44 protein-coding genes, 2 pseudogenes, 4 riboswitches and 1 other annotated feature (1 of these 51 running past the window's edge) are annotated in these 57671 nt (G+C 36.2%); of the genes and pseudogenes, 9 read left to right on the top strand and 37 right to left on the bottom strand.

Annotated features, from left to right (window positions below):
• The 4 genes from LN736_RS11070 to nifS form a co-directional block, all read right to left on the bottom strand.
• On the bottom strand, positions 1-682 hold the 5' portion of the coding sequence (locus LN736_RS11070) for a DUF166 domain-containing protein (protein WP_150356125.1). Its footprint begins 125 nt before the window's first position; only the first 682 of its 807 coding nucleotides appear in the window; its start codon is at positions 680-682; its stop codon lies beyond the left edge, outside the window.
• Positions 683-822: 140 nt separating this feature from the next.
• Positions 823-1971, bottom strand: coding sequence for a double-cubane-cluster-containing anaerobic reductase (locus LN736_RS11065; RefSeq protein ID WP_150356126.1), 1149 nt, complete (start codon positions 1969-1971; stop codon positions 823-825).
• A gap of 48 nt (positions 1972-2019) precedes the next feature.
• Positions 2020-3096 (bottom strand): tRNA 2-thiouridine(34) synthase MnmA, encoded by a 1077-nt coding sequence (mnmA, locus tag LN736_RS11060; protein ID WP_150356127.1) that lies wholly within the window; start codon positions 3094-3096, stop codon positions 2020-2022.
• Between the two features lie 32 nt (positions 3097-3128).
• Complete coding sequence (gene nifS / locus LN736_RS11055; RefSeq protein ID WP_229981542.1) at positions 3129-4298, bottom strand: cysteine desulfurase NifS; 1170 nt, start codon at positions 4296-4298, stop codon at positions 3129-3131.
• 163 nt (positions 4299-4461) lie between these two features.
• Between nifS and LN736_RS11050 the strand changes: the two genes are divergently transcribed.
• Together LN736_RS11050 and LN736_RS11045 are read left to right on the top strand one after the other, a co-directional pair.
• Positions 4462-4860, top strand: coding sequence for a hypothetical protein (locus tag LN736_RS11050; protein WP_150356129.1), 399 nt, complete (start codon positions 4462-4464; stop codon positions 4858-4860).
• Positions 4861-4940: 80 nt separating this feature from the next.
• Positions 4941-5057: riboswitch (THF riboswitch) on the top strand.
• Positions 5058-5188: 131 nt separating this feature from the next.
• The gene (locus LN736_RS11045) at positions 5189-5980 is read left to right on the top strand and encodes a folate family ECF transporter S component (protein ID WP_150356130.1); all 792 of its coding nucleotides are present in this window, start codon (positions 5189-5191) and stop codon (positions 5978-5980) included.
• A gap of 47 nt (positions 5981-6027) precedes the next feature.
• Here the strand turns inward: LN736_RS11045 and ilvB are convergent, their stop codons facing one another.
• From ilvB to LN736_RS10995, 10 genes are all read right to left on the bottom strand, one after another.
• Positions 6028-7701 (bottom strand): biosynthetic-type acetolactate synthase large subunit, encoded by a 1674-nt coding sequence (gene ilvB / locus LN736_RS11040; RefSeq protein ID WP_229981541.1) that lies wholly within the window; start codon positions 7699-7701, stop codon positions 6028-6030.
• A gap of 157 nt (positions 7702-7858) precedes the next feature.
• Positions 7859-8056, bottom strand: a binding site (T-box leader).
• 202 nt (positions 8057-8258) lie between these two features.
• Entirely contained in the window at positions 8259-9668 is a 1410-nt protein-coding gene (locus tag LN736_RS11035; protein ID WP_150356132.1) for an amino acid permease, read from the bottom strand.
• Between the two features lie 857 nt (positions 9669-10525).
• The gene (locus LN736_RS11030; protein WP_229981540.1) at positions 10526-11701 is read right to left on the bottom strand and encodes an iron-containing alcohol dehydrogenase; all 1176 of its coding nucleotides are present in this window, start codon (positions 11699-11701) and stop codon (positions 10526-10528) included.
• A gap of 95 nt (positions 11702-11796) precedes the next feature.
• Complete coding sequence (locus LN736_RS11025) at positions 11797-13983, bottom strand: DNA topoisomerase III (protein ID WP_229981539.1); 2187 nt, start codon at positions 13981-13983, stop codon at positions 11797-11799.
• A gap of 259 nt (positions 13984-14242) precedes the next feature.
• On the bottom strand, positions 14243-14674 hold the full coding sequence (locus tag LN736_RS11020) for a hypothetical protein (protein ID WP_179977546.1): 432 nt from the start codon (positions 14672-14674) through the stop codon (positions 14243-14245).
• Positions 14675-14898: 224 nt separating this feature from the next.
• A riboswitch (SAM riboswitch) is annotated at positions 14899-15002 on the bottom strand.
• A gap of 96 nt (positions 15003-15098) precedes the next feature.
• Positions 15099-16433 (bottom strand): glycerol-3-phosphate transporter, encoded by a 1335-nt coding sequence (gene glpT, locus LN736_RS11015; RefSeq protein WP_229981538.1) that lies wholly within the window; start codon positions 16431-16433, stop codon positions 15099-15101.
• Between the two features lie 31 nt (positions 16434-16464).
• Positions 16465-17808: a phosphoglycerate transporter protein PgtP gene (pgtP, locus tag LN736_RS11010; protein WP_378061169.1), complete on the bottom strand. Its 1344-nt coding sequence runs from the start codon at positions 17806-17808 to the stop codon at positions 16465-16467.
• 128 nt (positions 17809-17936) lie between these two features.
• Positions 17937-19709, bottom strand: a complete 1773-nt coding sequence (locus LN736_RS11005; protein ID WP_229981536.1) for an ATP-binding protein — start codon at positions 19707-19709, stop codon at positions 17937-17939.
• Between the two features lie 8 nt (positions 19710-19717).
• Complete coding sequence (locus tag LN736_RS11000; RefSeq protein WP_150358478.1) at positions 19718-20401, bottom strand: response regulator transcription factor; 684 nt, start codon at positions 20399-20401, stop codon at positions 19718-19720.
• A 204-nt stretch (positions 20402-20605) separates the two neighbouring features.
• The gene (locus LN736_RS10995) at positions 20606-21175 is read right to left on the bottom strand and encodes a tRNA (mnm(5)s(2)U34)-methyltransferase (protein ID WP_150358485.1); all 570 of its coding nucleotides are present in this window, start codon (positions 21173-21175) and stop codon (positions 20606-20608) included.
• A 371-nt stretch (positions 21176-21546) separates the two neighbouring features.
• On the opposite strand from LN736_RS10995, the gene LN736_RS10990 reads away from it, so the two are divergent.
• The 3 genes from LN736_RS10990 (at position 21547) to LN736_RS10980 (ending at position 24944) form a co-directional block, all read left to right on the top strand.
• Complete coding sequence (locus LN736_RS10990) at positions 21547-22086, top strand: helix-turn-helix domain-containing protein (RefSeq protein ID WP_150358477.1); 540 nt, start codon at positions 21547-21549, stop codon at positions 22084-22086.
• Positions 22087-22391: 305 nt separating this feature from the next.
• Positions 22392-23909 (top strand): glutamate/gamma-aminobutyrate family transporter YjeM, encoded by a 1518-nt coding sequence (gene yjeM, locus LN736_RS10985; RefSeq protein ID WP_150355648.1) that lies wholly within the window; start codon positions 22392-22394, stop codon positions 23907-23909.
• A gap of 54 nt (positions 23910-23963) precedes the next feature.
• A complete protein-coding gene (locus tag LN736_RS10980; protein WP_179977550.1) occupies positions 23964-24944 on the top strand; it encodes a dipeptidase in 981 nt (326 codons plus the stop codon).
• 169 nt (positions 24945-25113) lie between these two features.
• On the opposite strand, the gene asrC is transcribed toward LN736_RS10980, so the two are convergent.
• From asrC to LN736_RS10940, 8 genes are all read right to left on the bottom strand, one after another.
• Positions 25114-26058 carry a sulfite reductase subunit C gene (gene asrC, locus LN736_RS10975; protein WP_229981535.1) on the bottom strand — a complete coding sequence of 315 codons (945 nt, stop codon included), beginning with the start codon at positions 26056-26058 and terminating at the stop codon, positions 25114-25116.
• A 16-nt stretch (positions 26059-26074) separates the two neighbouring features.
• Positions 26075-26866, bottom strand: coding sequence for an anaerobic sulfite reductase subunit AsrB (gene asrB, locus LN736_RS10970; RefSeq protein WP_150355645.1), 792 nt, complete (start codon positions 26864-26866; stop codon positions 26075-26077).
• 5 nt (positions 26867-26871) lie between these two features.
• Positions 26872-27864, bottom strand: a complete 993-nt coding sequence (asrA, locus tag LN736_RS10965; protein ID WP_150355644.1) for an anaerobic sulfite reductase subunit AsrA — start codon at positions 27862-27864, stop codon at positions 26872-26874.
• Positions 27865-28042: 178 nt separating this feature from the next.
• A complete protein-coding gene (locus LN736_RS10960) occupies positions 28043-28669 on the bottom strand; it encodes a Crp/Fnr family transcriptional regulator (RefSeq protein WP_229981534.1) in 627 nt (208 codons plus the stop codon).
• Between the two features lie 33 nt (positions 28670-28702).
• Positions 28703-30355, bottom strand: coding sequence for a recombinase family protein (locus LN736_RS10955; protein WP_229981533.1), 1653 nt, complete (start codon positions 30353-30355; stop codon positions 28703-28705).
• 57 nt (positions 30356-30412) lie between these two features.
• Positions 30413-30616 (bottom strand): transposon-encoded TnpW family protein, encoded by a 204-nt coding sequence (locus LN736_RS10950; RefSeq protein ID WP_268253858.1) that lies wholly within the window; start codon positions 30614-30616, stop codon positions 30413-30415.
• A 75-nt stretch (positions 30617-30691) separates the two neighbouring features.
• Positions 30692-31591, bottom strand: coding sequence for a phage major capsid protein (locus tag LN736_RS10945; protein ID WP_229981531.1), 900 nt, complete (start codon positions 31589-31591; stop codon positions 30692-30694).
• A gap of 272 nt (positions 31592-31863) precedes the next feature.
• Complete coding sequence (locus LN736_RS10940) at positions 31864-34167, bottom strand: phage/plasmid primase, P4 family (RefSeq protein ID WP_229981530.1); 2304 nt, start codon at positions 34165-34167, stop codon at positions 31864-31866.
• An 814-nt stretch (positions 34168-34981) separates the two neighbouring features.
• On the opposite strand from LN736_RS10940, the gene LN736_RS10935 reads away from it, so the two are divergent.
• From LN736_RS10935 to LN736_RS10925, 3 genes are read left to right on the top strand one after another with little or no spacing between them, the layout of a single operon-like run.
• The gene (locus LN736_RS10935; RefSeq protein ID WP_012103576.1) at positions 34982-35221 is read left to right on the top strand and encodes a helix-turn-helix domain-containing protein; all 240 of its coding nucleotides are present in this window, start codon (positions 34982-34984) and stop codon (positions 35219-35221) included.
• Complete coding sequence (locus tag LN736_RS10930) at positions 35214-37118, top strand: site-specific DNA-methyltransferase (RefSeq protein WP_229981529.1); 1905 nt, start codon at positions 35214-35216, stop codon at positions 37116-37118. Before LN736_RS10935 ends, LN736_RS10930 begins: the two co-directional genes overlap by 8 nt.
• 14 nt (positions 37119-37132) lie before the next feature.
• Entirely contained in the window at positions 37133-40093 is a 2961-nt protein-coding gene (locus tag LN736_RS10925; protein ID WP_229981528.1) for a type III restriction-modification system endonuclease, read from the top strand.
• Between the two features lie 195 nt (positions 40094-40288).
• Here the strand turns inward: LN736_RS10925 and LN736_RS10920 are convergent, their stop codons facing one another.
• The gene (locus LN736_RS10920; RefSeq protein WP_229981527.1) at positions 40289-41524 is read right to left on the bottom strand and encodes an IS110 family RNA-guided transposase; all 1236 of its coding nucleotides are present in this window, start codon (positions 41522-41524) and stop codon (positions 40289-40291) included.
• Positions 41525-42146: 622 nt separating this feature from the next.
• Between LN736_RS10920 and LN736_RS10915 the strand changes: the two genes are divergently transcribed.
• On the top strand, positions 42147-43115 hold the full coding sequence (locus tag LN736_RS10915; RefSeq protein ID WP_103081498.1) for a DUF3883 domain-containing protein: 969 nt from the start codon (positions 42147-42149) through the stop codon (positions 43113-43115).
• A 133-nt stretch (positions 43116-43248) separates the two neighbouring features.
• Here LN736_RS10915 and LN736_RS18990 read toward each other — a convergent pair whose 3' ends face one another.
• The 14 genes and pseudogenes from LN736_RS18990 to LN736_RS10850 all read right to left on the bottom strand — a co-directional run.
• A complete protein-coding gene (locus tag LN736_RS18990) occupies positions 43249-43374 on the bottom strand; it encodes a hypothetical protein (protein WP_268253857.1) in 126 nt (41 codons plus the stop codon).
• Between the two features lie 13 nt (positions 43375-43387).
• Positions 43388-44842, bottom strand: a complete 1455-nt coding sequence (gene gcvPB, locus LN736_RS10910; RefSeq protein WP_150355653.1) for an aminomethyl-transferring glycine dehydrogenase subunit GcvPB — start codon at positions 44840-44842, stop codon at positions 43388-43390.
• 4 nt (positions 44843-44846) lie between these two features.
• Positions 44847-46187: an aminomethyl-transferring glycine dehydrogenase subunit GcvPA gene (gene gcvPA / locus LN736_RS10905; RefSeq protein ID WP_179978298.1), complete on the bottom strand. Its 1341-nt coding sequence runs from the start codon at positions 46185-46187 to the stop codon at positions 44847-44849.
• Positions 46188-46191: 4 nt separating this feature from the next.
• Positions 46192-46572, bottom strand: a complete 381-nt coding sequence (gene gcvH / locus LN736_RS10900; RefSeq protein ID WP_150355642.1) for a glycine cleavage system protein GcvH — start codon at positions 46570-46572, stop codon at positions 46192-46194.
• Between the two features lie 16 nt (positions 46573-46588).
• Positions 46589-47695, bottom strand: a complete 1107-nt coding sequence (gcvT, locus tag LN736_RS10895) for a glycine cleavage system aminomethyltransferase GcvT (protein ID WP_229981526.1) — start codon at positions 47693-47695, stop codon at positions 46589-46591.
• 59 nt (positions 47696-47754) lie between these two features.
• Positions 47755-47847: riboswitch (glycine riboswitch) on the bottom strand.
• Between the two features lie 189 nt (positions 47848-48036).
• Entirely contained in the window at positions 48037-48684 is a 648-nt protein-coding gene (locus LN736_RS10890; protein ID WP_179977554.1) for a TorD/DmsD family molecular chaperone, read from the bottom strand.
• 15 nt (positions 48685-48699) lie between these two features.
• Complete coding sequence (locus LN736_RS10885; protein WP_179977555.1) at positions 48700-49281, bottom strand: DMSO/selenate family reductase complex B subunit; 582 nt, start codon at positions 49279-49281, stop codon at positions 48700-48702.
• A 19-nt stretch (positions 49282-49300) separates the two neighbouring features.
• Positions 49301-51646, bottom strand: coding sequence for a DMSO/selenate family reductase complex A subunit (locus LN736_RS10880; protein WP_229981525.1), 2346 nt, complete (start codon positions 51644-51646; stop codon positions 49301-49303).
• Between the two features lie 16 nt (positions 51647-51662).
• Positions 51663-53000, bottom strand: coding sequence for a nitrogenase component 1 (locus LN736_RS10875; protein ID WP_179977556.1), 1338 nt, complete (start codon positions 52998-53000; stop codon positions 51663-51665).
• Positions 52984-54465: pseudogene (locus tag LN736_RS10870) on the bottom strand (nitrogenase component 1). The gene LN736_RS10875 and the pseudogene LN736_RS10870 overlap by 17 nt, the downstream one beginning before the upstream one ends.
• Before the next feature lie 16 nt (positions 54466-54481).
• The gene (locus tag LN736_RS10865) at positions 54482-55315 is read right to left on the bottom strand and encodes a MetQ/NlpA family ABC transporter substrate-binding protein (RefSeq protein ID WP_179977558.1); all 834 of its coding nucleotides are present in this window, start codon (positions 55313-55315) and stop codon (positions 54482-54484) included.
• 24 nt (positions 55316-55339) lie between these two features.
• Positions 55340-56008 carry a methionine ABC transporter permease gene (locus tag LN736_RS10860; protein ID WP_150355634.1) on the bottom strand — a complete coding sequence of 223 codons (669 nt, stop codon included), beginning with the start codon at positions 56006-56008 and terminating at the stop codon, positions 55340-55342.
• Complete coding sequence (locus LN736_RS10855; RefSeq protein ID WP_229981524.1) at positions 56005-56784, bottom strand: methionine ABC transporter ATP-binding protein; 780 nt, start codon at positions 56782-56784, stop codon at positions 56005-56007. The genes LN736_RS10860 and LN736_RS10855 overlap by 4 nt, the downstream gene beginning before the upstream one ends.
• A 182-nt stretch (positions 56785-56966) precedes the next feature.
• Positions 56967-57070: riboswitch (SAM riboswitch) on the bottom strand.
• A 381-nt stretch (positions 57071-57451) separates the two neighbouring features.
• Positions 57452-57671 (bottom strand): annotated as a pseudogene (locus tag LN736_RS10850) (sigma-54 interaction domain-containing protein); the annotation flags it as partial.

The following is a 57671-nucleotide window of genomic DNA, read 5'->3' as shown; positions in this document are numbered from 1 at the left end:
ATTTGGCCAGGGCTCTTCTCGCTTCTTCTCCTAGTTTTTTCCCCTCCAGATGCCTGGCTATATTGTAACCATTTCCACAGGGCGCAGATATGATAACTTCTGCTTTCCTTATTATATTTCTGTTGTCTACAAACAATCTGAAATTCGGTTTTCCTATTTTAAAAGTATCTATAAATTCATTTATAAGAGGAAATTTTCCATAATTCAATGTACAAAATGGTTTGGGAAATGCATACTGCAGACGGTTTTTTTTGCATTCATCCACTAACTTTTCCCTTGTCCATTTAGATACCCACTTTCCACTCTCACAAGCTGCTATTAATGCTTTTCCGCCACTATTATGCAGCAATTTTGGAATCTCAACTATTATATCCTCATGTATTCCCAACAACACAGCTATATCATGTTCCTTAAATTTACTTGGAAGATATTTCAATGGAAAATCCTCAAATTTTCTATATAAGTCAGGAAGCTTTACTATTTCACTTATACTATCTTTAAAATTTAATTTGTACCTTCCCCTACACCACATACATCTCCTGCCGCATACTGTACATACCTCTTTAGAATCAATCATATTAGGTATGAATTTTGAATTTGCAAACCTGCTGTCCGTTTTTATATAAAATTCATTTTCAGGTAATTTACTGCTTTTTTCGGAACAGACTATAAGCATCTTCATCATCTTTCCTCCCATATATAAAGCATTGTTTTACACGATATATCATATTGCAAAAATTTTCAGTAATTTTGGTGCTGACTAAAAGGACTCAAGTTTTACCATTATTTTTATAAACACTGAAAAACTCAAGCCCTATTTTATTACAACATTTCTATAAATGCGGATATCCTGGTTTTTATCTGGCCTATATCTGCCTGGGAGTAATCCGTTTCAATGTTCATATAAGGTATATTCTTTTTTTCCGTAACAAATTTTTTCATCCCATAGGACTCCACACTGTAAGTATGACATGCTTGGAGAATTACATCTACTACACCGTCAACCTTGTATTCATCAATAAGCTCTGATATAAGCTTTGTCCTATTGTCATTGGGAGTCATGCAGGAGCAGCCTATATTTAAATATTTTTCAGTAAGTGCATCTATCGGCTCTCTATCCTCATCTACCAGTCTACTGGTTTCCTTTATACCTGTACAATTTTCATAGCAAACCACTACCCCGCCATTTCCCTCTATGGCATTTATTATCTTTTCAGTTGACTCTCCTAAAGGACATCCTGTCACAAGTATTCTTTTAGCATCTTGTGAAACCTTTTCTGCCCCATTTTTCTGTTCTTTTACAACATCATCTATCAAATTATATATTTCCTCTATCTCTGCATCCTTGTCCCATTTAAAAGAAGCACCACTTAAAACTCTAAGCATTTCAAGTCCAGTTATAGGCGGTGGATCCATCTTTCCCAATGCGGAAAATGCCATTAAAGCTTTTCTTTCCTTATTTCTTACTTTTATAGATTCCCGAATTTCTTGTTCCGTTATGCTGACGCCAAACTCCTTCTCCAAGTGGCTTTTAAGCTTTAATATTTCATTCTTCCATAACTTAAAGGAATCCTCACCTGCACTGGTTTGGGGAAGCTGCATAACATGTACATTCTTCACTTTGGATAAATATTCATACATTTTCTTTTTTCCATCACAGGTAGTCTCTCCTACTATAAGATCAGAAAAATAAAAATAAGGGCACTTGTCAGTTATTGCAAATCCATAGCTGGATTTTATGAGAGGACATAAATTTCTAGGAAGATATTTTTCAGCATCTTCTATGGTTTCATCACTTTTAGCACAAAGGGACACAGATACTGCACCAGAAGCATTTATAATCTCCCAGGGGGTAAACGTGCAAAAAGTACCTACGACTTTTTTGCCCTCATCTTTGAGGTTTTTTATTCTTATAAATCCCTTTTTTCTAGAATCGCTAAAATCATCAAACACTTTCGGCAGATCATTCATATTAAAATCTCCTTTACCATTGTATTTATTCTATAATTTTAACATGAATCACTGCACACTTTCAATTATTCCGCCTCCAATTAAAATATCTCCACTGTAAAATACTACAGATTGACCTCTTGTAATGGCTCTCTGTTTTTCTGAGAACTCAACCCTTACCCTTTTTTCATCCTCCATACTTATAGTTGCTTCTGCAGGTACAGCAGAATATCTTATTTTGGCCTGAACTTTCATGGGTTTTTCCAATTTTTCAAAAGCCATAAAATTTACATCCACTGCAATTAAATTTTTTTTAAATATATCCTCCTGTTTCCCAAGCACAACTTCATTTGCAGCCGGATTTATATCTACAACATACATAGGCGTTCCCAAAGCTATTCCAAGACCCTTTCTCTGTCCTATAGTATAATAGACTACTCCTTTATGTTTCCCAAGTACATTTCCATTTTTGTCTACAAAATTACCTTCCTTAATCTTACCGGGTACACATCTTTTTATATAAGAACCATGATCATTATCAGGTATAAAACATATCTCCTCGCTGTCCTTTTTATTATGAACCCCAAGGCCTATATCTTTTGCTATTTTTCTTATTTCTTCCTTATTATATACACCACAGGGCATGAGTGTATGCGCCAGTTGAAATTGACTCAAATTGTAAAGAGCATAGGTTTGATCCTTTTTAACGTCTTTTGATTTTTTCAGGACATACCTTCCATTTACTTTTTCCACCGTAGCATAGTGACCTGTAGCCACATAATCTGCACCCAGCTCCACCGCTCTTTTTAAAAGCTCCTCAAATTTTATATACTTATTACAAGCTACGCAGGGATTGGGAGTTCTGCCTTTCACATATTCATCTATAAAATAATCTATTACATTCCGTTTAAATACATCTCTAAAATTCATAACATAGTAAGGAATTTTCAAATGGTATGCTACAGCTCTGGCATCATCTACCGCACTCAGGGAACAGCACCCTCCCTCCATACCTTGATAATAATCGTCATCCTGCCATACCTGCATGGTAGCTCCTATAACGTCATATCCCTGTTTTTTCAAAAGATATGCTGCCACAGAACTGTCCACACCTCCGCTCATACCCACTACTACTTTTTTTACCATATTTATCACCTGTTCCACTTAGAAGAAATTATCTAATGTGATCTTTCATTCCATCTTTTATTACTTTTTCTAAAGTCAGAAACCCTGCGGCTTAGGACCTTTATCACATAGTCCACGTCATCCTCTGTAGTTTTTGCCCCTAAAGTAAGCCTTAGAGAGCTTTTGGCTTCTTTCTCAGAAAGCCCAATTGCAGTGAGTACATGGGAAGGTTCTACTGCTCCTGCGGAACATGCACTCCCCGTGGAAACATATATACCTTCACGGTCCAGAGACATGACCATGATTTCACCATCTACAAATTCAAAACTTATATTCACGTTACCTGGCAGTCTGCAGGTTCTATCTCCATTTAAACTAGCATACGGTATTTTCAAAAGCCCATCTATTAGCTTATCTCGTAAATATATTAGTCTCTTTCTCTCTTCATCCATATTTGAAGCTGCAATCTCCAATGCTTTCGACATACCAACTATACCTGCAATATTTTCTGTACCGGCCCTTCTCCCTCTCTCTTGAGAACCCCCATGAATTAGACTGTCTATCTTAGTTCCCCTTTTTATATAAAGAGCTCCCATACCCTTTGGGCCATAAAATTTATGTGATGCCATCGAGAGCAAATCTATATTCATAGACTGCACATCGATGGGAACATTTCCCACAGCTTGAACTGCATCAGTGTGAAATAGAACTCCCTTTTTCCTGCAGATTTTACCTATATCACTTATTGGCTCTATAGTGCCTATTTCATTATTTGCAAACATAACAGACACAAGTATAGTATCCTTCGTAATTAAATTTTCAAGCTCCTGTAAATCAATTTTTCCAAATTTATCCACAGAGAGATAGCTTACTTTAAAGCCATGATTTTCTAGATATCTACATGTATTCAATACGGCATGATGTTCTATTTTTGTAGTTATTATATGTCTTCCCCTATTTTTATTAGCCAGTGCTACTCCCTTTATAGCCCAATTGTCGGCTTCAGAACCTCCACTTGTAAAAAATATTTCATCTTTATTTGCATTTATAATCTTTGATATACCCTCTCTGGCTTTAGCTATTGCCATTTTAGTTTTTCTTGATATATAATAAACCGAAGAAGGGTTGCCAAAATTCTCAGTAAAATATGGATTCATCTCCGCCAAAACCTCTGGCTTAACAAAGGTGGTAGCTGCATAATCCATATATATTTCTCTCTTCATCGATTGTCCCTCCCATATAATAAAATTTTTATACAGTTTATGCATAAATGTAGTAAGTTACTGCAATATAATAATTCTATTTTTAAATAGAGTTTTTGTCAACATAAGCGAAATTCAAATTATTATAAAATATCTAATTTAGGATAGGAAAGGATTTTATCATATGAAAATAAAAATAGCAGTATATGGAAATAAAGATTCCATTTTATCTGGTATCAACTACTGCAGCTGCAAAGACTCAAGTTGTTTTAAATGTTCAAACTGCTCAAATTGCAAATCCGGCAAAAATGAGAGTTCATCAGACAAATTGATCTTTAGAAGAACTTACGATCTATATGGCAATTTAAAAAATTTTCTAGAAATAAGTGATGTAGCACAAAATATAGATATAAAATTTATAGAATTAAGTAATCTCAATTTTTCAACTGATGATGCTAAGGTAAAAAAAGTTATAGAACAAGGATTTACCCCACCTATAACAGTAATAGACGGCATAATAAGATATTACGGTGGAATTTCCAATATACTTGTTTACAGAGATGTAAAAGAACTTCTAAATTAAATATCAAAGTCGAAATTTCTTCATATCATGCAAAATATATAGACAATATGCATGCCATTTTATATAATTAAAATATAGGTAGCAGAGTAAATATTATGCATAAAGTGTTAGAGAATGGGAGGTTGTCTCTAAACGAAAAGCTTAAATGCATTACATTATTGATTTAAAGCTTATGATATAATATTGCTTCCGCTGTTACATTAAAGGGATCTTGTATTTACCTCTTTTCTCTTTAATGTGACCACATTAAAGAGAAAAGAGGTGTTTCTATTGAAAATCAATTAACTCCTTGTAAAGTTAGATCAAATAAACACTGGAGGTAAAAGATATGAAAAATAGAATGAATACAAAATTTCTCGTTACTACTGCCGTATTTATTGCCATTGCACTTGTCTTAAGATCTTTTTCCATATTAATAGCTGCAGGTGGTATACTCACTATGAGAATAAGTTTTAGTGCCATATTCTATGTAATGCCGGGACTTCTGTTCGGCCCGCTTTATGGCGGAATTGCAGGAGGACTGGTAGATATATTGGGATACATAATAACTCCCATGGGGGCATATATTCCCCTGCTTACCATCACCAATGTAATTGCCGGCTTTTTACCTGCTGTTATATGGAAACGTATTAAGAACACTGAAGAGCATAAAATAATAAATTATTACAATGCATTTTTTATACTCTTATTTCTAATAGGTTTATTCAATTTTATGGTAACAAAACTTGCAGCCCAGTCCTATTTGGGCAAATTATTAATATCACTGGGTACAAAGTCTCAGTATATGGTCGCCGGCTTCATGCTTATAGGCGTTATAGGAATAGTACTGTTTATTATAAATATGTTCATTAAAAAGGGAACTGGAAAAGCCCGTGATTTCATAAACAGCAACTATTTTAAACTGGCCATCTCCCTTGGAATTTCCGGAATTATTGTTTCCACTGCAAATACTTGTATTTTGCTGATATTCACTCCAGCTCTTATGACAAAAGGATTTATGATTATGTGGATACCACGGATAGTACAAACTCTGCTCATGACTATAGTAAATTCCTACATCATATGTATACTTTTGTATTCCTATGAATTATTTGAGGGTAGAATAGTAAAAAAAGCTTAAAACAAAAGGAAATTGTCTCATGGCAAAGTTTGAGACAATTTCTTTTTCTACGCTATAATTTCCGTTATAGCAGCACCTGGTGGAACAATGGGATGAACCCTCTCCTGTCTGTTTATATTACATTCTACTATAACAGGTTTATTTAAATTTAAAGCCTTTACTAAAACTTCTTCCACCTGATCATTGGACTCTATTTTAAAAGCTTCTATACCATAAGCTTTTCCCAATTCCATGAAATTCACGTCCTGTCCAAGCTCTGTGCTTGAAAATCTCTTATTGTAAAACATATCCTGCCATTGATATACCATACCTAAAGCATGGTTATTTAAAAGTAATTGTACAATGGGCAGTTTATATTTTGCCACAGTAGCAAGTTCAACTGAATTCATTTTAAAACTTCCATCTCCTGCTACGTTTATTACCCTTTTGCCGGGGTTTCCTATAGATGCACCTATAGACGCTCCCAATCCATATCCCATAGTTCCAAGTCCCCCGGAAGATATGAATGTACGGGGCTTTAAAAATTTAAAATATTGAGCAGTCCAGATTTGATTTTGTCCTACTTCAGTAGTTATTATACAATCCCCTTTAGTAATTTTATAAAGACAGTTCATTATATATTTAGGACTTAATCTACAATTTTTTTCAAAGGGATCCTTTTCTTCACTTTTCCACTGCTTTATTCTATACATCCACTTTTCATGACTGGCATTTTTCACCTTCTTATTTATCCTTTTGAGTACCTCTCTCACATCTCCTTTTATGGAAATATCCTCACTAATATTTTTGTCAAACTCCCTTGAATCTATATCTATATGAATTATTTTAGCTTTAGGAGCAAAATCCTCCACTTTGCTTATAACTCTATCGCTGAATCTCGCTCCTATGGCTATAAGCAAATCACAATTATTCACAGCATAATTTGAACAGGGATTGCCATGCATGCCCACCATTCCCATATAGCTTTTATTATTTCCTGGAAAAGCTCCAATTCCCATAAGAGAACAGGTAATCGGAGAATCTATTTTTTTAACCAATTCCATAAGTTCTCTTTGAGCTCCAGATATAACTGCACCGCCTCCTGAATATATAACTGGTCTTTCACTATCATCTATCATATCAACTGCTTCATCTAGCCTGTCTTTAAATTCTCTCTGATTAAAGCCTATCTTATTTTTAGATACAGCTAAATCATCTACTTCTGGCTTATACTCAACTTCTGATTCCTGTATATCCTTAGGTATGTCTACGACCACAGGGCCCGGTCTTCCACTGACAGCTACCCTGAAGGCTTCTCTTACAATACCTGCTAAATTTTTTACATCTTCAACCATGTAATTTTTCTTAGTTATAGATGAGGTAATATCCCTGATGTCTACCTCTTGAAAAGAATCTTTTCCAAGTAACTTTAAAGACACCTGTCCCGTAAACACCACAATGGGAACGGAATCTCTATAAGCTGTTGCGATTCCAGTCACTGTATTAGTTGCACCCGGACCCGAAGTTACAATTACTACTCCAGTTTTTCCAGTAGATCTAGCATATCCATCTGCAGCATGAGTAGCCCCTTGCTCATGAGCAGTCATTATATGATTTATATCCTTTGAATTGTACAAAGCATCATATATGGGAAGGACAGTACCTCCAGGATAGCCAAAAACAGTATCCACCCCTTGTTCTGACATACATTTTAATAACACTTCTGCACCCTTTAATTTCATATACAAAGCCCCCTAATTGTTAATTTTTTAACATACTTTATTTTAATTTTATATTTTTTCTTCTTAGACCAGAATGAATTTTTGTGATAATTCTGTAAATTGCATATATTTTCTCAATATATTTTAAAACTAGAATATAAAAAAACCAAACCACTCACCCTGGGGCGAGAGTTTGGTTCGCGGTACCACCCAATTTTTTTCTCAACTACAATAACGGCTTTACCGGTACAGCTTACTTCTATTTCAGCCTACAACTCCAGGGTGATTTTCAATAGTTTATAATCTATGAGCTTTCACCTTATCTCACTCTCTTTAAAATCTTTTACTACCTACTCTTCCCTATCACGGTTTTATATATTTTTAAATTACATTCACAAATTAATTTATTATATGTGACGATAATAATACCTTATGCTCTAAATGTCAATAGTTTTTTTAATTTTTTATTTTTTGTTCATACTTTTTTTAATATTCTATTATCTACATGAGTAAAATAGATACAGATTTTTCCTGTATCTATTTTTTCATACATAATTTATTTTATTATGGCTGAAATATTAAATTACTTTTTCCTGATTATTGTCTTCGGTAATAGTACTGTGTTTGTATCCATATATAAAATAAAGAATTAATCCAAAAGCAAGCCATACTACAAATCTCATCAAAGTTACTTTTTGAAGATGTGCTATTAAGAATGCACAGGATATTACAGCGAGCATAGGAATAACAGGTGAAAATGGAACCTTAAAACTTCTCTCTCTATTAGGTTCTGTCTTCCTTAAAACTATAACAGATGCAGATACTATTATAAACGCTGCCAACGTACCTATGTTGGTCAGTTCTGAAACAATTCCTATTGGAGTAAATCCAGCTACAACCATGGTTATAATACCTACCAGCAATGTACTCTTTACAGGTGTATGAAATTTTAGATTAACGTGTCCAAATACCTTTGGAAGTAGTCCATCTCTAGACATGGCAAATAATATACGAGTCTGTCCAAACATCATAACAATCAAAACTGAAGTTAAACCACAAATTGCACCCACCGAAACCAGTGCCGAACCCCAATTTATACCTACCTGCTGAAGAGCAAAGGCCACAGGAGCTGCTGTCTCCTTAAATTTCAAATATGGAACCATACCTGTTAATATAGCTGATACTACAATATACAATACAGTGCAAATAATCAATGAACTTATAATACCTTTCGGCAAATCTTTCTGAGGATCTTTAACTTCTTCCGCTGCAGTAGAAACTGCATCAAATCCTATATAAGCAAAGAATATCACTGAAGCACCAGCAAAAACCCCATTCCAACCATAAGGCATAAACGGATGCCAATTAGCCGGCTTTACATGTCCTACTCCCAGCACTATGAATAATAATACTACCGCTAATTTTATTCCAACTATTATATTATTTGTAGTAGTACTCTGTTTTACACCTGCTATCAAAATACCAGTTATAAGCACAAGTATAAGTACTGCAGGTAAATTTATTACTCCGCCTTCAAAAGGTGCTTTCGTAATAGCAGCCGGAAGTGTAATTCCCAAGCTTCCCAATATGCTGTTAAAATATCCGCTCCATCCTATGGCCACCGTGCCAATTGCAAACGCATACTCCAGAATTAAATCCCAGCCTATAATCCATGCCCAAAATTCTCCCAGTGCTGCATATCCATAGGTATATGCGCTTCCGGCTACTGGAACCATAGCCGCAATTTCTGAATAGCACAGCGCAGCAAAACCACAGGCTAAACCTGCTATGATGAATGATATTATAAGAGCTGGTCCAGAATAATTTGCTGCCGCTATCCCTGTCAGTACAAATATACCTGTACCTATAATTGCTCCAATGCCAAGCATGGTAAGTTCAAAAGATCCCAATACCTTCTCTAAAGATTCTTTACCTTTAGTTTCTGCTATGAGATTATCTATAGATTTTCTCCTAAATATATCTTTCATAAAGTTATTGCCCCCTCATATATTTTATTGCAACTCAGAATCAAAAAAATTTTTTAATATTCCTATAGGTTTTAATAATTATTAATACTAACTTGAAAACTTAAACAATGCATCGTTTTAATTTGCAATTGCAAATCAACACCATTTTTATAATAAATGAATGTTTTTATTATAATACCACCATTTATTATACAAATCAATATCATTTTATAATTTCTTTTATTATTTTTTTATTGTTTTATCATTTTTTTCGTATTGTATTTATAATCATTTAATTATGTATACGTTTAATGAAATGATATTTTTGGATTTATTCATAAATTCTATTCAAATTTACAGAATCTATTATGTCAATATACTAAGAATCATTAAACCTCACAAAAATTTATTATTGCATATATATTTTTTTATGGATTATTATATATAGAATAAATATTTATAAAAATATTTATAAAATTAAGAAATATCTTATCTATTTAATTTTTATCATAAATTGAACTTTTAAATATCCATTTCAATAATTTTACCCTATATTTAAAATGAATAAGTCAAACTTATCTTATATGAAAAAAATTTTAAGTTAAACTTCTATAATAAAATTTATTCTAAGAATAATTATATTGAAATATTTATTACATTCTTATCTTATAAATGCAATTTCATAATAAAAAAATACCAAATAATTTGAATATATTTTAAACAAACACATAAATTACCTTCAACTGTATTTTTATAACATAACTTAAAAAGAGATATACCAAAAATATTTTTGATATATCTCCAAACTGTGTTCTCATAAAATATAACCTAATTTTGCCGCTGCATCTTAATGGATCAATTTTCATGATACCATCATGCTACTTACACAGATTAAGTATTTTTATTATATCCTCTTTCCCTATTTTTACAAATTGGCCTACTGTATTTGCACCATTATCCGTACATTTACTTGCCATTTCTTCTATTTTATCCTCAGGTATATTTCCCTCTTTCAAACTCGTAGGAAGACCCATGGATTTAAAGAATGCAGTAAGTCTTCTTATACCTTCCAGTGCGATATCTCCAGGAGAATTATAGGAAAGATCCACATCCCAGACTCTCACTGCAAATTGTACAAACCTGTTCATATCATGTTTATAGACATATTTCATCCATCCAGGAAAAACAATTGCAAGTCCTGCCCCATGGGCGATATCAGTTTCCCCACTCAGTTCATGTTCAATTTTATGAGATGCCCAATCTCCAATTCTTCCTGTACTCAATATATCATTGTGAGCTATAGTACCGCTCCACATTATCTCTGCCCTGGCATCATAATTTTCTGGTTCCTTCAAAACTATAGGTGCATTATTTATAACAGTTCTGAGAGCAGCTTCACAAAGTCTATCGGTAAGATCCACATGTTTCACATTTGTAAAGTATCTTTCCATTATATGTGCCATAATGTCAGCAGCACCACAGGCAGTCTGATATGCTGGAAGTGTAAACGTAAGCTCTGGATTCATGATTGAAAATACAGGCCTTATAAGCACCGTATTCAATCCTTTTTTATACCATCCATCTTCATTCATTATTACAGAACTATTGCTGGCTTCAGTTCCTGTAGCAGGCAGTGTTATTACAACACCTACAGGCAGTGATTCCTTTACCTGGGCTTTCCCGCAGTAGAAATCCCATACATCTCCATCATATGGTACTCCTACTCCAATTGCCTTGGCAGTGTCTGCGGCACTTCCTCCACCTACTGACAATATAAATTTTATATCATTTTCCCTGCAGATTTTTATACCCTCTTTAACGGGCCCCAATCTAGGATTAGGTTTTATCCCCGGAAGTTCTATAAATTCAATTCCATTTTTCTTCAAGGATTTTACTACTCTGTCATAGAGTCCAGATCTTTTTATACTCCCTCCGCCATAGCAAAAAAGAATTTTTTTAGATTTAGAATACTCTTTTACTTTGCTTCCAACAAATCTTTCAGTATTTCTGCCGAAAATAATTTCTGTAGCATTCTTAAAAATAAAATTCTCCATACAACATCCTCCTCGTCAAATTTTTCTAAATACATCCATTAACATTTTAACACTTACTTCTAAATAATTATAGATATAAACTTAAAAGCAGCAGCTTATTTTAATTTTAATTTAGAAAGCGCCTCCGCTAATGATGAGTTTATAGGTTTCTCGTTTTCTTTTTTTATTTTCTTCATATATTTTGAAACATCTTTTCTATTTAATTTATTCTCAGATTCTTTAAATCTTTTATTAAATAAGTCAGCTTTTTCTCTAAAACTACAATTAGGACATACATATATTTTCCCCTGGCCTTCTCCTCTGAGTTCAAGTTTTTTATGACATTCAGGGCATCTTACATTGGTAAATCTGCTTATATTTTCCCTATAGCCGCACTCTCTATCCTGACAGATATACATCATTCCACTCTTTCCCTTTACCTGAAGCATGTATTTGCCGCAGTGAGGGCATTTCTTGCCTGTAACATTGTCATACACAAATTTATCTTTACTTTTCTTTACATCTTCCACCAATCTCACTGCATACTTTCTCATCTTCTTTGAAAATATATCTGGTTTTTCATTACCTGTACTTATATCTTCAAGTTCTTTTTCCCATTTAGCTGTCATAAGAGGTGATTTAAGTCCTTCTGGAACTAAATCCACAAGCTGTTTTCCCTTGGATGTCGGAACAATTTCCCTACCTCTTTTTTCCACATAAAACATATTAAATAGTTTCTCTATTATGTCTGCCCTAGTGGCCACAGTTCCTATACCTCCAGTTTCTCCAAGAGTTTTGGCACTTTCACTGTCCAATTTCACATATTTTTGGGGATTTTCCATGGCCGATAAAAGAGTGGCCTCATTAAACCTGGCAGGCGGTTTGGTTTGAAGTTTGTTCAATTCCACAGCCCTTATATTTACGATATCACCCTTTTTTACTTTTGGAAGCAACTGGCTGTCTTTTTCACCTTCTGCCTCCATTCCGGCTCCCCTCTCATATACCATTTTCCACCCTTTGGATTTTACTACATTCCCCACGGCTGTAAACAATTCTCCAGCAATATCTGCTTTTACAGAAGTTTGAACATACTCATAAGGAGGAAGCATAACTGCTAAAAATCTTTTTACAACCAGATCGTATATATTCATTTCTTCAGTACTCAATCTAGACAGCTGCACTCTTTCTTCCGTGGGAATTATGGCATGGTGATCTCCAATTTTGCCATTATCCACAAACCCTTTATGGGCATTTATTTTTTTACTCATTATCCGATCTGCAAATTTTTTATAACTTCCCAATGAAATAGCTTTCAATCTTTCAGGTATAGTTTCAAACACATCTGTAGAAATATACCTGGAATCAGTTCTTGGATAAGTCAATATCTTATAGTTTTCATAAAGTCTCTGCATTATTGAAAGTGTCTCTTTAGCTGAATAGTTGAATATCCTGTTGGCATCTCTCTGAAGTTCAGTTAGATCATACAGGGCCGGTGAAAATTTTCTTTTGTCATTTTCCACTACATCAACTACAGTACAAATCTTACCATTGATTTTCTTTACAATGCCATCTGCCTTGTCTTTATTAAAGATATTTGCCCTGCCGCTTTTTCTATCAACCCATTTCAATTTAAACTTATCGGATTTAGCAGTGATTTCATAATAATCCTTAGGTTTAAAATCATTTATTTCTTTTTCTCTGTTAACTATCATGGCCAGAGTTGCAGACTGTACTCTCCCTGCAGTAAGCTGTGCATTATATTTGCAAGTGAGGGCCCGGGTTATGTTAAGTCCTACCACCCAGTCCGCTTCTGCCCTGCACTGTGCAGCTCTATACAGATTATCATATTTAGAAGAAGGTTTTAAATTTTTAAATCCATTTATTATGGATTTATCCGTCTGTGAGGATATCCATAACCTTTTAAGAGGTTTTTTTATTCTGGCCTTTTCTATTATCCACCTGGCTACCAGTTCTCCTTCCCTTCCAGAATCCGTGGCAATTACTATTTCCCCTATATCCTTTCTATTCATCTGAGCCTTAACTATATTAAACTGTTTTCCGCTTTGCTTTATAACTACCAGCTTTAATTTTTCTGGAAGCATCGGCAGGTCTTCCAGGTTCCAATTCTTATATTTTTCACTGTAGACTTCCGGATCCGCCAATGTTACCAAATGCCCGAGTGCCCAGGTCACTACATATCTGTCTCCCTCCAGATAGCCCGAGTTTTTTCTATTACACCTAAGTACCCTAGCCAAATCCCTTCCTACAGAAGGCTTTTCAGCCAATACCAATATTTTGCTCATACTTATTTCCTTTCATCATAGATTAAACTTCAAAAAATTAGAGATAGCATTTCCAAACTATCCCTTATTCTATCTATTTTATTATAATATTTATAATGGTTATTTACAAGCTAAAAGGCTGCAACCCGTCCGTTACTACTAATAAAAAAATACTACCCATCTATAAACGGATAGTATTTTTTCACTTCAACAATTGCATACAAAATTTGACTCTTATCACTGCTTTTTTTAAAACACAAGATATAAGAAATTTTTAGTTCTAGATTATTTTTCTCAGTTTTTCCGATGATTTGACATAATCACACAAATTCATATATTTTACTTTCAATTTATACACAGTATAGTTCTTTAAGTTTCCATTTCGAATATATTTCCCCTTATTTTTACCGCCTAAGGCCTTGAATACTCTATAAATTTCAGTAGAATATATTATTTTAGTCAATTTTCCAGAAACACATATTCTCTTAAACATCTTATACTTCTCAATTTTACTTTGAAAGTAAACATTGACTATAGAATCATTTTCAACATTCCCGATATCCTTATCTACAATAAAATATATATCTGTACAATCATTTATAAATTCAGCTATATTTATAATATATTTTTTATCAGTTTTATCCAATGTTATAAAATATGCCTTCTGGGACTGATCTATATATTTCATCGCATCATTTAATATTGCACTCATTTTCATACCCCTTTCCCACTAATATTTGCCGCAATATTTATAATATTGATTTTATCTTTATGCTATTAAAAAAAGATTAAATCTTACTTATTCGCAGAATTCAATCCTTACGGATAAGTTCAACTTAACCTCTAGTTTTCTAGTTAGTCAACTAAAATATTAAATTTACTCATAGAGTCAAAAAACTTCCTATGGAGAAACCACAGGAAGTTATATCCTTTCATTTCTCATCTCTCAGGTTAACCTGCTGGAATTGGCACCATTGAATAATATAAATTCAGGTTGCCGGGTATCATAGGGCCAGTCCCTCCACCTCTCTTGATAAGAATCAATATTTAATTATTACAATTATATATTACAATTATCAAAGTATTTTGTCAATACTAATTTTTATTTTTGTGTTATTAATTTGTAATAATGTCACCTAGGAAGCTGCCGTTTGTTTATCATCTGTTGACCTGTCATGCACATTCCAGGTAAAGCTCAAGAATATTATAGACAAAATGCAGGATACCATAAGAAGAATAAATCCTCCATTCCAGCTGAATTTATCCACTATACTTCCCATAGCTACCTCAGCCAGGACCTCGCCTCCCATATATCCAAATAAACCTGTAAATCCAGCCGCAGTTCCCGATGCGTTTTTAGGTACCAAATCCAGTGCACTTACTCCTATAAGCATAACAGGACCATATATAAGCGCTCCAATAGATGCCAAAGCACAGTTAATTGCTATTGGGTTACTACTCTTCCAATATACAAATACTGCTATAGTTACACCTATCATGCATATTATTCCTATAGGTGCACGTCTCCCATGAAATACTTTATCACTTATCCAGCCCACTATTATTGTTCCAGGTATGGCCGCATATTCAAAAAGCGCAAAGGCAATGGAAGAGCTTCTAGTATCAAAATTTCTCACTTCCTTCAAATAAGTGGGAACCCAATTTATAACTCCATACCTTACAAGGTATACAAATATATTTGCTATGGCAATGTACCAGAGAAATTTATTATTCAGAACATATTTAAACAGTATCTCCTTACCTGTCATCTGTCTCTCCCTGTCATCTACATTTACATCAGGGTAATCATTTTTATACTCTTCTATAGGTGGAAGGCCAACGGACTGAGGCATGTCCCTGGCAAATATAATAAATAATATTCCCCCAACTATTGCAATAATTGCAGGCAGGTAAAAGACGCCCTTCCAATTTCCGAAAATAGAAACTCCTACCATAGCTATAACTGCTATAGTACCTCCTCCTACATTGTGTGCAGTGTTCCAAATGGACATTTTCACTCCACGTTCTCTATCTGAGAACCAATGGGTCATAGTCCTTCCGCAGGGAGGCCATCCCATTCCCTGAAACCATCCATTTAATAACATCAATATAAACATCAAGGTTATACTGGACGTAATAGGGAAAAAGAGATTTACAACTCCTGAGGTTATAAGTCCTAAAGCTAGAAAATATCTGGGATTTGCTCTGTCTGAAACATTTCCCATTACAAATTTGCTTATTCCATAGGCAAGCCCAAGAGCTGAAGCCACAAATCCCAACTCAGTCTTTGTAAATCCCTCTTGTATCAAATAAGTCTTTGCCAATGCAAAATTACTTCTCACAAAATAATAGATCATATACCCTACATATATACTTATAAAAACCTGGATCCTGTACCTTTTATACTGTCTATCTATCTGATCTTCCGGGAGCCTTTGTATATGGGGTGCCGGTTTAAGTACATCAAACATTTTAAACATTCCTCCTTACATATATCAAATATCAAATTTCCTCTAAATACCTATTCTCCATATATCTGTCTCTATTATGAATATTCCATGTAAGAGACAAAAAAAGTGTTCCAAGTACACAAGAGCTTATAATTATCATAAAAAATGCTGTCCATCCATAATACTGTATGCTTTTGCCAATCACAATTCCTCCAAAGGTAGTTCCAAATAAATATCCAAATAATCCTGTAAATCCTCCTGCAGCCCCTGCTGCCTTTTTGGGTACCAAGTCTATAGCCGCAACTCCTATGAGAGTCACTGGAATATAAATCAAAAGTCCCGTAATAAAAAGTGCCATTATATCAACTACATAGTTTCCAGCAGGATTCATCCAGTAAACCATTACAGCCAGCATTACAAGAAGCATCGACATTGTGGAAACAGGTCCCCGTCTTCCTTTAAATGTTATATCACTTAATTTTCCTGCAAAAATGACTCCAGGTATTCCTGCATATTCATAGAAAAAATAAAACCAATTTGTAAGATTCTGTGACAGCCCCTTTACTGTAGTAAGGTATACAGCACACCAATCAAGTATACTGTATCTCACTATATATACAAATATATTTGCAAAGGCAAGACACCATAGATATTTATTATTGAGAATATATTTAAAAAGTATTTCCTTTACTGAAAGCTCCCTTTCCCTATTATCAACTTTGGCACAGCAGTAATAGTCGTTTTTATATTCTTCTATAGGAGGCAATCCACATGAAACAGGATCCTCCCTCATAAATATAAAACAAAATATTCCTATCAATATAGCAGTTACTGCTGGAAAATAGAATATACCCTTCCAGCTGCCAAATATAGCTATTCCAACTACGGTCAAAGGAGCAATAATTCCATTAGCCAGATTATGTGAGATATTCCACGTACACATTTTTGTACCCCTCTCCCCATCTGAAAACCAGTGGGAAAGAGTTTTTCCGCAGGCCGGCCATCCCATGCCCTGGAAATATCCATTTAAAAATATAAGAAACAGCATAAATTTGAAACTATCAGCAAGGGGAAGTAACATATTGACCACTGCAGATAGTATTATACCCACAGATAAAAAAACTCTGGGGCTGCTTTTGTCCGATACAATCCCCATTAAAAATTTACTTATGCCGTAACTTGCAGAGAGAACAGACATTAAAATCCCCACTTGTGCCGTATCAAACCCTTCCTGTAATAAATAAGGTGCTGCCAGAGGGAAATTTTTCCTCACAAAGTAATATCCTGCATAACCTATAAATATGCTTATCATAAGTTGTTTTCTAAGTTTTTCATATTTACAGAATGTACTTTCCTGTGTTTTAAAAGAAGATTTACGATTTAATTTCTTAAGCATGCTTATCATAATTTTTCTCCAATTGAATAATATATTATTGTATACAATAAGTCTTAACAATATTAACATTATTAACATTGTTAACACAATTAACATTATAGGATAGTTTTTCCTTATAGTCAATATATTTATGCATTCAAAGGCAATTTAATTATGAATTCACTGCCTTTGTTCAACTGACTCTTTAAATATATTTTCCCATTAAATTCATCGACTATATGCTTCACTATAGCAAGTCCAAGTCCTGTACCGCCTTCAGACCGGCTTCTTGACTTCTCAACTCTGTAAAACCTCTCAAATATTCTCGGTATATCTTTTTCTGGAATTCCCACTCCATTATCCTTTATGCTTATATATGCAAATTTCTCCCTAGGCTCTGCCATTATCTTTATGTTCCCTCCACATTGCGTATATTTAAGAGCATTATCCAAAATATTTATTATCATCTGTCTGAACCAATCCCTGCTGCATAAATTAATTGAAAAATTTTTAACGGTTAAAATATCTATACTGATGTTTTTATTCATCGATCTATTTTTAAACATATACACTATTTCATCCAATTCCCTGTAGATATTTACCTTATCCATACTGGTATAATATTTTTTGCTTTCAAGCTTTGATAAAAGAAGTATATCATCTATCAACCTCTTTAATCTGTGCAGTTCACCATTTATTATATCTAAAAAACGGACTTGATTTTTATTATTACATCTATCATTCGAATTAACATTTTTAGACAGTGTCTGAGTAAAGCCCATTATGGTAGTAAGGGGAGTTTTAAGCTCATGGGAAGCATTTACAAAAAACTCACTTCTAAGCTCCTCAAGTCTTTTTATCTCTGTAACATCTTCAAATACTATAATTATATTTTTACCATTTCTATTACAATTCAAATCATACTTTATCAAATTAGTAGTTACTTTAAAGATTTTTCCCTTAATCAGTGAAATTTCTCTCTGATTATATTTCCCTGTACCAAAAGTACATTTTATCATTTTCAAAAGTTCTTTTGAGTTTATAATATCTTTTAAATTTATTTTTCCCACGTTTGATTCCTTTATATTAAACATACTCTCTACAGTTGGATTTAAAAGCATTACATTCAATTTTTCATTCATTACCATTATACCGTGAACTATACTGTTTAATATAGAATTCAATTCTATATTCTTGTTATTCAATTCAACTATTGCACTATTTACACTCAAGGACATATTATTAAAACTTTCCGCAAGTTCCTGAAGCTCATCATTAGTATTTATCTTGACTCTGAATTTAAAGTTTCCCCTGGATATCTTTTTGGTAGCCATATTTAGTATATTTATAGGCTCCATCAAATTGTTCAAGAAAAAAAATCCAATTACAATCGCAATTATAGTGCCCATAAGTATTGATATCAAAATACAGCTTAAAAAGGCTCTGTTTAGATTATCAAATTCCTTTAGAGGTACAGAAAGCCTTATAATTATATTTTTACCCTGTATTTTCAAGGGCCTCACTGCCAGAAAAAAACTTTTTTGTTTTGTGTTTTCATCAATTCTTTCATTCACTGCAATATCATCATTAAAACAATTTTGTATTTCAAGTTTATCCATTTGATTTTTCCCAACCAGATTGACACCTGCCGAATCTGCAATTATATTGCCTTTTCCATCTAAAAACGTAACTTCGTTTCCTATCTGAGAAGAAAATTTTTTTGCTATTAAGTAATAATCTATGCTTTCCGCAGTGTCAGCATAACTCATCAGAGCACTTGTAATTAACTTTTCATTCACAATAAGTCTTTCTCTCATGTTTTTCATATAATAAGTTCTTAGAGAACTCAATGCCAGAGCTCCAGTTATTATTGAGCCAACCAAAAGCAGAATTATATATGTACCAAATAATTTTCTTTTCATAAATTCACCTACTTGATCATATAACCCAGTCCTCTAACGGTCTCTATATATTCAGGAAATTTGTCATTATCTTCCAGCTTTTTCCTCAATTTTCTAATATGGACGTCCAAAGTTCTTGAATCATTCAATTTTGAGCATCCCCATACTTCTTTTATTATCATATCTCTCGAAACAATATTTCCCCTGTTTTTGGCAAGCATCTGCAGCAGTTTAAATTCTCTCAGGGTAAATTCTATTTTCCTGCCGTTTTTGGTCACTTCATATTTGTCATTGTCTATAATAATGTTCCCAATTTTTATTATATTTCTATTTTTTATATCATTTTCCGGTACTCTTCTGAGTACAGCATCTATCCTGGCCAGAAGCTCATTTACACTGAAAGGTTTTGTTATATAGTCGTCACCACCAAGTTTCAATCCTACAATCTTATCGTTTTCTTCTTTTCTTACAGTTAACATTATTATGGGGATCTTACTGGTAACCGGATTCTTTCTTATGCGTCTACATACTTCAAATCCATCAATTCCTGGAAGCATTATATCCAGAATTATTATATTTGGAAGTTCTTCCTCTGCAATTTTAACTGCATCCAAACCATTATAACAACATTTAACTTGAAATCTGTCTTCCAAATTGACTTTTATAAGTTCTGTAATATTAACCTCATCATCAACTATCAATGCTTTCTTCATATTTATCTCCCTCTAAAAACACAATTTTAAATATCAACTTCATTAATAAAATAAATTTAAACCCTATACCCCCTAAAATAAGGGCTATAGGGTTATCCAATATTCCCTATTACTATTTTAAATTTTGGAAATTATTTTGTCAAATACTTCAATGACACAAATTTTTAAGAATGTTATGCAATCTGATGTTTATGTTTTCAATACTTATCTCTTTTCAATCGCCACAAGTATCGGCGGACAATTGATCTGATTTTCAAAGGATATTTTGACTACATTATATTTTTTTTGATCCAGGGTTTTCACATAACTTTCCAGTGCACCCTTTTCAATCTTCCCCTGCTCGTGCCCATAGTACACTACTAAAATTACAACTCCATTTTGCTGAAGCAATTCAAGCGATTTTTCAACAGCAGCCAGTGTAGTTTCCGCCCTGGTGGTAATATCGTGATTCCCGCCGGGAAGATATCCCAAGTTAAAGATAATGAGTTTTACTTTTTCATGTATATATCTGTCCATGTTTTCATGTCCGTCATCTATAAGCTTCACCTGCTTCGACAAATTTCTCTCATCTATATTCTTTCTCGTAATGTCAACTGCCTCTCTCTGTATATCAAAGGCATACACTTTCCCCGAAGTACCTACAAGTTTCGCCAAAAGCACAGTATCAATGCCCTTTCCCATGGTGGCATCCACTGCAATATCTCCCTCGTCTAATTTTTTCATACATATATTTTTGGCAAGATCAACTGCATTAGTAAAATAGTTCTTAGTCATAATCATCAACTTCCCTTATTTTATATACTGTTAATAATTATACTATAAATTTTATCTAAAAAATCCAAAATTATACTTGCACAATTAATAAAATTATGGTGTAATTTACTTAAGGTTAAACAGGGAAATTTACTATTGAAGACAAAGAAAAAAGAAAAGTCGGAAGACCTGTTAAAAATCAATTAGAAGACGATAAGGAATATACTTACAGTATAATTTGGTTAAAAATAATGCAGTATTTAGGATTAAGTGAAGATATTTTTATAGACGGTGATGTATAAAGTATATGAACTCAATCATGAAAATATATATAAAAAGTATAAATTAATCTGCGAAATATAAGTTAAAATGTTAGTGTGGTGAATTATTTCATGAAGTTAGGTGAAAAAATTAGGAAATTGCGTAAAGAAAAAAAAATCAGTATTGCACAGCTTGCTGAAATGTCAAAATTAAGCACTGGGTTAATTAGTCAGATGGAAAGAGATCTAACAGTACCTTCTGTAGGATCACTTTGGGAGGTAGCAAAGGCATTAAATGTACATATAAATTACTTTTTCGATGAATATAATAATGATAATTTTATTATTAAAAGAGATGAGAGGAAAAAAATAATTTTGCCCAATTCAAATATTACTTATGAGCTTTTAAGTCCAAATACAAGACAAAAACTAGAAGTATTAATGGTAAATATCGAGCCAGGTATGTGCAGTTCTTATGAACAAATTTCTCACGAAGGCGAGGAATGTGGCTACATGATTAAAGGTATCATGAAAGTAAAATGGGGCTCTAAGGAATTTGTTATATCTGAAGGTGATAGCATTTACTATGATAGTACAACACCACATAGATTTGTTAATATCGGCAATGAAACTGCAATTTCTATTTGGTCGATGACACCCGCAAGTTATTAAAATCAAATAAAGTTAAATAGCCTCGGCTTAATACTCCATTAAGCTGAGGCTATTTAACTTTATTTTAATATTTTTATATTTCCAATTTAATTTTTTGCAAAAGAAAAAATAATTCAAAAAAATGAAATATTTTTGAAAAATAAAGAAGGATTTTTTTATATTAATGAAGAATATGTTATAAAACAGTATATTTATTTCAATATACTGAAAGTTATTATTTCAATATATTGAAATAATAACTTATAAAAAGAAGGGAGAGAAAAGCTTTTTAATATCTTAAATAAAATATTAGAGGAGTGAAAAAAATGTCAGAAAAAGCTAAAGAAGCTAATAAAAAACTAACTGTAATACCATTGGCATTAATGTGCGTTACATCAGTATTTATGTTTCCGAATATTCCTAGAGCATTTCTGCTTATGGGCTATGCAGCAATCCCATGGTATATATTAGCTGCAATAACATTTCTGGTTCCATTTGCATTTATGGTTGCAGAATATGGTGCCGCATTTAAAAAAGAAAAAGGTGGTATTTATTCATGGCTTGAAAAAGTTGTTGGCGCCAAATATGCATTTATTTCCATATTTATGTGGTATGTTGGCTGGCTAGTGTGGATAACGCTGACTTCTAATTCAATATGGGTTCATTTTTCAACTATGCTTTTGGGTAAAGACACAACTTCAAATTGGTCTTTCTTGGGATTAAATGCAACTCATACTTTGGGACTATTAACTATAGTATTTGTTTTTGCATTAACTTTTACGGCAACTAAAGGTTTAGACAAAATAATAAAAATAACTTCCCTAGGAGGTATTTCAGTAGCGTTTATCAATATAGTTGCTTATATTGGTGCGATAATAGTATTTATACTAAATCATGGGCATTTAGCTCAGGCTATTAATGCGCAGGCACTTGTTCATTCACCTAACCCTGGTTATCAATCAGTTGTATCAATAATATCTTTTATATCTTTTGCAATACTTGCTTATGCTGGTATTGAAGTAGTTGCAGGCGTTACAGACCAAACGGAGAATGCTGAAAAGAACTTCCCAAAAGGTGTTTTAATCGGTGCTGCCTTTATTGCAGTCTGCTATGCTCTGGGCATATTTGCAGTTGGCATATTTACCAGCTGGACTGGTGTATTAGGTGGAAAAGATGTAAATATGGTCAACGTAACAATTATTATTATGAATAACTTAGGCGTTGAAATAGGTAAAGGATTATCATTAAGTACGGCTGCTTCAATATCACTCGGTAACTGGTTAGGGCGATTTGTTGGATTATCATTATTTCTAACTTATCTTGGTGCTTTAGTTTCATACTCATATTCACCTATAAAGCAGTTGGTGGAAGGAACTCCAAAGGAATTATGGCCTGGAAACCTGTCACAGATTAAAGATGGTCTTCCTAAAAATGCCATGTGGATCCAATGCATTATTATTATCCTTTTCATATTATTTGTAAGTTTAGGAGGACAAGGAGCATCTGCTTTCTTTGACAAACTGGTACTGATGACTAATGTTGCTACTACATTGCCATATATATTCATCGCAGGTGCATTTGCTAAATTTAAGAAGAATGAAGAAATTGAGAAGCCATTTGTAGTGTACAAAAATTATAAGAGTTCACTGATATGGACAATAATAGTAACAGCTACAGTTTTAATAGCTAATGTAGCAGTAATAATTAAACCTGCATTAACAAAAGGAGACTTTGCATCATCATTATGGATGATAGCCGGGCCTGCAATATTTGCAGTAGTTGCATTATTGATGTACGGAAGATATGAAAATATAATGAAAGGAAAAGGAAATTTACCTATATAATAAAGAAGATACAAAAGCATAATGTAAAATATATTTAACAGGAGGAAAATTTAAGTGAAAACATTTAAGGTATTTGATGCTCATTCTGACATACTAGCTGATGTTACTGATAAAAGAATGAAAGGCAAAAAAAACATATTGCGGAACTATCATATTGGTAGATTGCAAAAGGGCAATGTAAATGGCATATTATTGGCAGTTTGGATTGATCCTCCATATGTTAACAATCCTACTAAAAGAATGATGGACATTTTAGCAGCAACCTGTGAAGAAATAGGGGATATGAAAGATTGTGCAGCTGTTGCAGAAAATGCTCAGGATATTAGAAATATACAGGCCTCGGGGAAACTTGCTATTGTTTTAGGAATGGAAGGACTCAGCGGATTAAAAGGAAATGTTGATGTTTTAAGCATGCTTTACCGTTTAGGAATAAGACATGCTATGCTGACTTGGAATGAAGAAAATGAATTTGCTACAGGTGTTAAAAGTCCTAATAAAGAACGTGGAGTTACTAAAATCGGATTTGAAGCGCTTACAAAGATGGAAAATTTAGGCATATTAATAGATACATCTCATGCAAATGAAAAAACTTTTTGGGACATATATGAAAAAACGACAAAACCTTTTATCGCTTCCCATTCTAACGTTTATAATATTTGTAATACAGAACGTAATTTAAAGGATGATCAAATTAAAGCAATTGCAGAGAGAAAAGGCGTGATTGGGATGAATTCATGGGCAGGTTTTATTGACAAACAAAAACCCTGTGTTGAAAAATTAGCAGATCATATAGACTACATTACAGATTTAGTCGGCATCGATTATATTAGCTTCGGATTCGATTTTTGTGATTTTCTAAATTCAGATGCAATGTCATTCAGTAAAAACGGTAATGGTGCAACACCTGGTCTAGAAGATGCATCTAAAATACCTAACTTAATAAACATTTTAATTAAAAGAGGTTATAAATCTGAAGATATAGAAAAGATAGCTTATAAAAACATAATGAGAGTATTGGAAGATGTATTAAATTAATTAGTAATAGGCTGTACCTAGATTTGTGTAAATCAAATCCAGGTACGTTATTTTTATGTATGTATAAGCTGAAATAATGTTTTTTTAATTTACAGACTTTTTTCACAGTCCTCTCCCATCCAGCTCTCTTGTTGTATTCTTTGTCCTACTTTCATCTATATATGCTCCTTTATATATGCTCCTTGACTTCGGCTTCGGGATTGAGTCTTACATCTTTTAAGGCCCACTTTTTAAATTCCTGATATCCGGTTCTGTCCACAATATATCCCACATGTTCTTTCCCACCGGGAGCATTTTTATCAATATAGTTTTCTATATAGTCATAGGTATTTAAAATTATCCTTACTATACTGTTTTCATCATCTATCCATTTGATGAATTCACGGCCGATTCTGGGATCCTTTTTGCCGGTTCTTCCCATTATAACCAGCTTGTAATATTTTTTACCACTTCTTGTCCATGCACCTGCCGGACATTTGCCCACACATTCCCCGCAGCCTATACACTTGCTGTCATCTCTCACCACTTTGAAATTTTCAAAGCTGAGGGCATCTGCAGACCTGAGCCTGCAGTTGCTGACACAGGACTTGCAGCCTATACACCTGTAGCTGTCATACTGCGGCTCCGTCATGCCTATGATCCCAAAATCATGCATCCTGGCCTTTATACAGTCATTAGGACACCCTGTAAGGGCAATCTTCACATGATAGTCATTGGGAAATATGGCCTTTTCTATTTTTTTTGCAAAAGAGGTGGTATCGTAATTTGCAAAAGGACACACCCTGCTGCCTATACAGGCGCAGACATTTCTCGTACCTGAAGCCTGATACCCTCCATTCACATTACTCTGATTTATTCCAAGCCCTTCAATAACAGGCTGTATGAGTTTATTTATCAGGGCTATGTTCTTCATGTCAATTCCGGGTATTTCAAACCCCTGCCTGGTTGTAATATGAATTGTACCATTTCCATATTCCTCTGAAATTTTTTGGAGCATGGTAAAATACTCCGCCTTAATATGTCCTCCCGGCACTCTTATCCTTATGGCAGTTTTACCTCTTTCCTTGGTTACCCTGAATGCATTTTTTTTCAAGACTTTTGTATTGATGTCCATAACTTACCCTCCTTTTCTAATCCACCAGGTGTTTGGCCTTCACATAGTTAAATACCGGACCTTCCAGACATATATAGGTGTCATTCATCCTGCAGTGACCGCACTTTCCCAAACCGCAGCACATTTTTCTCTCATAGGAAACCCAAATATTTTCTTCACTGATTCCCTTCTTTAAAAATTCCTCTATGGTAAATTTCATCATCATCGGGGGACCGACTACAATAACCTGCGCCTGCTTTAAATTTTCAACGGGAAGATCCTCTATATATTTTGTAACAAGCCCTACATTTCCATGGTAATCTTCACCTGCTCTGTCCACAGTTAAAATCACATTGGCATTTTTACTCCACTTTTCTATATTGTCTCTGAACAAAATGTCCTCCGGAGACTTGAAACCCACAATCACATTGAGGTTTGTGACTTCATCCCTATTATAGGCAAAATAATCTATTATGCCTTTTACAGAGGCTGTACCCGTCCCTCCTGCAGCTACCACCAGTTCTCTGTGCTTATACAAATTCACATCAAAGCCATTTCCATAGGGGCCTCTCATGAAAAGCCTGTCTCCTTTGAAGAAACTGTGAATTATGTCTGTAACTCTGCCCACACGCCTTATGGTGAGATCTACATAGTCCTTTCCTATTTCACATACGGATATAGGTGCCTCCCCATATTTGGGAATTGAAACTTCAAAGAACTGTCCAGGCCTTACTTCCCCTGAAAACTCCATTCTAAAGGTGTAGTCAATATCAGTGTGCTTTTTTATATCAATTATTCTGCTTGCCTCTGGCAAATACATATTTTCCATTTATATCACCTCACTGCATCATTTAATTTATTCACACAATTTGAAAAAGATATATATTCGGGACATACATCATCACATCTTCCGCACCCTACACACATGTTATATCCAAATCTCTTTTTAAAATCATAGACCTTGTGCATTACCTTGAACCTCATTCTATCACCCTTGTCCTGCCTGAAGCTGTGCCCTCCGGCTATATCCGTATATCCGTCTACCTGACAGGATGCCCATACTCTCCTTCTTTCACCCGTGTTTTTATTATCCCTGTAAAAAATATCCTGCATGGAAAAACACGTACAGGTTCCGCACACCAGGTTGCACCTTCCACAGGCAATGCATCTCCTAGAATATTCCTTCCACATAGAATTGTTGAAAATACTTTCATCTATATTTTCAGGAATATTCACTTTTACCTCATTGGATTTTACAAAACAGGGGTTTACATCACACTGCTTTACGTCCTTAAAATAGCCTTCAAAACTCTTGTCTCTGCATTCTATAAAGACTTTGTCATCTCTACATCTCACAAATAGATCATATTCCCGGGTGGTATTGCACCCCATGCTGCAGCAAAAACAATTCTCAAAGCTGTGTTCACATTCCATAAGCACAAATTTAACTTTATCCCGCAGCTTTTTATAATAGACATCCTCGGAACCATTTCTCAAATAAATTTCATCAATCCTCTTTATGGCATGAATGTCACAGCTCCTTAAAAAAATCAGTATTTTCTTGTCATCTGTACCGGGCTCTTTTACAGAATCTTCAGTGAAATAAAATAATGTCTGGGTAATCGGGAGCAGTACTTCCTTAGGCGAAAAGTCAGACTTGGCATTAAATTCTATTTCTTCAATGGTATTCACCTGCCCGTATCTTACTGAATCCGTATCAGAAAACCTTCCCCTGCCCTTCAGTTTCACTGGAGCATATACTCTGCAGTTTTCTCGTAATTTCCTCAAGAAACAGTTAAATCCTTCGGTATCAGTTACAAAACCCATTTCTCATTTTCCTCCTTAAAATATTGATACAAAGATTGCCATATATTTAACATAGCATAAATACAAAAAATAAAGCGTGATATAAATCACGCTTCAGTAAAAAACTGTGTTTGCATTAAACGTTACAAACACAGTTTTGGTTTCTCCTTATTTTATATTGTGAAATCTCATCAGCAGGCTAAATTCCCCTAAAATATACAGACAGGGCTTCCGGATCTACAACTACTATCCTTTTATTTTGAAATTTGATCATTCCCTTTTTCTTAAAACCATTCATACATCTTGAGACAGTCTCCCTGGTACTGCCAAGCATATCTGCCAGATAGGTTATACTTATATTCAAGTCAATAAGCGTACCTTCTCCAGTTTTCACACCATAATCCCTGGATAATTTCCACAGTTTGGCTGCCAACTTTTTATCCATTCTCAAGGGCACCGTATTTTTCAGCTGCCTGTAAAGTCTCCTTATTTTTTTAGCCATGGAATTCATTATAATACAGGTAAGAGCAAAATCACCTGCCATGAGCTCCATCAGATCCGATTTTAAGAAATACAGGATGCAGCTATCTTCAAAGGCCTGACAGCTTATGGATGCAGGCAGATTTTCAAAGGCGACCTCATTTATAAAGTCCCCATCATTTAAAATATAGATAATTCTTTTCTGTCCTTCCTCCGATATCCTGTACATGGTTACCTTGCCTTTCAAAATAAGGTAAATTTTATCCACTTTGTCTTTTTCATAAAATAATACTTTGCCCTTAGGAGCGGTCAGATAGGGATTTATAATTCCTGAAAAATTCGGCATAGTCGTTGATATTCGGCTATGCCGTTTTTTCGTTTAGTTTGGTAAGTCGATAGCGCCAATGCAGTTATAAAAAATCTGAATCCGCTGAGTTCTGCGGCCATCTACCTTTTCAGCCTTGAATACTATAATTTTGTCAATGAACTCTCTAATAATCTCTGCATCCAATTCTGTAATTTCTGTGTACTTTTTAACCAGTGCCAAAAAGCGGTCGGTATTGAGGGACTGTTCATTTGCTGTATCAATGGTATGTTTTAATTTGGTTATCCTTTCTTCCAGAGCCTTCTGCTCGGCTTCATATTCAGCCGACATCTTGTAAAAACGCTCTTCGGGAATTTTGCCCATCACATTGTCCTCATATAGCTTTCGAATGATTTTATCTATGTCAGCAATACGAGCCTGTGCTTGTTCATACTCCTTTTGACTTTGGCGGAGTTCTTTGGCAAGTTCCTTTTCTGAGTTATTCATAACTATACGGATGAATTCCTGTTCATGGTCTTTGGCAAAGGAGGTTACACGTCTTAAGTCTTCTAGCAAAAGCTGTTCCACTACAACGTTGCGTATCTGATGTGAACTGCACATACCCTTTTTCTTGCGGTAAGTAGCACAAACGAAGTATTCCTTATCGTGTGTCCATCCCTTGCCTCTAACCTGATACAGCTTTGCTCCACAGTCGGCACAAAACATCATGCCAGAAAGCATTCCCATTTCACCTAATCGTGATGGTCTTCGCTTACCATCTCTGATTTTCTGCACTGTTTCCCAAGTCCCCTCATCAATAATTGCTTCATGGGTATTTTTGAAAACCAGCCATTCTTCTGGATTGTTCATTATCTTGACTTTGCTCTTGTAGGACTTTTTAGAAGTCTTGAAATTCACTGTGTGACCTAGATATTCCATTTTAGCCAGAATATCTGCTACGGTACGAGCCGACCAAGCATATGGGTTTTCAGGCGGTCTTGCTGGAGTGTTAATACCCATTTTGCGAAGATGAACCGTAGGTGTATCAATGCATCGCTTTTCAAGTTGCTTTGCTATCTGCGTGGGTCCAAAGCCAGCCATACACAGTCGAAAAATATCTCTGACCACCTCGGCAGCTTTCTCATCTATAATCCAGTGCAACTTGTCTTTAGGGTTTTTAATATAACCGTAAGGCGGATTGGTGCAGAGCGGCTTACCGGACTGTCCCTTGGATTTGAACACAGCACGGATTTTCTTGCTAGTATCTTTAGCGTACCATTCATTAATAATGTTAAGAAACGGTGTAAAGTCACTGTCTGCTTGGTTTGCACTATCAATACCGTTGTTAATAGCAATGAATCGTACATCTGCTTCAGGAAACATAATCTCGGTATAATATCCTACTTTGAGGTAATCCCTGCCAAAGCGGGACATATCCTTGATGATAATCGTTCCGATTCTACCGGACTCTATATCTGCAATCATGCGGTTAAAGTCTGGTCTATCAAAAGTTGTACCGCTGACCCCATCATCCACATAGAATTCGATGTTGCGAAAACCGTTGTCCTCAGCATATTTTTTTAGAATTGCCTTCTGGTTTACTATACTGTTGCTGTCCCCTGCAAGCTCATCATCACGGGAAAGCCTGCAGTAAAGAGCAGTAATTTTTGCTTCTTCAAATGCTAATGTTGATTTACGTATAGTGCTAAATGTTGACTGTCTATTCATTTTTCTCCTCCATTTCCGACAGTCTTCAAGCGGTTTAGCACTATGTATATTACCGTACTACCTTGAAGAAGTCGAGTTGATTTCCATGGGTTTATATGAACTATCAGATAACTTTGAAAGGTTTTTTGCGTTGACCGTAATCAGTCGTTTCAGCTTGGAATATGCACTTTCCTTTGCTGAATCACTTACTCGTGATTCCACCACATAGACCGTACCTCCGATATCGGATTTGGTTGTGCGGCTGTTAATTTGGTTTTCCATATCTTGACCTCCTGTCCGATGTTTTGAAGGAACTGGCACTGTGCAGAATTGATGACTCAGTGCCTAATCCATTATTTAAGCTTTTATTTGTAATATTTTCAGAGCATCTGGTTGAATTAGCTTCCCATCCAATCTCTCGTAAGCAGAAAATCCAATCTGCCCCTGCAATGCATATAACTCACTTAATTTTTTTATTGTTATTGGCTGACGCTCAATCAGCCAGTAGTATGATAAATCTCCAAATACAATGCTTTTCGCTCCTGCAGATACTGTAGGCATATATGGAGAGGTAACTACAGGCTTTCCGAAGATGGTGTTATCTGAAGAATTCCACAGATAACTACCGCTTGTATCTTTAAGGGTTCTAAGAAGCATGGCAGTATTATCGTGCATGATAAACACAGCGTTATTTCGGTATTCATCTTTTAATGAAAAATACAGCGAAATAATCTCGTCAAAAGAGATGGTAGCACTATCTGCTGTAGTTACATCTGCATCTGCTGTAAGGATACCTGTTGGCTGTGTTGTGCCATTTCCATTAAGCAATGCATTTTCCTCAGCCTTGCCAAAACGCTTCGCAAAATCACCCATCAGATATTTTTCAAGATTAAAGTTCATATCGGTGACGAATGAGCGGTTTAGCTTGACAAGAGATGCCAGCTTGTATGATTTCACCAGAAACTGTGTAAATGTATCGGCACTTTCGGGAATTGGATCTCCGTCTTCAACCCAATCTGCTGTACCCGTTGAGGATACCGCTTGAATTTTACCTTCTGCAGAAGATAGATTGATAACAGTAGCAAATCTGCGGAATATATTCTCCTTTGCCAAAGCAGTGTTAAAGCCTTCTCGGAACTCGTCTGGTGCGACATAGGCTCCTGCATTATCAAAGCCCTCTCTTAGATTTTGATTATTTTCTTCTTTTCCTTTCATAACATTCCAAAATGCTCTATTATAAGTTGTTGATGTTGCCATAATCGTTTACCTCCTAAATTTTATTAAATGTGGGGTATATACCCCGTTTGAAACCGCGTTTTTTTACGCGTTGCCCCACGCCCGTTGTCCAAATGAAAAGGTGTGGAGATTTGAACTCCCCTAGGGGGTAGGTATTAACACATGGAGTTGTATCCAGTGGTTTAGTGGTTTTAAGCTTTGTAGCAAGATGTAGCAGGTAAAAACTAAACTCTCTATACGAGAGCGATTTTTTATATAACCTGTTTTTCTTGCTACAAGCTGCTACACTGTGTTTAAATAAGAAAAAATTCTTCTTCAGTCAGCTTATATCCGATAAGCATTGTGGTCATTCCACCACCAGAACGTGGTCGTTTCCGTTCTACACGGGCGATAGCTGTTAATGCTTGTTTGAAGTTTCTTGCATTCTCCGAATAACATCCATTAGCACTGCACCAACGCTGATACCGGGCATACACTTCGGATGTCCGCACCTCACTATTAGGACTTTCCTCCAAGGCATCCTCGAAAAATAATGCTATTTTATCGCTGTCACGCTTATAAGCCTCCGTTGCTGTCTTAACGGAATCAGGTAAAGTCAAGCCCTCCTTCTTTAACAGCTGATAGCCTTCAATTAGCCAGTTGAGGATAGCACTCTGATTCTTCGCTTTGGCAAATTCACGTTTTAGGTTTTTATCCTGATCGCTTTCATCAAAGTGTCGTTCAAAAGGGATAATCACCACTCTGCCACTGGAAAACAGCGTCATATCCGTAATAACGGGCAGATAATTGGTGTTGATATAAAGCTTAAACTTTGGTGAAAAGTCAAAAGAATTCTCATGTAGAAATCTTGCGTTGATGGTGTCACCACCCGTCATGCTTTTTACCTGTGCAGCATTTAAGACAAGTCCTCTGCTAGGTTCGGAGATATTCACAAAGCGTACTCCTGCAAGCCGGGCAATATCTTCACTTGGACTTGAACTATTATTGTTCTTTTTCAGACTGATAGTCTCCGGCCTTGCGGTACAGCCATAACTGCCTAATACCTTAAGAACGCTCTCACATAGCGTACCTTTACCGTTTCGAGTTGTAGCACCATAGAGAACAAACAGGCATTCATACCGAGTGTCTCCGCTGATACTGTAGCCAAAGGCTTTTTGGAGGAATTTTGCCTTTTCCTCATCTCCGCTCATAATCTCATGAATAAATCTATCCCATCGCTCGCTTTTTGCTTCTGGGTCATATTTAACGCCAGATATCTTTGTAAGTCTGTCCTCGCTGTTGTGGGGATGAAAATCCATGGATATTAAAAACAATGTTCCATTGGCACAGTTGAGCACCTGCGGGTCTTGGTCAAATTCAGCCATTGATATGGGATATACGCTCTGTGCATCCTTAAGCACCGTTTCTCGGTATCTTCTTGACTGCCACTTTCGGCAATAGTCAATGTATGCCTTTCTTTGATGTTCATCCTGAATAGTCAAAGCATAGGTTAGTAGTTGGTTAGCCAATGATTTACACATTTCCATTACTTTGAGATTACCGACATCAGGAATCCAAATACCATTCTCATAGCAAAACCACATCTTCCTTTCGGGAACAAAGCGGGCAAAAGATCTATAATAATCAGCAAACAGCCTGCTTGCCCCAATATCCGTCCAAGGGTAGCGTTCGTTACTCTCAGGCTTAAAGCCAGCAAGGGAACATTCTCCAAAATCTTCTGTAGCTGATGAACGCTTACCACCTGGTTTATATATTTCAGTAGCATTTGCAATTGCTTTTTCTATGGTTATCATTCCATAAGTACTGCCGGACTGTGATCTATTCCATTTATCTCGCATTAGGCCGCTCTGCCGAAAAAGTCTGTCTATCTGTCCAATATCTCTTCCACACCAAAATGCCAGCATACCGCAAAGTGCCAAATCAGCTTCACTGGCAGAAGCATAGCCTGATGTATCCCCTTGCCATAATGCTTTGAACCTTTCTCCGTTTGCCGATTTTAAACCCTTCTCAATAACAGACTTGTCAGACAGATAGGATTGACTTTCTGTATCCAGAAGTTGCTTCACAGTGGTAGGACGTAGCATATACTTGTCTAGTATCATCTGTAGTTCATTCGATTTCTCCGCTATATCACCATTCGCATACACATTGCCCGTTACGGTAACAAAGCGGTTTGTTGATCCAGCCACATAGACCTCAACTCCCAGCTTTCTGTTGTTGATATAATATTTTGTTTTGTCAAAGTTAAAGCCTGTGGCCTTAAAGAAAATATGAAGCCCTTTTTCAGATGGACTGTGTTCCATATAACAACCACTAAAAGCCTCTACAACAATTTGGGCAACAGGCTTAAGCTTACCACCACTATCAAAGCAATCATCTAAGTCGATAACACATATGTCATTACCCACCAAAAATCCGATACCGTCATATTTACTTATAGCAGCTACCGCCGAACTAAAATCTTTAAATGTACCACGTTGATTTGGTTTTGCCCTTTTTCCCGTTACTGGGTTATAGGGAACTTTGGTTTTTCTACCACTTCGCTCTTCATATTTCCAACAGCAAAACTGTGGCTTACTTTTAAGTATCTGTGGCAAGTTATCATATTGTGTTTTCAGTTACTTCACCTCCTTGCCTTTTATAAATGACCCGAAACACTACTGTTCCAGAGGGTTTGCCTTGTTTGACACAACCTCGTTATCTTTCAAGGAATACGCTCGGAATTATCGTCATGGCATATTCTGCTTGAAGTATCTCTTGCATTTCGGGGTATTCAGTTGTCAAGGAGCAGTGAGAGAAAAACTATGTTTTCATTGATTGTTCATGAGAAAGGCAGATCCACAGAGTTTGCTAAGGTAATTTCCTCTCATCCTCCACAGGCCTCAAACCTGCAGTTTGAGTACAGGAACAAATATTTCTGTGAATTGCTTTCCTCTACTAATAGCCGAAATTATTAACCCCTTAGCTAATGCCACAGCAAATAGCTTACTCGAATGGTCAAGCAAAGTATTTTCCTCTCACCTTATAGCCTTGGTAGGGCACATTAGTTGAGGATTTTCTAAAAATATTTTTCTTCCTCATCCATAAGCGAAGAATTCTATTGATTCGAACCCCTAAAATAAAAAATAGCCTGTCTTTTTTCCAGAAAAGACGGCTGTAATGTTTATGCTTTTGCTCAAATTTGAGCGAAAGTGGTATTAAATTTAAGAAGGCTTAATGCTGTAGTTTTGGATTTTTCAATTAGACTTTTCGACTTTTTTGTCTAAAAGCTTTAATTCGAACATCTTAAGATAAATGCGTAAATAGAAGATTATGATTGAAACAGATGAAAAATAATGTGAAATTAAAAATTTATACTGTTTATAGCGTGTTTCTGTGATATAATTATTATATTTGTGGGAGGTGCAAAAAATGGCAATACATTATAACAAACTATGGAAGCTGCTAATCGATAAGAATATGAAAAAGAAAGATTTGCAACGCCTTTCCGGTGTTAGCTCGGCAACTATCACAAAGCTTGGCAGAAACGAAAATGTAAATACAGAAATACTTCAAAAAATATGCACAGCTTTAGAATGTGACATCTGTGATATTTTAGAGTTTGTACCTGATAAAATTGAGAAAGGCAAGGTGAATGATAACAATGATTAAGGATATTATGAATGCCAATGATAGTGCAACACCGAACAGTCGAGAAATGGCTGTATTAAAAGAAAATTTCCCCTCATGTTTTAAGGCAGATGGGTCCTTTGATATTGAACGGTTTAAGGAATTTTTAAGTGATAAGATTGCTGTCACAGGAGAGGGTTATGAACTTAAGTTTTTGGGTAAAAACTATGCCCGATTGCTGGCTTCAATTGATACTACAACAGTTGTTGTGCCAGACGAGGAACATAACTTAAAACCAGAAAATATGAACAGTGAAAATATCTACATAAGTGGCGACAACCTTGATGGATTAAAGCATCTCTTGAAGTCCTATTCACGCAAAGTCAAATTGATATATATTGATCCGCCATATAATACGGGAACAGACGGATTTGTCTACAATGACAGCTTCAATTTTACTATAGAGGAATTATCTGAAAAGTTGAGTATAAGTGAAGAGCAGGCAAAACGTATTCTCGATCTAACAAAGCGTGGTTCAGCGTCTCATTCTGCATGGTTGATGTTTATGTATTCACGTCTTTTGCTTGCTAGGGATTTGCTATCCGATGATGGTTTAATCTTCATTTCTATTGATGACAACGAGAATCATAATCTTAAACTTTTATGTGATGATGTTTTTGGAGAAGATAATTTTCGAAATCAAATCGCTATTCGTAGAGGAGCAAAATCTGTTCAAGCACAGTTTGAAACATGGGATAAACTTGGTCAAAGTGTTGAATACTTGCTATTTTATTCGAGAAATTCTAGTTATAGATTTCCTAAACAAATGAAACTACTTGATGATATGCGTCAAGGTTCTTGGAATAATCACTGGCGCGGAACTGACCGTCCAACGATGCGGTATCCTTTATTTGGAATCACACCAGAGAGTGGTCAGTGGCGTTGGGGCAAAGAGCGTAGTTATCTTGCCATCGAAAATTATAAAAAGATGTTAAATGATATAGGTGTTGATGAAAAGTCAATCACACAAGAGCAAATTGATGAATGGTATTCAAATCAAGATGATGACTGTGATCTTCTTCGGCTATCCGATTCCGGTAAACCTGAACACTATATACCACCGACAGATTCAACGCTGTTAAATACTTCTTGGATGGATTTATTGGTTGGAAGCTCATCCGAAATAAAAAGATTGTTTGGGAAAACTGTTTTTGACACAGCAAAACTGACTGCGATGTTACAGAGGGTTATTGCTTTCGCAGATAATGATGCAATTATTCTGGATTTCTTTTCCGGGTCTGCCTCTACCGCACATGCCGTTATGGCACTTAATGCAGAGGATGGAGGAACACGTAAATATATCATGGTGCAGATACCAGAGAAAGTTAAAGAAGGCAGCATAGCTGATAAGTGTGGTTATTCTACTATTGATCAAATCGGAATGGATCGTATTAAGCAAGCTGCAAAAGCAATAAAAACTGATTATCCAGATACAACAGCGGATCTTGGCTTTAAACATTATACACTTGTCGAGCCAGCTAGCGATACTCTAGACAAGATTGAAAAGTTTGACCCTACTGAAAATAAATTATTTGCTGACAAAGACATTCTTAGTGATTTTGGGAAACCTACCGTCCTTGCAACGTGGCTTGTTAGAGATGGATATGGACTTACAGCAGATGCTGAGGAGTTAAATTTTGCTGGATACAATGGCTATTATATAGGAAAACATCTTTACCTAATTGACCCGGAATTGTCTAATAAGGCGATTGAAGCCATTGTAGTAAAATATGAAACTGACGGCAGCTTTAATCCTGAGAACGTGGTGTTATTCGGTTATAGTTTTACATGGACGGAAATGGAAGCTTTAAAAATTAATTTGAAACGGTTGAAGGATACAGAGAAAAACTTGCGTATCAACTTCGATATCCGTTATTGATTGGAGGGTATGTTATGGAACTTATCCTACAACGAGGATTACCACACCAACAAAAAGCTGTAGATGCAATAAGTGCTGCTTTGAATGGGGTACAGATAACTTCTCCTGTACAATTTTATGAAAATCCAAGCATTTCTCTTTCTGATCCTAAACTAGCTGCAAATATTAGAGAAATTCAAAAAAATATACCTTCAGAATATCGAAGCAGTATGCCTATTAATGACTGCTTGAATATTGATATTAAAATGGAAACCGGTACAGGAAAGACTTACGTTTATACTCATACTATATATGAGCTTCATAAACGTTACGGACTTAATAAGTTTATTATCGCTGTGCCTTCACTTGCGATTAAAGCGGGAACAGCGCAGTTTTTGCGTGATGAATATGTAAAGCGACATTTTTCCGATGTTTGTGGCTATGGTACAGAAATTGAGGTTGGAGTACTAGAAGCGCCAAAAAACAAGAAAAAGGGTCGCTCCTATTTCCCGAGTGTTGTGAGCGACTTTGTAAAAGGTTCTTGCCAGAACACGAAGAAGATTTATGTATTATTAGTTAATATGCAATTACTTGTTGTCCGATCAAATGGTATGCTTAGCCGTGACGACTATGATTATGGAGTAGAAGGTTTTTATAGACCACTTGATGCTATTCGTGCAACAAACCCTGTTGTTATTATTGATGAGCCACATAGATTTTCTCGTGACCAGAAGGCATTTAAGGTTATCGTTGATGAAATAAAACCACAGTGTATTATACGCTTTGGTGCTACCTTCCCTGAAACTACAAGTGGACGTGGAAAAAACAAAATAACCGTAAAAGACTACCAAAACCTGCTCTATGATTTAAATGCCTGTGAATCTTTTAATCAAAATTTGATAAAGGGAGTAACGAAAGAGCATTTTGAACCGGTATCCAAGCGTGAAGAAAAGGTGAAAATCACTTCCATCACAAGCAAGGATTCTGTTACCTTTCAGTATAAAAAGCGTGATGAATCGACTAAAACATTTACTCTTAAAACTGGAGATTCACTATCTATCATTAATGAAGCTTTCGAGGGAATTACGGTTCATGCTATTGGTAAATCAACAGTTGAGTTTTCTAATGGTATTCAAAAGTCAACTGGTGAGGAATTGGATGTGGATATCTATATGACCTCTTATCAAGAGCAGATGATGCGTCTTGCCCTTGAGCGTCATTTTGAAACAGAAAAAACAAACTTCTGTGGCCGCAATTTCAAGATCAAGACATTGGCATTATTTTTTATCGATGATATATCATCATATCGAACAAACGAGGAAGGTAAAACCCCTTATCTATTACAAGCTTTTGAGAGATTGCTTAAGGAACTGATAGAATCGGTGCTATCTACCCTCAGTGAGCATGATACTGAATATCGGGCATATCTGGAAGCAAGTCTTGCAGATATTTCTGCTTGCCATGCAGGCTATTTTTCACAGGACAATAGCGATTCGGATGAAGATATAGCAAAAGAAGTAGAAACTATCCTTCATGGAAAAAAACACCTTCTCTCTTTCAAGAATAAAGATGGTAGCTATAACACTTTACGTTTTCTATTTTCAAAATGGACACTTAAAGAGGGCTGGGATAACCCTAATGTATTTACCATAGCTAAACTTCGTTCTAGTGGAAGTGAAAACAGTAAACTGCAAGAGGTTGGACGAGGTTTACGACTGCCTGTAGATGAGAATGGTAATCGAATCTCCAATGAAGAATTCCAGCTTAATTATATTGTCGACTTCACAGAGGCAGACTTTGCTAAACGATTAATAGACCAAATAAACGGAGAAATTCCACAAGCTTCTTCTATTAGCGAAGAAAGATTGGAACAAGTGGCCAAGAAGCTTGGCATGACTTCAGATGAACTTTTTGATGCACTATATGATAAACATTACATAGACAGGCGATTAAATATAAAACCCGATACAAGGGACGCTTTCTTTGCAGAATACCCGGACTTTGCTACAGGATTGTCTTCAGGTAAGGTAAAAGACCGAAATGTAGCAAAACCAAGACCTGTAAAAATCCGCAAAGCTGTTTACAGTGAAATACGCGAATTATGGGAAGCAATCAATCAACGATACCTACTTTTCTATGATGATGATCTGGATGCTGATATGGCTAAAGTTGTTTTATCTTTGCTGGAAAAACCCGGTGTTTTTACAGACGTTGTCATGACTAGCTCCAGAGATATCGTTAAGAGCGATGGCTCACAGATGATGATTGTTTCAGATACAGGTGCCCAATATATAGTATCCAAACCTATTCCCTACAATGAATTTCTTAAGAGGATCACAAATGCTACAAACATTCCAATTAAAGTATTGCATGAGGCATTGTGTGAGTATGTTAAGAGGAATGGAACTATAAATCCAGAACGTATTAATGAAAATTCTGTCAGCATGTTTATCCAACAATTTCATGACTGGAGAAGCAATAATTTGCAAGGTCGATTCCATTATGCAAAAAGCAATACGCCTGTTGGTGCAACAGCACTCACCTATTCAGACGGTTCTCCACGTGAAGATATTGCGCAGGGACGTATTGGCACAAAGATAGTTCCGGGAACTCCAAGTGAGAAGTATTTATATGATGCTTTCGCTTATGACTCACCGTTGGAACAAAAAAATATTATGTCGGACATCGAAGAAGTCATTGTATATGGAAAAATTCCACGTAGCAGCATTGCCATACCAACTATTACCGGTGGAATGTACAGTCCAGACTTCATGTATGTTGTAAGAAAGGCTTCCGGTGAGAAAGAGCTTAACATTGTAGTCGAAACAAAAGACGTAGAAAATAAATCCGACTTACGTGGTACAGAAAAAGCAAAAATTGATTGTGCTCGTGTTTTCTTTGATATGCTCTCGAAAGATGGATACACTGTTTATTTCCGTGATCAGTTAAACAACAAGCAGATGGCTCAGATTATTAAAGAAGTATTGGCAGAGTGATTTGTGTGAATTTCTAGCTGAAAGCCTAGTGGTGAAATGTCAAGCACAAAAAAATAAGGAATTGGAAATTATTTTGGCTTAAAGACGAAAAAACCTTAAAAAAGGGTATACCAAATAAACTTCGCAGTATTTTCAAATTTTTTCCATTAATTTGTGCGAAGCTAGGCAATCCAAAAGGATGTGGAAGAGTAAATCTTAATCTCTCCTTTCCAGTGGTGTGTACAATTGATTGGTGCTTAGTAGCGAATACACCAACCGTACCAATTTTCTTGCGGTTAAGACGAGAGCTCGTTTGTGTTTATGCTTTGGAACTTCTTGATATTTCTTGTTGTAGAACGCTTTGTATTCAGAATCGTGTTTACGTACGGAATCTGCAGCTTGGATGAGATAGTATCTTAAGTATTTGTTTCCGGTTCTCATACGGCTTGTTTCTTCAGATTCATACTCTCCAGATTGATATTGACTCCAAACAAGCCCAGCGTATTTAGCTAATGAATGATGGCTTTTAAACCGGCTTATATCACCAATTTCGGCAATTAAGCCTGCCGCAAAGACGTCACCAATCCCTTTAACAGAGGTTAACGTTTGCGGAATTCCTTTCATTAGTTTGGCAATTTCCTTATCCAGACGTTTTACCTGCGATTCCATGTGTTGAATGGTGCTCAACGTAACGGATAGGGAAAGATTTACAGGGTCCTGCATGGCTTTATCCAAGCGATAGGAAGCCCGGGCTAATTTTTGAAGATACTTGGCCAATTCTTCGGGATTTTCAAAGCGATTTTTGCCTTTATCCTGCAGAAATTCAACCAGTTCCTCGATCCTCATTTCGGCAATCGTTTCAGGCTCTAGCTCTTCAATTACGGCTAGGCTGGTCGCACCAAATGTATTCGAAAAGGGATTGTCTTGACGCAATCCACTGAATTTCAAGAAAAGTTGATTTAGGAAATAAGTTTTATTTCGTCCAATCTCTTTCATGAAATGAAATCTTGTTCTTGTAAGACGTTGTAAGGCTTCATATTGAACAGCATCTTTCATTTCATAAGGTAGTCGGCCAAATCGCAAGTGGTCAGCGATGACCCAGGCATCAATCCGGTCGTTCTTTGGCAAAGAATCATAGCCTTTCTTAAAACGAGCGACTTTTCTCGCATTTAATGTGTAGATAAAAGATTGGAAACGGGGCTCGTAACCTTTTAGTTGATCCTTTAGATAGTGGGCAAGATGCCAACTATATTGATCTGTAGCTTCCATTCCAATTTTCAATTGCTTTACCTGACTTTTTTCCGCTGCTTCTAACATACGTTTGATCAGGGTATCGGCCCCTAATTGATCATTAGAAACAGAAAAGTCAGCCAATGAATTCCCGTCCTCCATCATGAAATGGACATGATGGGACTTTAAGCTTACATCTACACCAACAAGCAATTTAGACATACCTATCACCTCCAAAGGGGATTTAATCAAGTACGTTTCAGACCTGGGTGCCCAAAGGAATCATCGATGTCTTCCTCGTCATAAGCACTCGAGTGAAAAGAAGACCATCTGAGCGCTACACTCTCTTCTTTTCAAACGGCGCAACTAGTGGTTAGACCTTCAACAATGAACCATGGGTAGCAGGCTTATTAAGCAGTACACCGAAGTGTCCGCAAGGAGGAAAAGCTATATCCTGATACGAACTTGTCGGTTCCTATTGTCCCATGGGCAGGACTGAAACGCTATAAAAAAATGACGGAGTCATACGCAGGAGCCTCCTCCATTCTCCGCCATTTATCCATATTCAGTTTTAAAAATGCACAACAAATAGCCGTAAGAGGACATGTCCTCCTACAAAAAATAGGAACAACATATTATCACTTCAATTTATTGGAACAATCACCTTTGGCTTCCCCATCATGGGGTAAAACAAGGGTAAAACAATATTAATTTTGATGAGGAAGCCAAAAGGCTACTCAGTGTAAACCTATAGGATTATCTAGAGTGAATTTTAGAGGATCCGGATCAACTGGAAATTCTTCTAGAAGGAGCTCTTACTACTAATATACGAGGAGGTAAATCGATGAAAGCTATGATATTCTTAAACACTGCTTGGATGGAAAGATATGAAGGTTTATTGGGAAATGATAAAGAAATACATGGCGGTGGCTCCTATGTTGAAGAATATGGTTATGGACACGAAATATTCAATTTCAAAAAAATTAGCGGTAAGGTATATGGTTATGCTCAGCCAAGCGGGTATAACAACCTTCAAAGATTAGGAGCGAGTGAAGATGATGAATTCATAGATGATGTTTTAGTCATTTTCACTGCAACCCACAAGAATGGCGGAACGTATATAGTTGGATGGTATAAGAATGCCAGGTTTTTTAAAGATTATCAAAACACTAATCTTTCAGAAAGAAAATTTAGAAATGAATATATCGGATATTATGCTGTTGCTAATGCTGACAATGCTACTTTACTGAGTATAGATGAAAGGTTCTCATTCCCGATAATACCAAGAAGAGTAAAAGGCGGAATGGGTCAATCAAATGTTTGGTATGCTGATAGCCCTGAAATGGTGGATTTTAAGAAAGAAGTTCTAAGACATATAGAAAGATATGAAAAAAAGAAAAGTATTAGGCGTCGCCTTCCTATCTTCCGCCAAACCGATGCAGAACTAAGAAAGAAAATAGAGAATATCGCTATTAGAGAAGTTACCAGAGAGTACTCAGAAAGGGGTTTTACCGTGACTTCTGTAGAAAGCGAAAACTTAGGATGGGATTTGGAAGCAGTTTATAAGAAAATTAAATTAAAAATTGAAGTTAAGGGACTAGCAGGTCAAGAGGTTTCTGTTGAATTAACTCCAAATGAATTTTCAAAAATGAACAACAATAAGGACTCTTACAGATTATGTGTTGTTACAAAGTGCCTAGAAAATCCTGTACTTTATGTTTTTTCATATTCCTCTGAAAGGAATGAATGGATAAGCGAAGATGGTCATATACTTTCAATTGACCAGATTATATCCGCAAGGTGCTATACTTAATTCCATAAAATGTCCATATTTTGTATTACCAATAAATACAAAAAGACCAGCCGCTTCAAGCATTCATGCCTGATTGTGACTGGTCTCTTTTTGCTCCGCTTGAAGCTGTTCATTTAAGTTTTTCTTTCAATCCCTAAGTGAACGCTTCTTTGGGCAGCTTTTTTTTGAAAGCTTTCTCCCTGAGCAGTTTCAATGTAACTTTATCTATATTTCTAAACATGGACAATTTATTAAAATCACGGTCACCAGCTTCAATCATAATTACACCCCTTTTACCTACTCCATTTTACCACAGGTTTCCGGGCTGCTTTAACCTCGTCCAGCCTCTTAATATCGGTGGTATTAGGCGCAGATTTAACTATATCCCGATTTTTCTCCGCTTCCTCTGCAATTTTTATCATATCCTCTATAAATCCATCCAGAGTCTCCTTTTTCTCATTTTCCGTGGGCTCTATCATCATGGCCTCTTTTACAATAAGGGGAAAATATATAGTAGGCGGATGATATCCGTAGTCTAAAAGTCTTTTTGCCACATCGAGAGTGGTGACGCCATTTTCATCATTTTTCAGTCCTCCAAGTACACATTCATGCTTGCAGACACCTTCCATTGGAACATTGTAGTGTTCTTTAAGGCTTTCCTTTATATAATTTGCATTGAGCACTGCATCTTCACTGACCTCTCTAAGTCCCTCCGCACCCATGCTCAGTATATAGGAAAAAGCTCTTACCATCACCCCGAAATTTCCGTAAAAACTTCTGACTTTTCCTATGGAGCAAGGTCTGTCATAGTCAAGATAATACCTGTCATTTTTCCTGGCAACTATGGGCACAGGCAAAAACTGTGACAGTTCTTTTTTAGTTCCTATAGGACCGCTTCCAGGTCCTCCGCCTCCATGGGGTGTTGAAAATGTCTTGTGAAGATTCATATGGCACACGTCAAATCCCATGTCTCCGGGTCTTGTCTTTCCCATATTGGCATTCATGTTGGCACCATCATAGTAAAGCAACCCTCCTGCAGCATGCACAAGCTCTGCTATTTTAAGTATATTTTTTTCAAATATCCCCAGAGTATTTGGGTTGGTTAACATAAGCCCGGCCACTTCATCATCCAGTAGGGATTTTAAGGACTCAATATCCACAGTTCCATCTTCAGCAGACTTCACTTCTACCACTTCAAATCCGGCACAGGCAGCTGAGGCTGGATTTGTTCCATGGGCAGAATCAGGTACGATTATCTTCTTTCTTTTAAAATCTTCTCTTTTTTCATGGTAGGCCTTTATGATCATAAGCCCCGAAATTTCACCATGGGCTCCTGCTGCAGGCTGCAGTGACACTGTATCAAAGCCTGTTATTTCAGCAAGCTTTTCACTTAACTCATACATGAGCTTTAAAGCTCCCTGGGCTGTTTCCTCCGGCTGATAGGGGTGAAGCTCAGTAAATCCTGTTAAACCTGCCATATCTTCATTGATCTTGGGGTTGTATTTCATGGTGCAGGAGCCAAGAGGATAAAATCCTGTATCCACGCCAAAATTTTTATTGGAAATCAGCGTAAAATGCCTTACCACATCCACCTCACTTACTTCAGGAAGCTCCGGCTCCTCTCTGCTTATAAATTTTTCCGGCAGCAATTTACAGATATCCTCCTCCGGTACATCGCACTGTGGAAGAGAATAGGCCCTTCTGCCCTTTTTAGAAAGTTCAAAAATAAGCTTGTTGTATTCACTTATCATCTTATATCCCCTCCAATACAGAAACTAATTCGTCAATTTCAGGTTTTGTTCTTTTCTCAGTGACGCATAAGAGCATGGAGTTTTTATAAGATGGATATGCTCTCTCCACATCATATCCACCCAGAATATTGTTCTGCAGCAGCGTTTTATTTACTTTTTCCACTGAATTCTTGGATTGAACCACAAACTCATTAAAAAATGGTCTATCAAACAACGACTTATACTTTCCACTTTCAACAAGCTCGCTAAAAGCATAGTGAGATTTTTGCACATTCTGGAGTGCCACTTCCCTTATCCCCTTTTTACCAAGAGTAGTCAAATAGATGAGTGCAGTCAGGGCATTGAGTGCTTCATTGGAACAAATATTTGAAGAAGCTTTTTCTCTTCTTATATGCTGTTCCCTTGCCTGAAGTGTAAGTACAAAACCTCTTTTTCCTTCCTTGTCTGTAGTTTCACCTACAATTCTTCCCGGAATTTTTCTAAGATATTTTTTCCTGGTAGTCAGAAATCCGAAATAAGGTCCTCCGTAATTCATTCTGTTTCCAAGAGACTGCCCTTCTCCTACGGCTATATCTGCACCACATTCTCCAGGACTTTTTAAAATTCCAAGGGATATTGGATTACAGTATACTATCAGAAGAGATCTGTTTTTATGAACATATTTTTCTATGTCCTCAAGTTCCTCTATTATCCCCAAAAAATTCGGCGTCTGAATTATTACCGCTGCAGTATCCCTGTCCAATACAGACTTAAGTTTCTCCACATCTGTAACTCCCTCTGCTTCATCTATTTCCACCAATTCTAAATCCTTAAATCTTAAATAGGTTTCAAGCACCCTCCTGACCTCAGGGTGGAGAGTTTTGGATACGACTATCTTTTTACGCCTTGCAGCGTTTGCAGCCATCTGTGCGGCTTCAACACAGGCAGTGGCCCCATCATACATTGAGGCATTGGAAACATCCATACCCGTTAAATCAGCCATAACTGTCTGATATTCAAATATGGCCTGCAGTGTACCCTGGCTTATTTCAGCCTGATAAGGAGTATATGCAGTATAAAATTCTGATCTGGATATTATATGCTTTATTATAGAAGGCACATAGTGATCATAGGCACCTGCACCTAAAAAACAAGTCAGCTCCTCACAGCTTTTATTTAACCCTGCAATACCTTCTATATAGGATTTAACCTGAAGCTCAGACATTCCGTCATTTATATTCAATTTTCTATTTAGACGTATACATTCCGGTATATCAGAAAACAGGTCGTCTATTTTACTTACCCCTATTTTCTTTAACATAGCCTGCTTATCTTCATCTGTTAACGGCAAATAAGGATGCATGGTATCACTCCCCGTCACATAATTTTTCATAGTTTTCAGCATCTAAAAGTTCCTTGAGTTGCGAATTATCTGATAATTCAACGGAAATTATCCAGTTTTTATAAGAGTCCTGGTTTATATATTCAGGATTGTCTGCAAGTTCTTCATTTACTTCCAACACTTTACCTGACACAGGTATATAAAGATCCGATGCTGCTTTTACAGATTCCACCGCTCCAAAAACTTCACCTTTTTCAAATTCAGAGCCCACTTCCGGCAAATCCACAAACACAATGTCTCCCAGGGAGTCCTGGGCAAAATCAGTGATTCCCACATAGGCCTTGTTTCCGTCTGCCTTTATCCATTCATGATCCTTAGTATAAAGCGCTTCCTTTAAAATCTTCATTTAAAGTTCCTCCCTATTATTTTTTATAATTTTTTTTATAAAATTTTTTGTCCACAACCTCCGCTTTAAGAAGCTTTCCTCTCACTTTGACAAAAATTTCAGTTCCAAGTTTGGAATACTTGGAGTTTATAAGGGCAAGCCCTATATTTTTTCCCAAGGAGGGAGATCTGTATCCCGTGGTCACTTCGCCTATTTTTTTGTATCCTGCAAGAACTTCATATCCATGCCTCGGAATACCTCTGTCTTTCATTTCAAATCCAATTATCTTTCTGGCAGGGCCTTCTTTTTTCTGCTTTAAAAGAGCTTCTTTTCCTATAAAATTTTTTTTATCCAGTTTCACAAAAAATCCCAGTCCAGCTTCAAGAGGGGTGATGGAATCCGAAAGTTCATTCCCATAAAGAGGAAGATTTACCTCAAATCTCAGTGTATCTCTTGCACCAAGGCCTATTGGTTTTATACCCTCTTTCCTTCCGGCTTCAAGTATTCTGTTCCACAAATATTCTGCATTTTCAACAGAAGAATAAATTTCAAAACCATCTTCTCCCGTATATCCAGTTCTGGATATCATACATTTTTTCCCACAAACAGGCATATCTCTTCTGCAAAAGAAAAATTTAATTTCCCCCAGATTCACATCTGTAAGCTTTTGAAGTATGTTTTGAGCTTCAGGTCCCTGAATGGCCAACTGTATAACAGAAGAAGATATATTCTCGATATCAACGTCAAAGCCACCCTTGTTGTCAAGCATCCAGCTGATGTCTTTTTCGATATTTGCAGCATTTATGACCAGGAAAAAATGTTCATCATCAAACTTGTAAACTATAATATCATCCACAACACCGCCATCTGGATAACACATAGGAGTGTACAGTATCTGATTGTCTTCAAGTACAGCTGCGTCATTGGTAATTAAATTCTGGACAAAGTTCAGTGCATCTTTCCCCCTTATATCGGCTTCACCCATATGTGAAACATCAAACAACCCCGCCTTTTCTCTCACTGCCCTGTGCTCAGGTATTATACCTTCAAATTGTACCGGCATAGACCATCCCGCAAAGTCTATCATTTTTGCTCCATATTTTCCATAGGAATTAAACAGTGCAGTTTTTTTCAATCCTTCCACGACAAAACCTCCTATTATATTTTTATACAACAAAAAAGGACATGAAGAACAATTTGTCCACATATCCCTCTGTTTACTTACCTGAGAGTTTCGAGCAGAACATCTTTCACCTTCGGTACTGTTTTAAATACAGATTTTCCAGAGTTTTGTCCTACAGCGCTATTTTTACCTGAAAGTTTTTGATATAACTGTGAAAATATATCATTGCCCCGTCGGTTAACAGATGTTATCTCACGCTATAATCATCCAAGATAATTTTTTCTTATATATAATATAAATTTTCATTATACATTAATAATACATCCTAAAAGATATATTTTCAATAAAAACATATCCTACTTTTACTTATTTTTAATAATTTTTTCTATTTCTTTCAAATCTTTCATTACCCAGGCTTCTGTGATATTTGAAAGTTCAATCCAGAATCCAATTTTAGCATTGGAATTGACGCAATTTCTCCAGGCCGGAACCCATTTGCACAAATGTTCTTTTAGGAACTTTTCCATTGATGCCAAAATTTTTAATACCTTCTGAAAATCATCATATGTTTTAATACTGCAGAGCCTTGCCATAAAAGACAGTTCAAAGGCAAGATGATCTGCCGCCTCCCTGGGATTTACCTCTAAACCAAATTGATGATAGAACTCCCTTACGGAAAGCTCCGATTTTCCAAAAATAAGCCTATCCCTGCTCTCATATACGGATTCCCAGGGAGGTGCCAAAATACGTCCCGGCCCAACAAACAATCTCTGGTAATCTTCCCATAACTCTTTTTCATATCCAGGATTAAATTTATTACCACCCATCTCGCCTGATATTACCTTGGCTTTATCAGATAAGTCAATATCATCTTCATATTCGGAAAGCTTTTCCAGTAAATCAGTTTCTTTTAAAATTTTCAAACCTCTGCTCAAATTATCTCTATAAAAAAGAGCCAGCGTAGAATATACAGCTTCTCTTTCCATAAACCACAATTTTATACTGTCCATTATAAAAAATTCTCCTTATTTTTTTAAAGCATCTCTATGGGGAGTGATTACTAAAGCGGGCTTTGTAGCATTTCCTTCAGGCATTCCCCGTACTTTACATATATTCCCATATCTTGCTTTAAGAAAATTCAGATCTCCATAATTCAAAACCCGCATGGGGCAGGCAGCTACACAGACAGGGGGTTTACCTTTGTCTATCAAATCCATGCAGAAATCACATTTTTTAACTTTTTTAGTGCTGGAGTCATATTGAGGTGCTTTATATGGACATGCCTTAATACAACTGCGGCACCCTATGCACAGATCTTCACAAATATATACAATTCCATCTTTTTTTCTCTTTTTAATCGCCTTCACAGGACATGCCTTTACACAGGCAGGATCAATACAGTGATTGCAGCTTATTGAAATCCAGAAAGCATATACCTTTGGTATAACTGCTCTTCCCCTTTTTATGTAACTGCCGCCAGACACCTCATACACATTTCTGAAATTCTGACCTGCTTCCAGATTGTTTTTATCTTTGCAGGCTATTTTGCAGGTATTACATCCTGTACAATTTTTTTGTTCAAAATAAAATGCCAGCTGTGTGCACATCTTGTTAAATCTCCTTCCCTCAATCCACTTTTTCTATTTCAACCAGGCTTGTATGGGATGGGTTCCCAAAAGCCAGAGGCGTTGGCTTATACTTGGTTAAAACATTTATACACCCTCTCCTGTCAATTCCCTTTTCATCCGGAGTCCACCAGCCTCCCTGGGGTATGGAAGCAACTCCCGGCATAATTCTGCTGGTAATTTTTACAGGTAAAATCATAACACCTCTGTCATTGTATACTTTGACCATATCCCCATCCTCAATGCCCCTTGATTTGGCATCTTCACAATTTACAAAAATCTTTTGTGGATCCACCTCCTCCATCCAGCTGTCATTGTCAAAGGTGGAATGAACCCTTCTTTTAGAATGATGGCCTATACACTGTATAGGATACTTTCCTATGAGAAAATCTTCCGGTCCCTCCCAGGCAGAAATATATTTGGGAACTGCCGGAATTTCTCTGTGATTGTCCATTTCCCACAATCTAGGTGAAAATATCTCTATTTTGCCGGAGGGCGTTGGAAAGGGATTAGCTGCAGGCTCCTCAATTTGCTTTTTAAAAGCAATGCTGGGCTTTTCATAAATCCACCGGTATACCCCTTTTTTCTTGAATTCTTCACAACTGGGAAAGCCAGGGTTTTTCTCGGCTGTTTTTTCAACAAGATATTCTATCCATTCATCAAGTGACTTTCCTTCCGTAAATTTATCTAAAAGTCCAAACCTTTTAGATAAATCACTTATCCAGTCATATCCATTTCTGCATTGAAAAACAGTATCCACGGCCTTGTTCATAAACAGCACATAATCACCAAATCCCCAGGGTGTGACTATGTCTTCTCTTTCCAGCATATCGTCTGAAGGCAGTATTATATCTGAAAGCCTGGCACTTGCAGTCAGGAAATGATCACTTGTCACAATAAATTTTACCAGATCTTTGTTTTTCAGAAGCGCTGCGGCAGCATTTGAATCCGTATGTTGATTTACAAGACAGTTTCCGCCTAAATTGAATATGAATTTTATACTTGAGGACAACTTCTCTGTTCCCTTGACGCTTAAATTGGCTCCCATTCCCTTCCCTCTCACTATGGCATCAGGCCAGCTGAACATGGAAATTTTACTTTTATTGGGATTGTAGTGAGGAATTGACGCCACATATGCTTCTCTCACCGGATATCCTGTTCCAGACGCCCAGCCTCCACTAATACCTATATTGCCTGTCATGGCAGCTAAAACAGTTCCCCCTCTAACCACCTGTTCTCCGTAAGCATGTCTTTGAGGTCCGAATCCCTGTATCAGTGCTCCGGGTTTATCCAAGGCATACTCTTTTGCCAGTCTGACTATAGTTTCTTTTGGTATCCCTGTAATAGCCTCTGCCCAGACAGGAGTTTTAGGTATCCTATCACTGCATTCCCCAAGGACATAGCTTTTATAGGAATTTCCATAGGGAATGCCCGGCGGCATATGATTTTCATCAAAGCCAATACAGTACTTATCCAGGAAATGCTGATCCTGCAAATTTTCAGTAATCATAACATAGGCCATTGCATCAAGCAGTGCATTATCCGTAGTAGGTCTAATTGGAATCCATTCATCTGCAAGGGCAATTGCTGTATTTGAATAAATCGGGTCAATACTTATTATCCTGACTCCTGCATTTTTTGCCATCTTAAGATAATAGGCGGTATTTGTACCATGTATGGTATCTGCCGGATTAAATCCAAGGAGGATTATAAGCTTCGAATTCACCCAGTCTTCCCTGCTGTTTCCCGTATATATTGTGCCAAAAGTATAGGGAGTAGCTGCCTGAGTACAAGCCGTACTATAGGTTCCATAATAGGACAGATACCCTCCATACATTCCAAGGAGCCGCTTCATCCACACATTCTCCGAAAGCCTGCCTTCATTTCCGGTGGCATATTGGACATATATTGAGTCAGGTCCATACTCATGCATAATTCTTTTTAAATTATCTGCAATATAATCCAATGCTTCATCCCAGCTTATGGGCTCAAACCTGCCTTCTCCACGTTTTCCCCTGCGTTTCATAGGATATTTCAATCTATCACAATTGTACATGTGGTTGCGATAAGCTCGGCATCTCAAACACCCTCTCAGCTGTGGAGTCTTTTCAGTATCCGGAATATCGTCTTCGGTGGATATCCTGGCAATTCTATTCTTTTTTACATGGACTTTTATAATACACCTTCCACCACAATTATGAGAACTGGAGGTAGGAATGATCTTTTCCTCTTTATCCAGATCCCCTTCAGAGTTGAAGGAATAAAAGCCATCTTCACCAGCCAATTTTCCTATCAGTTTCAAGTTTTTTTCTTTTATACCCAACATTTTTACTTTTTCTTTCATCATAATAGACTTCCTTCTATTACTTATAAGTTGCGAGTATGTTGCTGTATATATCCTCCGCCAAGGTCAATCCTCCATCGTACCCAATATAGCCTCTGTTTAATACCAACCTATGCATAACCGGAAGAGATATATTTATCCAGAATCCATTTAACTCTGAAGCTATGTCTTTATCCCAGGAACTTCCCAAAATCAGAGGCTTATAATTGCCATGGGGGTATTTTCTCAATCTCTCATGTATTTTACCTCCGTCTATTTCAAATACAACCTTGGATGAAACAGATTCAGACAAGTGCTCAAATTCATTTTCTATTTCACCTCTATATTCTTCCGGAGTATCATCTGTAATATACTGCTCTCCCGGGACAATTCCAAGCTCATTTACTAGAAACTTGCTTATTCCCAGCGTATAAAAAGAATCCGTTATATTAAAAAATCTATCTGCCATATCATATCTAAATTCTATAAAAAAGTCCAGTGATCTTTCAATATAATAATAAAATCTCTTTTCCTCTCCACTTATAAATTCCTCAACCTTCTTTTTATCCAGCTGAGCAAATTCTGCAACAGTTCTCAAAAATTTGCTGGTTTCTCTTGCTCCTATTGGAAGCACAGGATAATGCAGATAAGGGGTACCGTATTTTTCCTCTAGGTGTTTTGCAATATTCAGCCCCACCCAGGGTGAAAGAACCAGATTAAATTGAGCATCGGGAATTGTCTTCCATTCATCCACTCCATTCGACTCTGTGCCAAAAAGTATATTTACTTCAAGACCTATTCCCTGAAGTAATTTTTTTATTTCCATTAAATTACCTGTCCAGAATGAGTCCTGATAGGGCAATACAGACCAAACATTTACAAGTCCTTTTTTTACCTGTGCTTTTTTTTCACCTACAAATTGATCAATAATAGCCTTAATCACTATTTCATGTCCTTTAAAATTACTTCCCTTAAATCCACCCGTTTCAGCATAAACTATTGGAATTCCCCTATCTTTATATTCGCTTACCACCTGACCTACATCATCTCCTATTATATCGGAAGTACATCCTGTTAAAACCACAAATAGATCGCCCTTTAAAACTTTTAAAGACCCATCTATTACTTGCCTCAACCTATTTTCTCCTCCAAACACAACTTCTCTTTCTGTGGTATTGGTACATGGGACGGAACTTCCTCCGGAATAGCCTATGCCCTGATACCCAGATGCAACACTCAGTCCATCGTGAAGTTTAATTCCACAACCTGGACCAGAGTGTATTATAGGAATAGCTTTCTTGATAGCCAGTACGGACTGCTCTGCTCCAAGTGCACAGTAATGTCTTGGCTGTTCCACTATATTAACCGTTTTTGCCATTATTACCACCTCCCAGAAAATTATAAGGATCCTGATTCATCCACCAATCAGTATATGGAAGTTCACAATGACTGGCAATACTGCTTACAAACTCTTTAGTGGCAAGTACATCAATTATCTTATTGCCATAGTTTATGAGCCCTTCATATCCCAGTCCAAACTGCTCATCACCCATTAAAAACGTAGGTATACCAAGCTTTGGCCCCCATGAAGACATTCCACCGTGTCTTGCTACCAAAAGATCTGGTTTTAATCTGTTAAGTATATTCACCAGTTCAAAAGGCTGTTTATTACAGATATCAAAATTTGGAATATCTCCATAATTTTTCACTACATGACCTAAACTATCACTTTTGGAACTCCTATCGTCATAACAGGGATCATGATGAAATACAGCTGCTCCCACTACATCCATGTGAAGATCCTTCAAAAGGGCTATTAGACTGTGTCCATGAGTTGCTCCTGCAGTTACATACACTCTTTTGCCCTCCAATTTATTCCTAAGTCTTTCAAGGTCTTGAGCAATTTTATCTTTCTCGGACTTTATAAGTTTCTACACTTTTCTTTCCCTTCCAGTAGCTTTTCCAAGCTCTCTAAACCATATATCCGTACCATCTATCCCATAAGGAGGCGGCGATTTGATCTCTGTTACACCGTATTCCTGCTCCAGGCCAGCAGCCAAATATGTCCCAAGTGTGGGACATATTTGAACAGTAGCTGCAGCTTCAGATATGCTTTCCAGTTTATCTATAGTTGAAAAAGGGACAATGTAATTTGGTTTCAATCCTATGCGGCCAAATAAATCGGTGAATATATCACTTCCCCAAAAATTAATTACATTTATAACATCATTTCTTTTTTTAACAGGTGGTTTGACAATTTTCCTCAAAATACCATGATATGCAGCATCAAAACCTGTTGTCCAAATCTTTGATCTAAATCCTTCACAGGATATATATACCACGGGTATTTTCAGTTCTTCCTGTAATTTATCAGTCACTCCCTCTACATCATCTCCGATGATTCCGGAAGCACAGGATGTAGTTACAAAAATTGCCCTGGGATTAAATCTTTTACAAGCTTCCCGTATAGTTTTCTCCAATTTAAAAATACCACCATAAATCATATCTTTTTCCTGTAAATTGGTATTTAACAATCTGGCATTTCTAAGTGGCATATTCCTCTTTACCTGTCCTACCCTGTTTGTAAAATTATAATCCTGAAAATCAGCAGAGCATCCTATAGGTGCGTGGTTTATCACCACTGCATCCTGTATCATAGCCAGCTGGCACAGTGCATTTCCTGAACTGCACCCAAGGCACTGGCTAAAACTTCTTCTTCTATCACATAATTTGCCACCTTTAGAAGCCCTGCATAATTCTTTAGCATTTCCAGCAAATCCTGTAATTGAACCCAATCTGGATTCTCTTATCTCCACTTCTGGAGATTTTATATTAACACTCAATACTCATACCTCCATCTTAAAAAGCCGGTACTACTGCAACTCCATATTTTTTCTTTATAAAATTCCTTACATCATCTGAATTAAGTGCCTTTACTATGGCTTTTATTTCCTTTTTATTTTCATCACCCTTTCTCACAACGATTAAATTTGCATAAGGCGATTTACTATCTTCCCTAAATAATGCCTTATTGGGATCCAATTTTGCTTCAAGTACTAAATTTGTATTTATTATAGAACCATCTACATCAGGTAGTACTCTAGGAAGTTGAGCTGCATCCACTTCAACAAACTGCAGGTTCTTCGAATTTTCAACAATATCTGAAGGCGTAGCACTATAGTTAGCTATTCCTGATTTTAATTTAATCAGACCCTGTTCCTGAAGAAGCTCCAGTGCCCTGTACTCATTGGATGGATTATTAGGTATGGCAATTTTAGCACCATTTTTAAGTTCGCTTTTGGATTTAATTTTATCAGAATAAAAACCTATTGGTTCCACATGAACTTTCCCAGCTACAGCAAAATCATACCCTTTTTCCTTGGCTACAGACTCTAGATAGGGCAAATGCTGAAAATAATTTGCATCTATCTGATTTTCCTGCAGAGCTGGATTCAACTGATCCTCATCATCCAGTACCACTACTTGTAAGTCAATTCCCTCTTTTGCAAGTGTCGGCTTTATATGATTCAATATTTCTGCATGGGGCACTGCTGCTGCACCTATCTTTACTGTAACGCTTTTGTCCTTGCTGCTCCCGCTGCCTGTACTATTTGAGCTACCTCCATTACCACAGCCTGAAAGCAGTCCTACAGCTATTGCCAGTACTAATGATATTACACTTTTCTTTTTCATATTAATTCATCTCCCTTAAAAAAATCAATCAAATTTATACCTTTTTTTATTTACATATCTAGAAATATGGTCTCCTGAAAACTGTATGAACTGCACAAGACATATAAGCAGTACAACAGTAGCTACCATAATATCTTTACGAAATCTTTCGTATCCAAAACGTATTGCCAGACTTCCAAGCCCTCCTGCTCCTATAGCTCCAGCTACAGCGGTAAATTCAATAATGGATATCATGGAAATTGTAATTCCTCTTATAAGGGAAGGCAGTGCCTCTGGTATTAGAACTTTCAATATGATCTGAAAAGGTTTTGCTCCCACAGCAAGAGCCGCTTCAATCTTCCCCCATTCCACTTCTTCTATGGATGTCTCAATAATTCTTGCCAAAAAAGGTGCTATTCCTATGGATATTGGGACAATCGCTGCTTTCATTCCCAGTGTGGTCCCAACAATCAATCTGGCCAGCGGCAATAAAACTACAATCAGTATTATAGATGGAAGGGATCTTATGGCATTTACTATAGTGGCCAGCACCCTATTCAATTTTTCATGTTCCAAAATATGTCCTTTTTTAGTAACCACCAATATAATTCCAAGTGGCATACCTATGAGAAGCGCTATACAGCCTGTTATAATCACCATTTCTATAGTTTCTGACAGTCCTTTTAAAATCAGCATCTTAAAATCATCAGTCATATTACTTCACCTCCATGACAATCAGAATTTATATTGAAATTTCTCATTATTTTTACAAACTTTTTAGCAGTATCACTTTTAGGATTTAAAAATATTGAATTTGTACTTCCCACTTCTACAATTCTTCCTTCTTCAATCACTGCCATATTATTGCATATATATTTAACAACATCCAACTCGTGTGTTATAAGCAGAATGGTTAAATTGAGTTTTCTATTTATATCTCTTAAAAGTTCTAATATAGAATAAGTAGTCTGTGGATCAAGGGCAGAAGTGGCCTCGTCACTTAAAAGTACATCTGGCTCATTGGCAAGTGCCCGGGCTATTCCAACCCTCTGTTTTTGACCACCGCTCAACTGAGCAGGATAATAATCAACTTTGTCACTTAAATCCACTAGATTCAGTATTTCATGCACCCTTTCCTTCATTTTTCCCTCAGGATAGCCTGATATTTTAAGTGGAAAGGCTACATTTTTATATACAGTCATTGAGTCAAACAAATTAAAGTCCTGAAATATTATTCCTATTTTTTTCCTGGCTTCTCTGAGCTCATCCTTATTCATGGCAGTTATATTTTTGCCTCCAATTATAACAGTCCCCGAAGTAGGTTCTTCAAGTCTGTTGAGACAGCGTATCATGGTAGATTTGCCGGCCCCACTAAACCCTATTATTCCAAAAATATCTCCCCTTTCAACTTCCAGATTTATATCTGTTAGCACCTGAATATCTCCCTTTGGAGTACTAAATGTCTTGCTTAAATTCCTCACACTTATCATATAATTGACTCTCCCCCTTTCTTTCAGAATTCAACAGCCAAATACATATAGGACAAAAAAAGAGACTAAATTCTATAAAACAAAATTTAGTCTCCAGTTTTTCTGGTCAACTTTTAAAAATTATTTTAATTTAACTAATAAAATAAACTCAGGGAAAGTTCCTGAGTTTTTCTCAATGAATTCCCTCATTTTTCAGCTACCTGCTGCAGGAATTAGCACCAATGTATTGATCAATACTGGTTGCCGGACTTCATAGGGCCTTTCCCTCCATCTCTCTTAATAAGTTCATCTACCATTTGAAATTATATTACATAGTATATCAATAATATTAAATACTGTCAATACATTTTTGATCATACCTCACGGAAAAAGCATGAACCCATCTCTTTCCAAAATTCTCTTGCAAGAATTTTTTAAAAAATGCCTTTGCAGCATTTATATATGAGATATGCCTTATTTTCCCTGAAATGTACTCTGGTATTACTGTGAAATGGTGTAAGAAGCAGCCAGAGCCTAGATCTTTACTCCTTTTGACACCTCCTTTTACAGTTTCATAGGGAATTAATTTACTTCAAATTTTCGACAGTACACTTAATTTTACAAAATAATACGTATATACTATTACTTTGTAAAAATAAGTTCTTTTAAAAATTACTTAATCATACATTCACTTACAGTACTTCGATATCAATCTGGAAGCGGTACTTTGTGAAATATTTAAATACTTGGCTACTTTATAGGAACTTTTATATATTTTTTTTGCTCTTCTTACAATCTCCGCTTTATAATTCTCCATAGTTTCATTCAAATCATATACTTCATATAGCATAGAATCAGTTTGTTCTATAATATCTATCTTTGTATTCTCCCCATCAATTTTAGGCAAT

The organism is Clostridium aromativorans (assembly GCF_020908015.1).
Classification (GTDB): Bacteria; Bacillota; Clostridia; order Clostridiales; family Clostridiaceae; genus Clostridium_B; species Clostridium_B aromativorans.
The sequence above is the reverse complement of the archived record's forward strand: the minus strand, read 5'-3'. Positions and strand labels throughout refer to the sequence as shown.

Excerpts from the sequence above, each read along its gene's own strand:
- LN736_RS10950 (WP_268253858.1), bottom strand. The coding sequence starts at position 30,616 with ATGGAAAACCAAATTAACAGCCGCACAACCAAATCCGATATCGGAGGT.
- LN736_RS10935 (WP_012103576.1), top strand. The coding sequence starts at position 34,982 with ATGGCAATACATTATAACAAACTATGGAAGCTGCTAATCGATAAGAAT.
- LN736_RS11020 (WP_179977546.1), bottom strand. The coding sequence starts at position 14,674 with ATGAGTGCAATATTAAATGATGCGATGAAATATATAGATCAGTCCCAG.
- LN736_RS11000 (WP_150358478.1), bottom strand. The coding sequence starts at position 20,401 with ATGAAGAAAGCATTGATAGTTGATGATGAGGTTAATATTACAGAACTT.
- LN736_RS10890 (WP_179977554.1), bottom strand. The coding sequence starts at position 48,684 with ATGGACAGTATAAAATTGTGGTTTATGGAAAGAGAAGCTGTATATTCT.
- mnmA (WP_150356127.1), bottom strand. The coding sequence starts at position 3,096 with ATGGTAAAAAAAGTAGTAGTGGGTATGAGCGGAGGTGTGGACAGTTCT.
- LN736_RS10930 (WP_229981529.1), top strand. The coding sequence starts at position 35,214 with ATGATTAAGGATATTATGAATGCCAATGATAGTGCAACACCGAACAGT.
- asrA (WP_150355644.1), bottom strand. The coding sequence starts at position 27,864 with ATGGGTTTTGTAACTGATACCGAAGGATTTAACTGTTTCTTGAGGAAA.
- LN736_RS10955 (WP_229981533.1), bottom strand. The coding sequence starts at position 30,355 with ATGAATAGACAGTCAACATTTAGCACTATACGTAAATCAACATTAGCA.
- LN736_RS10920 (WP_229981527.1), bottom strand. The coding sequence starts at position 41,524 with ATGTCTAAATTGCTTGTTGGTGTAGATGTAAGCTTAAAGTCCCATCAT.
- LN736_RS10880 (WP_229981525.1), bottom strand. The coding sequence starts at position 51,646 with ATGATGAAAGAAAAAGTAAAAATGTTGGGTATAAAAGAAAAAAACTTG.
- pgtP (WP_378061169.1), bottom strand. The coding sequence starts at position 17,808 with ATGCTTAAGAAATTAAATCGTAAATCTTCTTTTAAAACACAGGAAAGT.
- gcvPA (WP_179978298.1), bottom strand. The coding sequence starts at position 46,187 with ATGCATCCTTATTTGCCGTTAACAGATGAAGATAAGCAGGCTATGTTA.
- LN736_RS18990 (WP_268253857.1), bottom strand. The coding sequence starts at position 43,374 with ATGATTGAAGCTGGTGACCGTGATTTTAATAAATTGTCCATGTTTAGA.
- asrC (WP_229981535.1), bottom strand. The coding sequence starts at position 26,058 with ATGGACATCAATACAAAAGTCTTGAAAAAAAATGCATTCAGGGTAACC.
- LN736_RS10990 (WP_150358477.1), top strand. The coding sequence starts at position 21,547 with ATGAAGTTAGGTGAAAAAATTAGGAAATTGCGTAAAGAAAAAAAAATC.
- LN736_RS10960 (WP_229981534.1), bottom strand. The coding sequence starts at position 28,669 with ATGCCGAATTTTTCAGGAATTATAAATCCCTATCTGACCGCTCCTAAG.
- LN736_RS10925 (WP_229981528.1), top strand. The coding sequence starts at position 37,133 with ATGGAACTTATCCTACAACGAGGATTACCACACCAACAAAAAGCTGTA.
- LN736_RS11005 (WP_229981536.1), bottom strand. The coding sequence starts at position 19,709 with ATGAAAAGAAAATTATTTGGTACATATATAATTCTGCTTTTGGTTGGC.
- ilvB (WP_229981541.1), bottom strand. The coding sequence starts at position 7,701 with ATGAAATTAAAGGGTGCAGAAGTGTTATTAAAATGTATGTCAGAACAA.
- yjeM (WP_150355648.1), top strand. The coding sequence starts at position 22,392 with ATGTCAGAAAAAGCTAAAGAAGCTAATAAAAAACTAACTGTAATACCA.
- LN736_RS10885 (WP_179977555.1), bottom strand. The coding sequence starts at position 49,281 with ATGTGCACACAGCTGGCATTTTATTTTGAACAAAAAAATTGTACAGGA.
- gcvH (WP_150355642.1), bottom strand. The coding sequence starts at position 46,572 with ATGAAGATTTTAAAGGAAGCGCTTTATACTAAGGATCATGAATGGATA.
- LN736_RS10875 (WP_179977556.1), bottom strand. The coding sequence starts at position 53,000 with ATGGCAAAAACGGTTAATATAGTGGAACAGCCAAGACATTACTGTGCA.
- asrB (WP_150355645.1), bottom strand. The coding sequence starts at position 26,866 with ATGGAAAATATGTATTTGCCAGAGGCAAGCAGAATAATTGATATAAAA.
- LN736_RS10860 (WP_150355634.1), bottom strand. The coding sequence starts at position 56,008 with ATGACTGATGATTTTAAGATGCTGATTTTAAAAGGACTGTCAGAAACT.
- LN736_RS10945 (WP_229981531.1), bottom strand. The coding sequence starts at position 31,591 with ATGGCAACATCAACAACTTATAATAGAGCATTTTGGAATGTTATGAAA.
- LN736_RS11050 (WP_150356129.1), top strand. The coding sequence starts at position 4,462 with ATGAAAATAAAAATAGCAGTATATGGAAATAAAGATTCCATTTTATCT.
- LN736_RS11045 (WP_150356130.1), top strand. The coding sequence starts at position 5,189 with ATGAAAAATAGAATGAATACAAAATTTCTCGTTACTACTGCCGTATTT.
- LN736_RS10995 (WP_150358485.1), bottom strand. The coding sequence starts at position 21,175 with ATGACTAAGAACTATTTTACTAATGCAGTTGATCTTGCCAAAAATATA.
- glpT (WP_229981538.1), bottom strand. The coding sequence starts at position 16,433 with ATGTTTGATGTACTTAAACCGGCACCCCATATACAAAGGCTCCCGGAA.
- LN736_RS10855 (WP_229981524.1), bottom strand. The coding sequence starts at position 56,784 with ATGATAAGTGTGAGGAATTTAAGCAAGACATTTAGTACTCCAAAGGGA.
- LN736_RS11025 (WP_229981539.1), bottom strand. The coding sequence starts at position 13,983 with ATGAGCAAAATATTGGTATTGGCTGAAAAGCCTTCTGTAGGAAGGGAT.
- LN736_RS11065 (WP_150356126.1), bottom strand. The coding sequence starts at position 1,971 with ATGAATGATCTGCCGAAAGTGTTTGATGATTTTAGCGATTCTAGAAAA.
- LN736_RS11035 (WP_150356132.1), bottom strand. The coding sequence starts at position 9,668 with ATGAAAGATATATTTAGGAGAAAATCTATAGATAATCTCATAGCAGAA.
- nifS (WP_229981542.1), bottom strand. The coding sequence starts at position 4,298 with ATGAAGAGAGAAATATATATGGATTATGCAGCTACCACCTTTGTTAAG.
- LN736_RS10865 (WP_179977558.1), bottom strand. The coding sequence starts at position 55,315 with ATGAAAAAGAAAAGTGTAATATCATTAGTACTGGCAATAGCTGTAGGA.
- LN736_RS11030 (WP_229981540.1), bottom strand. The coding sequence starts at position 11,701 with ATGGAGAATTTTATTTTTAAGAATGCTACAGAAATTATTTTCGGCAGA.
- LN736_RS10915 (WP_103081498.1), top strand. The coding sequence starts at position 42,147 with ATGAAAGCTATGATATTCTTAAACACTGCTTGGATGGAAAGATATGAA.